50 protein-coding genes are annotated in these 53,114 nt (G+C 70.5%); 37 read left to right on the forward strand and 13 right to left on the reverse strand.

Translation table 11 applies throughout. The annotated features are described in order from the left end of the window. A partial coding sequence (locus tag HYV93_07005; GenBank protein MBI2525716.1) for a CDGSH iron-sulfur domain-containing protein occupies positions 1-144 on the forward strand: 144 nt, incomplete at its 5' end. Positions 145-344: 200 nt separating this feature from the next. On the opposite strand, the gene HYV93_07010 is transcribed toward HYV93_07005, so the two are convergent. The 3 genes from HYV93_07010 to HYV93_07020 form a co-directional block, all read right to left on the reverse strand. Further along, positions 345-530 carry a CDGSH iron-sulfur domain-containing protein gene (locus HYV93_07010; GenBank protein MBI2525717.1) on the reverse strand — a complete coding sequence of 62 codons (186 nt, stop codon included), beginning with the start codon at positions 528-530 and terminating at the stop codon, positions 345-347. Positions 531-622: 92 nt separating this feature from the next. Beyond that, positions 623-1,507, reverse strand: coding sequence for a phosphoribosylaminoimidazolesuccinocarboxamide synthase (locus HYV93_07015; protein MBI2525718.1), 885 nt, complete (start codon positions 1,505-1,507; stop codon positions 623-625). Position 1,508: 1 nt separating this feature from the next. Next, positions 1,509-2,312: an SDR family NAD(P)-dependent oxidoreductase gene (locus tag HYV93_07020; GenBank protein ID MBI2525719.1), complete on the reverse strand. Its 804-nt coding sequence runs from the start codon at positions 2,310-2,312 to the stop codon at positions 1,509-1,511. 115 nt (positions 2,313-2,427) lie between these two features. Here HYV93_07020 and HYV93_07025 point away from each other — a divergent pair, with 115 nt between their 5' ends. Then, positions 2,428-4,977, forward strand: coding sequence for a M1 family metallopeptidase (locus HYV93_07025; GenBank protein ID MBI2525720.1), 2,550 nt, complete (start codon positions 2,428-2,430; stop codon positions 4,975-4,977). Between the two features lie 69 nt (positions 4,978-5,046). Continuing rightward, on the forward strand, positions 5,047-6,180 hold the full coding sequence (locus HYV93_07030) for an amidohydrolase/deacetylase family metallohydrolase (GenBank protein MBI2525721.1): 1,134 nt from the start codon (positions 5,047-5,049) through the stop codon (positions 6,178-6,180). 33 nt (positions 6,181-6,213) lie between these two features. On the opposite strand, the gene HYV93_07035 is transcribed toward HYV93_07030, so the two are convergent. Both HYV93_07035 and HYV93_07040 read right to left on the reverse strand, forming a co-directional pair. Further along, a complete protein-coding gene (locus HYV93_07035) occupies positions 6,214-7,314 on the reverse strand; it encodes a hypothetical protein (protein MBI2525722.1) in 1,101 nt (366 codons plus the stop codon). Positions 7,315-7,396: 82 nt separating this feature from the next. Then, positions 7,397-8,605 carry an MFS transporter gene (locus tag HYV93_07040; GenBank protein ID MBI2525723.1) on the reverse strand — a complete coding sequence of 403 codons (1,209 nt, stop codon included), beginning with the start codon at positions 8,603-8,605 and terminating at the stop codon, positions 7,397-7,399. Between the two features lie 90 nt (positions 8,606-8,695). Here HYV93_07040 and HYV93_07045 point away from each other — a divergent pair, with 90 nt between their 5' ends. Further along, entirely contained in the window at positions 8,696-9,703 is a 1,008-nt protein-coding gene (locus HYV93_07045) for a D-cysteine desulfhydrase family protein (GenBank protein ID MBI2525724.1), read from the forward strand. Between the two features lie 13 nt (positions 9,704-9,716). Then, positions 9,717-10,568, forward strand: coding sequence for an alpha/beta fold hydrolase (locus HYV93_07050; protein ID MBI2525725.1), 852 nt, complete (start codon positions 9,717-9,719; stop codon positions 10,566-10,568). A gap of 319 nt (positions 10,569-10,887) precedes the next feature. Here HYV93_07050 and HYV93_07055 read toward each other — a convergent pair whose 3' ends face one another. Beyond that, on the reverse strand, positions 10,888-11,652 hold the full coding sequence (locus HYV93_07055; GenBank protein MBI2525726.1) for a 3',5'-cyclic-nucleotide phosphodiesterase: 765 nt from the start codon (positions 11,650-11,652) through the stop codon (positions 10,888-10,890). A 197-nt stretch (positions 11,653-11,849) separates the two neighbouring features. Here HYV93_07055 and HYV93_07060 point away from each other — a divergent pair, with 197 nt between their 5' ends. From HYV93_07060 to HYV93_07095, 8 genes are all read left to right on the forward strand, one after another. After that, on the forward strand, positions 11,850-12,485 hold the full coding sequence (locus tag HYV93_07060; GenBank protein MBI2525727.1) for a corrinoid protein: 636 nt from the start codon (positions 11,850-11,852) through the stop codon (positions 12,483-12,485). Then, a complete protein-coding gene (locus HYV93_07065) occupies positions 12,485-13,408 on the forward strand; it encodes a homocysteine S-methyltransferase family protein (protein ID MBI2525728.1) in 924 nt (307 codons plus the stop codon). Before HYV93_07060 ends, HYV93_07065 begins: the two co-directional genes overlap by 1 nt. Positions 13,409-13,478: 70 nt before the next feature. Continuing rightward, on the forward strand, positions 13,479-14,522 hold the full coding sequence (locus HYV93_07070) for an AI-2E family transporter (GenBank protein ID MBI2525729.1): 1,044 nt from the start codon (positions 13,479-13,481) through the stop codon (positions 14,520-14,522). A gap of 16 nt (positions 14,523-14,538) precedes the next feature. Further along, positions 14,539-15,060: a shikimate kinase gene (locus tag HYV93_07075; protein MBI2525730.1), complete on the forward strand. Its 522-nt coding sequence runs from the start codon at positions 14,539-14,541 to the stop codon at positions 15,058-15,060. A 1-nt stretch (position 15,061) separates the two neighbouring features. Beyond that, the gene (locus HYV93_07080) at positions 15,062-16,906 is read left to right on the forward strand and encodes a bifunctional homocysteine S-methyltransferase/methylenetetrahydrofolate reductase (protein ID MBI2525731.1); all 1,845 of its coding nucleotides are present in this window, start codon (positions 15,062-15,064) and stop codon (positions 16,904-16,906) included. A gap of 4 nt (positions 16,907-16,910) precedes the next feature. Next, positions 16,911-18,257, forward strand: coding sequence for an amidase (locus HYV93_07085; protein MBI2525732.1), 1,347 nt, complete (start codon positions 16,911-16,913; stop codon positions 18,255-18,257). Continuing rightward, entirely contained in the window at positions 18,250-18,726 is a 477-nt protein-coding gene (locus HYV93_07090; GenBank protein ID MBI2525733.1) for an amidohydrolase family protein, read from the forward strand. The genes HYV93_07085 and HYV93_07090 overlap by 8 nt, the downstream gene beginning before the upstream one ends. A 147-nt stretch (positions 18,727-18,873) precedes the next feature. Continuing rightward, positions 18,874-19,254 carry an RNA-binding protein gene (locus HYV93_07095; protein MBI2525734.1) on the forward strand — a complete coding sequence of 127 codons (381 nt, stop codon included), beginning with the start codon at positions 18,874-18,876 and terminating at the stop codon, positions 19,252-19,254. 223 nt (positions 19,255-19,477) lie between these two features. Here the strand turns inward: HYV93_07095 and HYV93_07100 are convergent, their stop codons facing one another. Beyond that, a complete protein-coding gene (locus HYV93_07100) occupies positions 19,478-20,017 on the reverse strand; it encodes a Uma2 family endonuclease (protein MBI2525735.1) in 540 nt (179 codons plus the stop codon). A gap of 101 nt (positions 20,018-20,118) precedes the next feature. Continuing rightward, positions 20,119-21,963 (reverse strand): DUF169 domain-containing protein, encoded by a 1,845-nt coding sequence (locus tag HYV93_07105; protein ID MBI2525736.1) that lies wholly within the window; start codon positions 21,961-21,963, stop codon positions 20,119-20,121. A gap of 358 nt (positions 21,964-22,321) precedes the next feature. On the opposite strand from HYV93_07105, the gene HYV93_07110 reads away from it, so the two are divergent. From HYV93_07110 to HYV93_07155, 10 genes are all read left to right on the forward strand, one after another. Beyond that, positions 22,322-23,167 (forward strand): alpha/beta hydrolase, encoded by an 846-nt coding sequence (locus HYV93_07110; GenBank protein MBI2525737.1) that lies wholly within the window; start codon positions 22,322-22,324, stop codon positions 23,165-23,167. Positions 23,168-23,202: 35 nt separating this feature from the next. Next, complete coding sequence (locus HYV93_07115; protein MBI2525738.1) at positions 23,203-24,243, forward strand: extracellular solute-binding protein; 1,041 nt, start codon at positions 23,203-23,205, stop codon at positions 24,241-24,243. A gap of 50 nt (positions 24,244-24,293) precedes the next feature. Beyond that, on the forward strand, positions 24,294-25,403 hold the full coding sequence (locus HYV93_07120; GenBank protein MBI2525739.1) for an ABC transporter ATP-binding protein: 1,110 nt from the start codon (positions 24,294-24,296) through the stop codon (positions 25,401-25,403). Beyond that, on the forward strand, positions 25,400-27,133 hold the full coding sequence (locus HYV93_07125) for an iron ABC transporter permease (protein ID MBI2525740.1): 1,734 nt from the start codon (positions 25,400-25,402) through the stop codon (positions 27,131-27,133). Before HYV93_07120 ends, HYV93_07125 begins: the two co-directional genes overlap by 4 nt. 50 nt (positions 27,134-27,183) lie before the next feature. Further along, the gene (locus tag HYV93_07130; GenBank protein MBI2525741.1) at positions 27,184-28,722 is read left to right on the forward strand and encodes an AMP-binding protein; all 1,539 of its coding nucleotides are present in this window, start codon (positions 27,184-27,186) and stop codon (positions 28,720-28,722) included. A 180-nt stretch (positions 28,723-28,902) separates the two neighbouring features. After that, the gene (locus HYV93_07135) at positions 28,903-29,193 is read left to right on the forward strand and encodes a virulence factor (GenBank protein MBI2525742.1); all 291 of its coding nucleotides are present in this window, start codon (positions 28,903-28,905) and stop codon (positions 29,191-29,193) included. Between the two features lie 298 nt (positions 29,194-29,491). Beyond that, on the forward strand, positions 29,492-31,444 hold the full coding sequence (gene acs, locus HYV93_07140) for an acetate--CoA ligase (GenBank protein ID MBI2525743.1): 1,953 nt from the start codon (positions 29,492-29,494) through the stop codon (positions 31,442-31,444). A gap of 186 nt (positions 31,445-31,630) precedes the next feature. Beyond that, complete coding sequence (locus HYV93_07145; protein MBI2525744.1) at positions 31,631-32,191, forward strand: hypothetical protein; 561 nt, start codon at positions 31,631-31,633, stop codon at positions 32,189-32,191. Between the two features lie 621 nt (positions 32,192-32,812). After that, on the forward strand, positions 32,813-34,036 hold the full coding sequence (locus HYV93_07150) for a sodium:proton antiporter (protein MBI2525745.1): 1,224 nt from the start codon (positions 32,813-32,815) through the stop codon (positions 34,034-34,036). Positions 34,037-34,460: 424 nt separating this feature from the next. Further along, positions 34,461-34,808 carry a TraR/DksA C4-type zinc finger protein gene (locus HYV93_07155; GenBank protein ID MBI2525746.1) on the forward strand — a complete coding sequence of 116 codons (348 nt, stop codon included), beginning with the start codon at positions 34,461-34,463 and terminating at the stop codon, positions 34,806-34,808. A gap of 128 nt (positions 34,809-34,936) precedes the next feature. Here the strand turns inward: HYV93_07155 and HYV93_07160 are convergent, their stop codons facing one another. Next, the gene (locus tag HYV93_07160) at positions 34,937-35,674 is read right to left on the reverse strand and encodes a glycerophosphodiester phosphodiesterase (protein MBI2525747.1); all 738 of its coding nucleotides are present in this window, start codon (positions 35,672-35,674) and stop codon (positions 34,937-34,939) included. 35 nt (positions 35,675-35,709) lie between these two features. Here HYV93_07160 and HYV93_07165 point away from each other — a divergent pair, with 35 nt between their 5' ends. The 11 genes from HYV93_07165 (at position 35,710) to HYV93_07215 (ending at position 47,851) form a co-directional block, all read left to right on the forward strand. Continuing rightward, on the forward strand, positions 35,710-36,342 hold the full coding sequence (locus HYV93_07165) for a 1-acyl-sn-glycerol-3-phosphate acyltransferase (GenBank protein ID MBI2525748.1): 633 nt from the start codon (positions 35,710-35,712) through the stop codon (positions 36,340-36,342). A gap of 312 nt (positions 36,343-36,654) precedes the next feature. After that, positions 36,655-37,089: a cupredoxin domain-containing protein gene (locus tag HYV93_07170; protein MBI2525749.1), complete on the forward strand. Its 435-nt coding sequence runs from the start codon at positions 36,655-36,657 to the stop codon at positions 37,087-37,089. Between the two features lie 52 nt (positions 37,090-37,141). Beyond that, complete coding sequence (locus HYV93_07175) at positions 37,142-37,831, forward strand: hypothetical protein (protein MBI2525750.1); 690 nt, start codon at positions 37,142-37,144, stop codon at positions 37,829-37,831. Between the two features lie 121 nt (positions 37,832-37,952). Then, a complete protein-coding gene (locus tag HYV93_07180) occupies positions 37,953-39,905 on the forward strand; it encodes a cytochrome ubiquinol oxidase subunit I (GenBank protein MBI2525751.1) in 1,953 nt (650 codons plus the stop codon). Further along, positions 39,902-40,897 (forward strand): c-type cytochrome, encoded by a 996-nt coding sequence (locus HYV93_07185; GenBank protein ID MBI2525752.1) that lies wholly within the window; start codon positions 39,902-39,904, stop codon positions 40,895-40,897. Before HYV93_07180 ends, HYV93_07185 begins: the two co-directional genes overlap by 4 nt. A gap of 214 nt (positions 40,898-41,111) precedes the next feature. Continuing rightward, positions 41,112-43,478 (forward strand): c-type cytochrome, encoded by a 2,367-nt coding sequence (locus HYV93_07190; GenBank protein MBI2525753.1) that lies wholly within the window; start codon positions 41,112-41,114, stop codon positions 43,476-43,478. A gap of 22 nt (positions 43,479-43,500) precedes the next feature. Continuing rightward, positions 43,501-43,914 carry a hypothetical protein gene (locus HYV93_07195; protein MBI2525754.1) on the forward strand — a complete coding sequence of 138 codons (414 nt, stop codon included), beginning with the start codon at positions 43,501-43,503 and terminating at the stop codon, positions 43,912-43,914. Positions 43,915-43,927: 13 nt separating this feature from the next. Beyond that, positions 43,928-44,686, forward strand: coding sequence for a PCP reductase family protein (locus HYV93_07200; GenBank protein MBI2525755.1), 759 nt, complete (start codon positions 43,928-43,930; stop codon positions 44,684-44,686). A 298-nt stretch (positions 44,687-44,984) separates the two neighbouring features. Further along, the gene (locus HYV93_07205; protein MBI2525756.1) at positions 44,985-46,487 is read left to right on the forward strand and encodes a hypothetical protein; all 1,503 of its coding nucleotides are present in this window, start codon (positions 44,985-44,987) and stop codon (positions 46,485-46,487) included. Beyond that, on the forward strand, positions 46,480-47,475 hold the full coding sequence (locus HYV93_07210; GenBank protein MBI2525757.1) for a response regulator: 996 nt from the start codon (positions 46,480-46,482) through the stop codon (positions 47,473-47,475). The genes HYV93_07205 and HYV93_07210 overlap by 8 nt, the downstream gene beginning before the upstream one ends. A 46-nt stretch (positions 47,476-47,521) precedes the next feature. Beyond that, positions 47,522-47,851: a hypothetical protein gene (locus HYV93_07215; protein ID MBI2525758.1), complete on the forward strand. Its 330-nt coding sequence runs from the start codon at positions 47,522-47,524 to the stop codon at positions 47,849-47,851. A 124-nt stretch (positions 47,852-47,975) separates the two neighbouring features. Here HYV93_07215 and HYV93_07220 read toward each other — a convergent pair whose 3' ends face one another. The 4 genes from HYV93_07220 to HYV93_07235 all read right to left on the reverse strand — a co-directional run bounded on the left by HYV93_07220 (position 47,976) and on the right by HYV93_07235 (position 50,761). Further along, positions 47,976-48,452 (reverse strand): hypothetical protein, encoded by a 477-nt coding sequence (locus HYV93_07220; protein ID MBI2525759.1) that lies wholly within the window; start codon positions 48,450-48,452, stop codon positions 47,976-47,978. Continuing rightward, on the reverse strand, positions 48,449-49,093 hold the full coding sequence (locus HYV93_07225) for an RraA family protein (GenBank protein MBI2525760.1): 645 nt from the start codon (positions 49,091-49,093) through the stop codon (positions 48,449-48,451). The genes HYV93_07220 and HYV93_07225 overlap by 4 nt, the downstream gene beginning before the upstream one ends. 46 nt (positions 49,094-49,139) lie before the next feature. After that, entirely contained in the window at positions 49,140-50,078 is a 939-nt protein-coding gene (locus HYV93_07230; protein MBI2525761.1) for an isoaspartyl peptidase/L-asparaginase, read from the reverse strand. Between the two features lie 119 nt (positions 50,079-50,197). After that, positions 50,198-50,761, reverse strand: coding sequence for an Lrp/AsnC family transcriptional regulator (locus HYV93_07235; GenBank protein ID MBI2525762.1), 564 nt, complete (start codon positions 50,759-50,761; stop codon positions 50,198-50,200). A 162-nt stretch (positions 50,762-50,923) separates the two neighbouring features. Here HYV93_07235 and HYV93_07240 point away from each other — a divergent pair, with 162 nt between their 5' ends. The 3 genes from HYV93_07240 to HYV93_07250 all read left to right on the forward strand — a co-directional run. Then, a complete protein-coding gene (locus tag HYV93_07240; GenBank protein MBI2525763.1) occupies positions 50,924-51,688 on the forward strand; it encodes an ABC transporter ATP-binding protein in 765 nt (254 codons plus the stop codon). Next, positions 51,685-52,602, forward strand: coding sequence for an ABC transporter permease (locus tag HYV93_07245; GenBank protein ID MBI2525764.1), 918 nt, complete (start codon positions 51,685-51,687; stop codon positions 52,600-52,602). Before HYV93_07240 ends, HYV93_07245 begins: the two co-directional genes overlap by 4 nt. An 86-nt stretch (positions 52,603-52,688) precedes the next feature. Next, positions 52,689-53,114: ABC transporter substrate-binding protein (locus HYV93_07250; protein ID MBI2525765.1), on the forward strand; the 426-nt coding region annotated here is incomplete at its 3' end.

Raw genomic sequence — 53,114 nt, forward strand, 5'->3', positions numbered from 1 at the left:
GTGACCGGAGAGTGCCAGGTGACCGATGCCGAAGGGAACGCGGTCGTCCCGAACGCGAACCCCTTCTACCTCTGTCGCTGCGGGGCCTCCGCCAACAAGCCGTTCTGCGACGGCCAGCACAAGAAGATCGAGTTCAAGAGCTAGTCGCCCCGCCCAAATCCGAAGACAGGGCGCCGGCCGGGGCGGGGGGCCTCCCCGCGGAACACGCTGAGTCGCATCCCGCGGCTACGTCTCGTGACGAGCCACGAGATCGAGGTCTTCGGCTCCGGTATCGCGCAGAAGCCACGGTTCCGCGGGGGGCCCCCCGCCCCGACCGGCAATCTTCGGATTTCCGCGCGGGGCGACTAGGCCTTGAACTCGACCTTCTTGTGCTGGCCGTCGCAGAACGGCTTGTTGCCGGAGGCGCCGCAGCGGCAGAGGTAGAAGGGGTTCGCCTTCGGGACCAGTGCCTTCCCCTCTGCGTCGGTCACCTGGCATTCTCCGGTCACGACGATGGGGCCGTTCGCGAGGACCTTCATGGTCACGGGCATGAGCACTCTCCTTGGAATGGATTCGGCCCCTTGCGCGAGAGGCCGGTCGGCAGTATACACCGACGGCGGTGGCCCAGCTGGCCGCGCACGTGTCAGGCGCCCACGAGCCGCCGCAGGGCCTCGCGGTACTTCTCGGCGGTCCTGGCGATGATGTCGGCGGGCAGGCGCGGGGCCGGCGGCTTCTTGTTCCACGGCTGCCGCTCCAGCCAGTCGCGGACGAACTGCTTGTCGAAGGAGGGGGGGCTCGCGCCCACCCGGTACTCGCTCACGGGCCAGAAGCGCGACGAGTCGGGCGTGAGGATCTCGTCGATGAGGAATACGGCGCCGGCCGCATCGGTGCCGAACTCGAACTTGGTGTCGGCGATGATGATGCCGCGGGTGGCGGCGTACTCGGCGGCGCGGGTGTAGAGGCTGATGGCCGCCTGGCGGACCTCGCGGGCGACCCCGGCGCCCAGGCGCCGCTCGGCCTCCGCGAACGGGATGTTCTCGTCGTGCTGGCCGGCCGGCGCCTTGGTGGAGGGGGTGAAGACGGTCTCCGGCAGCTTCTGCGCCTCCTGAAGGCCTGCCGGCAGCGCGATCCCGCAGATCGCCCCGGTCTTCTGGTACTCCTTCCATCCCGAGCCGATGATGTAACCGCGCACGATCGCTTCGATGGTCAGCGGCGTGAGACGCCGCGCCACCATCGCCCGCCCGCGCACCTGGGCGCGCTCCGCCTCGCCCGAGACCACCGACTCCGGGTCGATGCCGGTGGTGTGGTTGCGCACCAGGTAGCCGAGCTTCTTGAACCAGAAGTCGGACAGGGCAGTGAGCACCTCCCCCTTGCCGGGGATGGGGTCCTCGAGCACGACGTCGAAGGCCGACAGGCGATCGGTCTGCACGATGAGGAGCTTGTCCTCACCCACCGCATAGATGTCCCGCACCTTGCCGCTGTGCAGGAACGGCAGGCTCCGGATGTCGGTCCTGAGCAGCGGCGTCATTTCATCGTGACTCGTCGATGCCCCGGGCCAGGCGCTCGAAGCGGCGGCGCAGCGGCTCGAGCCCCTCCGCGTGGGTGATGACGTGGAGGCGGTTGTCGCGGACAGCGCGCAGGACGCGCTCGGCCACGTGCTCCGGCGTGAGGTAGCGGCCGATCAGCTCCACCGCGCGGCCCGGCGGGTCTTCCGGGTTCAGGAGGTGGGTCGGCCGGTTGCGCGAGCTCTGGCGGATCCGGGTGGTCACGCCCATGGGGCAGAGCACCGAGACCCCGATGCCGTAGGGGCGCAGGTCCTTCGAGAGCGTCTCGGACAGCCCCACCACGGCGTACTTGGTGGTGTTGTAGACACCGAGCCCCTGCGAGGCGATCAGGCCGGCCATGGATGCGGTGTTGACGATGTGGCCGCCCTGCTTCTGGGCGATCATGCGCGGCACGAAGGTCTCGATCCCGTGGATCACGCCCCACAGATTGACGCCGACCACCCATTCCCAGTCGCGATGGGTCGCCGCCTCGAGACCGCCGCTCACGGTGACGCCCGCGTTGTTGCAGAGCACGTGGACCCCGCCGAAGTCTTGCCAGGCCCGGTCGGCCAGGGCCTGGACGTCCGCGAGCCGGCTGACGTCCGTCCGCAGCGTGATGACGCGCGCCCCGGCGGCCCCGACCTGCGACGCGGTCTCGTCCATGCCCGGCCCGTCCAGGTCGGCGATGACGACGCGCATGCCCTCGCGGGCGAAGGCCAGGCAGAGGGCGCGCCCGATCCCGCTGGCGCCCCCGGTGACCACGGCCACGCGATCCGTCAGGGTGTCCACCGGGCGCGAGTGTGGGGCCGTCGCCGCGGCGATGTCAAGAGTGTGTCGCCTGGGCGACTCTGGTATCCTCCGTAGGGCGCCAGCGGCCCGTCGCGGCGCAACGGGAGAAGAGATCATGGATCATCGCTTGCCCATCACGGTCGTGCCCGGCCGGTACGACATCCGGCTCGAGCCCGATCTCGACACCGCCACCTTCAGGGGCGAGGAGACCATCGCCGTCACCGTGCGGGAACCGGTGACGGAGATCCTGCTCAATGCGGCCGAGCTCTGCATCCTCGCCGTCACAGCCCGCGACGCGAGCGACGCGGCGGTGGAGGGGCGCGCGGAGCTCGACGAGGCCGCCGAGCGCGCCCGGCTCAGCTTTCCCTCGCCCCTCCTCCCCGGCCAGTGGCGCCTCACGCTCCGCTTCACCGGCACCCTGAACGATCGCCTCCACGGCTTCTACCGCAGCACGTACAAGGACGCGGCCGGGGCCTCCCACACGCTGGCGGCCACCCAGTTCGAGGCCACCGACGCGCGCCGCGCCTTCCCGTGCTGGGACGAACCCGGCTGCAAGGCCGTGTTCGGCGTCACGCTCGTGGTCCCCGAGCGGCTGGCCGCGGTGTCCAACACCGCCGTCGTCCGCGAGGAGCGGACGGAGGACGGCCGCAAGGTCGTCACCTTCGCCGACTCCATGAAGATGTCCACCTACCTGGTGGCCTTCATCGTGGGTGAGCTGGAGGCGACCGCGCCCGTCATGGTGGGCCAGACGCCGCTGCGCGTCTGGTGCGTGCCCGGCAAGCAGCCCCTGGCGCGCTTCGCGCTGGAGGCCGGCGCCTTCGCGCTGGACTTCTTCGAGCGGTACTACGGGCTGCCGTACCCCGGAGACAAGCTCGACATGCTGGCCATCCCGGACTTCGCCGCCGGAGCGATGGAGAACCTTGGCGCCATCACCTATCGCGAGACCGCGCTGCTGGTGGACGAGACGGCGGCCTCCCACACGGAGCTGGAGCGCGTGGCCGACGTGGTGGCACACGAGGTGGCGCACATGTGGTTCGGGGACCTCGTGACGATGGCGTGGTGGAACGGCATCTGGCTCAACGAGGCCTTCGCCACGTTCATGGAGATGCTGGCGGTGGAGGCCTGGAAGCCTCAGTGGGAGCGCTGGGTCACCTTCGGGGTGTCGCGCGCCGCCGCCATGGGCGTTGACGGCCTCCTGTCGAGCCGCCCCATCGAGTTCGAGGTGCGGGCGCCGCGCGACTGCGAGGCCATGTTCGATCTGCTCACGTACGAGAAGGGCGCTTCGGTGCTGCGCATGCTCGAGCAGCACCTGGGGCCCGAGGTGTTCCGCGACGGCGTCCGTCGCTATCTCCAGCAGCACCGCCACGGCAACGCCGAGACCACCGATCTCTGGAAGGCCCTCGGTGAGGCGGCCCGGCAGCCGATCCCCGAGGTGATGGACGCCTGGATCTTCCGCCCCGGCTACCCCGTGGTGACGGTGGAGAAGGACGGGCCCGGCCTCAAGCTCTCCCAGCGGCGCTTCACCTATCTCGAGGCCGGGCCCGAGGAGAGCGAGCACTGGCGCATTCCGGTCGCGCTGCGCGCCTCGGTCAAGGGAGGCTGGGTCGAGAAGCGGGTGTTGCTCGAAGAGGCCGAGGTACGCGTGGCGCTGCCCGCCCCGGCGGACTGGGCGGTGGCCAACGCGGGCGGGCACGGGTTCTATCGGGTGCAGTACGCGCCGGCCATGCTGCGGCGGATGGCCAAGGCGCTGTCGCGCATCCCGCCCATCGAGCGCTTCAATCTGGTCAGCGACGCGCTGGCGCTCACCCAGGCGGGCGCCATGTCGGCCGCCGAGTACCTGGACCTGACGGGCTCCTTCCGCGATGAGACGGACCGCAACGTCTGGGCCGTGCTCACCGGGTCCCTGGCGTACCTGAACCGGATCCTGCCCGAGACCGTGCGGCCCCGGCTCGAGGCCTGGGTCCGCCACCGGCTGGAGCGGGCCGTGGAGCGGCTGTCCTGGGAGCGGCAGCCCGAGGAGAGCGAGCTCGCACGCCAGCTCCGTGCCGATCTCCTCCGCGCCCTCGGCACGCTGGGCAACGACGAGGAGACGCAGCGGCGCGCGCGGTCGGTCTACGAGGGCTACCGGCACGACGAGACGGTCGTGGATCCCAACCTGCTGCCCGCCCTCATCGCGATCCTCGCCGCCTCCGGTGGCGAGGGCGAGTACGAGGAGTTCCTCCAGCGCTTCAAGAGCGCGCGCACGCCCCAGGAGGAGCAGCGTTACCTCTACGCGCTCGCCGCCTTCCGCCAGCCCGAGCTGATCCGCCGGACGCTCGCGCGCACCATCAATGGCGAGGTCCGGAGCCAGGACGCCCCCTTCCTGGTGCGCGCGCTGCTGGGTGGCGTGTACTCACGGGGGCTCGCGTGGGACTTCGTCAAGGAGCACTGGGAGACGATGGCGCGGCAGTACCCGGGCAGCGCCTATCGGCGGATGTACGAGGGCGTCACGGCACTGGTGAGCCCCGAATGGGAGCAGGAGGTGCAGGAGTTCTTCGCGAGCCGGGGCATCGTGCTCGGCGGCAAGACGCTCGAGCAGTACCTCGAGCAGCTGCGCGTCGCCGTCCGCTTCCAGGAGCGGGAGGCAGCGGCGCTGGCCGCGCTCCTGGCGCGCCCTCCCCGCTGACGGGACGTCCACGGAGTCCGGCGGCAGTCGCGGATGGGGCAGAGGAACCCGACTACGGGAGGGGGGCGCATGGACTTCGACCTGATCCTCCGCGGCGGAACCGTCATCGATCCCGGGCAGGGCGTCGACGGGCCGTGCGACGTGGCCTTCGCCAACGGCCGTGTGGCCGCGTTGGGTCCGGACCTTTCCGTCACGGCCGCCGAGGTCGTGGATGTCACTGGCAAGCTCGTGACGCCGGGGCTCATCGATCTGCACGGCCACTTCTTCCATCGCGGCCAGCCGCTCTTCGTGGATCCGGACGATCTCTGTCTGCCCGGCGGCGTCACCACTGCGGTGGACGCCGGGAGCAGCGGCTGGGCGACCTACGCGGGGTTCCGCGAGTACGTCATCGCGCGCGCCGAGACCCGCGTGCTGGCCTTCCTCCACCTGGCGACCACAGGTCTGGCCACACTGGCGGCCGGCGTCGGGGAGCTCGAGGACCTCCGCTTCGCCCAGGAGGAGCGCACGCGCGACGCCTTCCGGCGCTTCCCCGAGCTCCTTGGGCTCAAGGTCCGCATCCAGCGCGCGGCGACGGGGGAGGCCAACGCCCTGCCAGCGCTGGAGATGGCCCGCCGCATCTGCGACGACGCGAGCACGCGGCTCATGGTGCACGTCTCGGGGACGCCGATCCCGCTGCCGGTGATCCTCGACCGGCTCAGGCCCGGCGACGTCGTGACGCACATCTTCAACGGCCACGAGCACGGGATCCTGGACGGCGCGGGGAAGGTCCTCCCCTCCGTCCGCGACGCCGCGGCGCGGGGGGTGATCCTCGACGTGGCCCATGCCGGCGTCCACTTCGACGTCGAGGTGGCCCGGGCCGCGCTGGCCCAGGGGTTGCCACCCACGACGCTGTCCACCGACATGGTGAGACCTGCCGTGGCGCGCCGCATGTACGACCTGCTCGGCGTCATGTCAAGTTTCCTCGCCCTGGGACTGCCGCTTCCCGAGGTGATCCGCGCCGTGACGGAGGCCCCGGCGCGGGCGATCGGCCAGGCGGGCAAGCTCGGCGCGCTGGCGCCCGGCGCCTCCGGGGATGCGGCGGTGCTCGACCTCGAGGAGGGCGACTTCACCTTCGGGGATGCCGCCGGCCACGACTTCAAGGCCGCGCGCCGCTTCGTCCCCGTGCTCACCGTCCGTGCGGGCCGCCGGTGGCGGCGCCGCTGAGCCCTCTCCGGGCCCTCGGAGTTCCGGGTCGGCTCACAGGGCCAGCAGCTCGTCGGCCAGGCGCAGCAGCCGCCAGCCGTCAAGGGCGCGCCGGGCCGTCGCCTCCCAGACGCCTCGAGGGCCGGTGTGATGAAAGGACTCGAGGATCACGACCCGGGCCCGGCCCTCGGCCGCCTGCGCCAGCCTCAGGCTTTCCGTGAAGGGGATGGACTCGTCACCACTCCCGTGGGCGATCAGGAGCCGCCCGTGGAGCGTGGGGATGGCGGGAAGCGGCGAGAGGCGGTCAAGGGCCTCCAGCGCCCGGGACGGCAGGCGGGACAGGAGCGGTGCCACAAGGTCCTCGCGCCGGTTCAGCGCCAGGGCCATGGCCGCCTGTCCTGCCTCGCCCAGGGCGCTCTCCAGGCCCGTGGTCGGATCCGCGGGGTCGGCGAGCTTCCGCCGCGCGATCGCGGCGAGCCCCTCGCGATCCCTCTCGCTGTCCACGAAGCCCGCCAGCAGGGCGACGAGCTTCCAGCGGTTGTACTCCTCGTGTCGCTGCACGTAGCGCCGGCCGCCGAGCTCGTGGACGCCCGTCGAGATGTAGGCGATCACGTGGCGCAGATCGGCATAGCCCCCGAAGCTCCCGGCCAGGCGGACCTCGGGGAGGGTGGCGGCCGCCAGCAGGGCGGGCCCGGCCCCGAAGCTCAGGCCCACGACGCCGACGCGGTCGCCGAGGCCCGCGGCGTGCTGGATGGCCGCGCGGATCTCGTCCACCTCGCGCCCGCCGAGCCGGAGCGCGGCCAGTCCCTCGACGTGCGGGACGAGAACGAGCAGCCCATGGCGGGCGAGCAGCCGGGCCAGACGCATCAGCTCGGGATGACGCCGACCCGCGGGAGAGAGGCCGTGAACCAGGACGAGGGCACCCCGCGGCCCGGGGCGGCGGTAGAGATCGGCGTGGACGGGTCGGCCGCCAGCGCCGAAGCTCACCTCCGTGCGGATCGCGTCCCGGGCGACGGGTGCGAGCCACCGCTCGGTAGAAGGGAAGGCGAGGGCCAGGGTGAACGCGACGGGCGCGCCGAAGCGCCACGCCAGCGCCAGCCCGAGGAGTGCCGCCAGGAGTCCTGCTCCCAGAAGCCGGCGGCCGCGCGAGCTCATGGCTCCGTCGCCCGGCTCGCTCCCGCTCGCCCCATTTCCATATCCGCTCGCCTCGCCTAGCGGCTGCGGCTCGCCCGGCGCGTCAGACGGCGCCGGGTCGCGTCGTCAGAACGAAGACGGCCAGGGCCGCGAGCCCCGCACCGGCGAGGCCCGTCGCGCAGAGGTAGATGACGAGGTAGGAGGCCGTCACGTCGTAGAGCCACCCCGACATCCAGGGGCCGGCGGCGGCGCCCAGGCTGTTGCCGATGCTGAGAAGCCCGAAGACGGCGCCGTACCGAGCCGGCGGGGCGATGCGGCTCAGGAGGACGGCGACGATGGTGGCCCTCGAGCCCAGCGGCAGGAAGAGGAAGAGCGCGTAGCCGTAGGCGACGAGCCGTCCCGGCCAGGCCTCCATCCCGAGGAGGCAGAGCATTCCCACGATCGAGCAGCTGAAGGACAGGAAACCCGCCGGCGGGCCCCCGAAGCGATCGGCCGCGAGGCCGGCCAGGGCCCGCCCGATGGCGGCGAGCACGCCGCCCACGGCGAGGAGCACGGAGGCCTCGGCCGCCGAGAGGCCGCGGGCGGTGAAGTAGAGCGCGTGCTGGGTGGTGGCGAGATAGCCGAAGAGCGGCGGCACCGCGAAGACCACTGCGAGGGCCCAGAAGGGCACCGAGCGGACGATGCCGCCCACGCTGCGCGGCGCCGTGAGGTCTCCGGCCGGCGTCCTGGCTGCGGGGATCTCGAGCCGGGTCGGGCACACCCGCCAGCCCCACGCGATCAGCGCCACCAGGGCGACGACGTAGCCGGCCAGGGCGCCGCGCCAGCCTGTCAGCGCGATCGCCCCCTGGATCCCCGGCGCCAGCGCATAGCCCGCCATGGAGCCGGAGAAGGCGATTCCCATGGCGAGCCCCCGGCGCCTGACGTAGACGTCGGCGAGCAGCGCGGCCTGCGTCACCATGCCCGTCAGGCCCACGCCGATGCCGCCGCCCAGCCCCACCGCGCCGATGAACATGGGGAGCGAGGTGGCCAGCGTCCCCACGGCGAGGCCCGTGGCCGCGGCGCCGAGGCCGAGCGTCACGATCAGGCGGGGGTTCCAGCGCGAGACGAGGTAGCCGGACAGCGGCCCGAGCACCGCGCCGCCGATCCAGAGGAAGGACACGGTGGAGGCGGTGGCGCCGCGAGAGCCCCCGAACTCGGTGAGGAGGGCGGGGAAGAAAATCGGGAAGGCATTACCGAGCCCGGAGACGAGCAGCATCGAGGCGAATGCGAGCCACAGCCGCGGGTTCGCCAGGGTCTCCCGGTCCGGGGTCACCCGGCCATTATGGCCGAAACCGGCGTCCGTCGTATCGCTCGGGAGCGGGAGCACGCGGAGGCCGCGAGAGGGGCGTGATACGATGACGCCATGGCCGTGCCGCCGCGCTACCCACTCGCGCTCGCCCCGACGCCGATCCTCAAGCTCGACCGCCTCTCCGCCCAGCTCGGCGTCGAGCTCTATCTCAAGCGGGACGACCTGACCGGCCTCCTCGAGTCGGGGAACAAGGTCCGCAAGCTGGAGTTCCTGGTGGGGGAGGCGGTCGCCCAGGGGGCCGACACGCTCATCACGTGCGGGACGCTCCAGTCCAACTGCTGTCGCGCGGTGTCGGCGGTGGCGGCGCGGCTGGGGCTCCGGGCCGTCCTCGCAGTAAAGGGTGGCAAGCCCGAAGCCTATGACGGGAACCTGCTCCTGGACCGGCTGCTCGGCGCCGATGTCCGGTATCTGTCGGGCGCCGAGTTCGAGCGCGTGGACCAGGTGCTCGCGGACCTCGCCGACGAGGTGAGGGCGCGGGGCGGCCGGCCCTACGTCATCCCGGAGAGCGGCTCCAACGAGGTGGGGGCGCTCGGCTACCTGGAATGCGCCGTGGAGCTGGCCGGACAGATCGGCCAGGGCGCGCCCCGCTTCGACAGCGTCGTCATCACGGCATTCAGCGGGAGCAGCCAGGCGGGGCTGCTGATGGGCAAGCAGCTGGCGGGCCTGCCCTCCGAGGTAGTGGGAGTGCCCATCGCACTGCCGGGCGCGCAGGTGCGCGACTACATCGCCCGGACCATGGTCAAGGCCATCACCCGGTTCGGCCTCGCCATCGAGGTGCCGAAGAGCATTCACCTGCTCGACGGCTATCAGGGCAGGGGGCGGGCCGCGGTGGGCGACGAGGAGCTCCGCACCGTCGTCCAGCTCGCGCGCCAGGAGGGCGTGGCCCTGGACCCCGTGTACACGGCCAAGGCCTTCGCCGGGCTCCTCGACACGCTCCGCAAGGACCCTCAGGCGCTGGGCCAGCGCGTGTGCTTCATCCACACGGGGGGAATCTTCAGCCTGTTCCCGTTCAGGGTGCCGCTCTCCCGGTTCCTGGACGGGGAGCCCCTCTTCTCCTCGTAGCCCCGAGACAGCCGTGCCCGAGCTCTCGCTGGTGGGCGCCGATCTGGACGGGCTGAGCCTCCACTACGTCAGGGAGGGGCGCGGGCCTGCGACAGTCCTGATCCACGGCCTGGGCGGGTTCGCCGAGTCGTGGCGCGGCACCATCGCGGCCCTCAGGGGCCGGGGCACGGTGATCGCGCTCGACCTCCCGGGCTTTGGCCGATCCGCGAAGCCGCGGCGCGACTACCGGCTGTCCTTCCACGCCCGCGCGGTGGAGGGCCTGCTCTGCGCCCTTGGCGTCGAGCGCGTCCGGCTCGTGGGACACTCCCTCGGCGGCGCGGTGGCGGTGGCCCATGCCGTCCTCTTCCCCGACCGCGTGGAGCGCCTGGCGCTCCTCGGCGCCACCGTGCCCGGCTTTCCGCTGCGCGCGTCCCTCGCCTACCGCCTCATGGTGCTGCCCGGGGTCGGGGAGATCGTTTCGAGCCTCCTCACCCCCAGCCTCTGCGCGGCCGCGCTGGCCCGCTGCTTCGCCGCTCCCGAGCCCGACGAGATCGCGTTCCTCGTTTCCCACGAGTACGCCGCCCGCACGAGCCCGGCGGGTCGCGCCGCTTATCTCTCCACGCTCCGCTCGGTCAAGGCCGACTTCACCGCGGACGCCGCGGCGTGCCGGAGGGCGCTGGGTCGACTGGAGGTACCGTCGCTGATCGTCCACGGCCGGCAAGATCCGGTGGTCCCGATGTCGCATGCGGCGGCGGTGGCTCGGGAGCTGCCCGTGGCGGAGGGGCGTTGGCTCGACCGCTGCGGCCATTTCCCCCAGATCGAGCATCCGGCCACGGTGAATGGTTGGCTGGCCGACTTCCTCTACGCGGGGACCCGCTCCCGCTGACCCCACGCGGCCGTGCCGGCGACACCCGGCGGGCGACGCGGCGCCGCAGTGACCGCGACTGAGATCGCCCGAGCTATCGATCGAGCGCGAGGATCCGGCGGGGGCGGGCGTGGCGAAGCCCGGGTGCCCGCGCCGGGGTCGACGGCGACTCGGATCGCGTGATGGAGGTCGCGCTGGGCGATCGTCCGGCGGGGGCGGGCGTGGCGAAGCCCGGGTGCCCGCGCCGGGGTCGACGGCGACTCGGATCGCGTGACGGAGGTCGCGCTGGGCGATCGTCCGGCGGGGGCGGGCGTGGCGAAGCCCGGGTGCCCGCCCCACTTCAAAGAGAGTAGGTCTTGCCCTGCTCGAGGATGTGGATGCGGGCGGGGTCGATCTGGGCCAGCTCCTCGGCTGTCTCCTGGTACAGCTGGGGCTTGACGTGGAAGATCCAGACGGGCAGCTCCGGGGGCATCTTGTCGATCTCGCGGCCCAGCATGGCCGGCGTGAGGTGGCCCGAGGCGCGCGCGTGAGCATCGAGCCGGTTGGGGAAGGCCGTCTCCACCACGAGGGCCTTGAGCCCGCGCATCTCTCTCGCTGCCTGCCACAAGCGCACCGTGGGGCCGGTGTCGCCGCTGTAGACGAATCCCGTCTCCCCATCGTGCACGATGAACCCCGCGGCGGCTACCGCATGATCCACCAGGATCGGCGTCACCCACAGGTCACCGACGCGCGCCTCGGCGTCCTCGGGGAGCGCGCGGAACCTCAGCACCGGCTCCGAGCGAGATGGGATCGCCGCGAAGTTCGGCCAGAGGAGGTCGTTGAAGGCATGGGTGCGGAGCGTGTCGATGACGGGGCCGATGCTGCAGGCGGTGACGTACCGCTCGGGAGCGATCATGGCCAGGGTGTCCGCGAGGAAGGCGAGGCCCACCGTGTGGTCCAGGTGGGCGTGGCTCAAGACGGCGTGCTCGACGGCGACCTGCTCGGGAACGGAGAGGAGGCCGCCGACCGTGCCGGCGTCCACCAGCACCCGGTCGTCCACCAGGAACGCCGATGGCCGCTGCCCCGGCCCCTCGCTGCCATAGGCCCCCAAAACCTTGAGCCTCACCGGACCCCCATTCCCTCGGGCGGGCCCCGAGGCTGCGATTGCGCGGATTCTAGTGTACCGGACGCAGGGCGGTCAAGCCGAATGGCCCCGCGTGCGTGCGGGACCACCCTCCTTCGCCTTGCGGAGCTCTCCGGGCCTGTGGGAGAATCCGACCCATGGCCACGCTGCGCGCCGTCGACGGCTTCGATTTTCCCGCCATGGCACGGGCCCTCGTCCTCGGCGACAAGGACACCGTGTTCAGGATGACGCAGGAAGGCTTGGCGCTGGCGCTTCCGCCCACCGACCTCATCTTCCGCGGGCTCATCCCCGGCATGGACGTGGTGGGCGAGAAGTTCCGGCGGAACGAGTACTACGTGCCGCAGGTGCTCCTGTCGGCCCGGGCCATGTACGCCGGGCTCGATCTGCTCAAGCCCCTGCTCACGGCCGCAGGGGCGGCGGGCCGGTCGCTGGGCGTCGTCGTCATCGGCACTGCCCAGGGCGACCTCCACGACATCGGCAAGAACCTGGTGGCGATGATGCTCGAGGGCGCTGGCTTCAAGGTGCACAACCTCGGGCGGGACGTGGCGCCGGAGAAGTTCGTGGCGGCGGTGGAGGAGCACGGGGCCCAGATCGTGGGCATCTCGGCGCTCATGACCACCACCATGCCGGCTATGAAGCGCACCATCGACGCACTCCAGAAGGCCGGGCTCCGCGAGCGCGTCAAGGTCATGGTCGGCGGCGCCCCGGTGACCCAGGCCTACTGCGACGAGATCGGCGCCGACGGCTACGCCAGGGACTCCACCCTGGCGGTGGCGCGCGCCAAGGCGCTGATGGGCGTCGCGGCGCCCGTGTGATGGGCGCCCGGGGGCGCGGCTGGGAGATCGTCGAGCGCGCGGCGGCCGGGGAGCTCCTGGTCTTCGACGGGGGCTACGGCACGGCGCTCTTCGAGGCGGGGCTCGCCAACGGGGCCTGCCCCGAGCTCTGGAACGACACCCACGCCGACGTGGTGCGGAGCATCCACGCGGGCTACTTCGCGGCCGGCTCCGACCTCGCCGAGACGAACACCTTCGGTGGCACCCGGCTCAAGCTCCACGAGTACGGGCTCGGCGACCGCACCCGCGAGCTCAACGAGAAGGGGGCCAGGCTCGCCCGGGCCGCCTGCGCGCCCGGCGGGTACGTGGCGGGCTCGATGGGACCCACGAGCCGCCTGCCCGCCGAGTACGAGCCGCTGGGCGACACCAGCGACGCGCAGTACGTGGCGACCTTCACGGAGCAGGCCGAGGCGCTGGCCGAGGGCGGCGTGGATCTCTTCGCCGTGGAGACCATGATGTTCCCCCAGGAGGCCGTGGCGGCCATCCGGGCCTGCAAGGCGGCCACCGACCTGCCCGTCATGGCCACCATGTTCTTCCAGTACGAGGAGCTGCACGACCGCGACCGGACCATGTGGGGCGAGAGCCCCGCGGACGTCGCGCGCAACCTGGTGGCTGCGGGGGCCGACATCGTGGGAATGAACTGCGGGCGCGGTCCGGACCGCGCCGTCGCCATCATCCGCGAGATGCGCGCGACCGTCCGCGTGCCGCTCGTCGCCTATCCCAACGCCGGCCTGCCGATCACCACGGGAAGCCGCACCACCTACGAGCTCGGCCCCGAGGCGATGGCCAAGGAGTACCCCGCGCTGCTCGACGCCGGCTGCACCATCGTCGGCGGCTGCTGCGGCTCTGGCCCCGAGCACATCCGCCTCATTGCCGAGGTCGTCCGCTCCCGCCGCAAGCGGTGAGCCTGCGCCTGTCCGCGCCCTGTTCCGGGCCGGTCGCCCTCCGCGACCTCCCGCCCCACATCCGGTCGGGGTGAGCGTGCTCCCCTGGGCGACCATCGGGCGGCTGCTGGCGGCCGTGGCCGGGGTCTGGGTGTTCGCGCGGACGTGGCAGCTCTGGATGCTGCTGCTCACCGCGCTGATCCTAGCCGCGGCCATCCTCCCCGCGGCGCGCTGGGGGGACCGCCACCGCGTTCCCCGGCTCGCCACCGTGGCCGGCGTCTACCTGGGTGCGGCGCTCGTGGTCGCCGTGCTCGGGCGCTTCCTCGTCCCCGCCTTCGTCGAGCAGGGGACGCAGTTCGCGGCCCAGCTCCCGGCGCTCATCGAGAATGCGAAGGGCTGGGCGGCGCAGCTGGTCGCCTGGGGGGCGCGCTGGGAGATCCCGCTGCCCGCAGTGCCGGCGGGCGGCGAAGGCCTCACGGGCCTGGGCAAGATCCTGCTCGAGAACACGCTCCGCGCGACGGCCGGGGTCATCGGCGCTGTCGTGGGCTTCTTCCTCATCGTCGTCCTTGCCGCTTACCTCGTGATCGACGCGGAGCACCTCGGGCGCGCGCTGGCGGCGCTGCTGCCTGCAGCCCACCGGGAGCGCGCGGCAGCCCTGGCTCCCCCCGTGCTGGCCGTCATGGGAGGCTATGTCCGCGGCCAGTTCGTCGTGAGCCTGTGTGTCGGCGGGGTGATCGCGGCCGGGCTGGCGCTCCTGGGCGTGCCCTACTCGCTCCTGATCGGGGGCATCGCCGCGACGCTGAACGTGATCCCCTTCCTCGGCTCGCCGGCCGCCGCCGTGCTCGGCATCCTCTCCGCGTTCAACATCTCCGGCTCGCTTGCGCTCTGGACGGCCCTCCTCTTCTGGGGAGCCAATCTCCTGGAGGCCAAGCTCCTCGTGCCCTACTTCGTCGGCCGCGCCACGGGCCTGCACCCCGTCGCCGTGCTCCTCGGCATCCTGGGCGGCGCCCAGCTCGCGGGTCTGGTGGGGGCGCTGGTCGCCATCCCGCTCCTGGCCGGCGCCTGGGAGGTGGTGCGGCAGTGCTGGGTGGATTCCCCGGGGCGGGGCGCCGGGCTCGCCGCGCAACCGAAGTGATACGATTGCGCCTGCGATGGCCGAGAACCTGATCCTCGTGGGCTTCATGGGCGCCGGCAAGTCCTCGGTCGGGCGCCTCCTGGCCAAGCGCTCGGGCCGCTGCTTCGTGGAGACCGACGACATGATCACCGGCCGGGAGGGGTGCTCCGTCCCCGAGATCTTCGCCCGGCACGGCGAGGCCCACTTCCGCGCCGCGGAGGAGGAGCTGCTGGGCCTCCTCGCCTTGAAGCAGGGGGAGGTCATCGCGACGGGGGGCGGGCTGCCCTGCCGCGAGGGGCGCATGGAGGCGCTCGCCGCGCTGGGCACCGTGATCTGGCTCGCCGGCGACTTCGACACCCTCTATGAGCGCGCGCGCCGCGCCGGCGACCGGCCGATGCTCGCGGGCCGGAGCCGCGGCGAGGCGGAGGCGCTCTACCGGTCGCGCGAGCCCTTTTACCGGCAGGCCGCGCTCACCGTGAACACCTCCGGCCTCGGCCCGGATGAGGTCGTAGCCCGGATCCTCAGCGCGCTCGCGGCCCGCGCGCAGGCGGCCCGCTAGCATGGCCGCCCCCTTCGCCGCTCGCCTGGCCGAGCGCCCGCTCCTGGGCGACGGGGCCATGGGCACCATGCTCTACTCGCGCGGCGTGTCGCTGGACGCCTGCTTCGACGTCCTCAACGTCAACGAGCCGAAGCTCGTCCAGGCCATCCACGCCGAGTACATCGCGGCCGGCGCCGACTGCATCCAGACCAACACCTTCGGCGCCAACCGCTTCAAGCTCGGCATCCATGGGCTCGCCGCGAGGGTCGGGGAGATCAACCTCCGCGGGGTGAAGCTCGCGCGCGACGTGCGCGAGAGCATGGGGCGCGACGTCTTCGTCCTGGGCTCCGTGGGGCCGCTCGGCAAGTACCTGGCGCCCCTCGGCGCCGTGGAGCCCGGCGAGGCGGGCGCGGCCTTCCGCGAGCAGGCCGAGGGGCTGCTCGCGGGCGGGGTGGACGGCTTCGTCGTCGAGACCTTCTCCGATCTGACCGAGCAACGGCTGGCCGTGGAAGCCATCCGCTCCCTTTGCGATCTCCCCATCGTGGCGACGGCGGCCTTCACCGACGAGAGCGTGACGTTCCTCGGCCGGAGCCCGCTGGAGGTGGTGCGGGCGCTCCGGGCGCTGGCGGTCGAGGCCGTGGGGGCGAACTGCTCGGTGGGCTCCAGCGTCCTGTATGACGTCCTCGAGCAGATGCTGCCCGAGGCGGGCGGGCTGCCCGTCGTGATCCAGCCCAACGCGGGCCTGCCGAGCCGCGTCGGCGAGCGGCTCATGTATCTCTCCTCGCCGGCTTACATGGCCGACTACGCCGCCCGCATGATCGCGGCCGGAGCCCGGATGGTCGGCGGCTGCTGCGGCACCACGCCCCAGCACATCCGCGCCATGCGCGAGGCGGTGGACCGCCACGCCCCGGCGCGGGCGGCAGCCCGGGTGGCGCCGTCGGTGGCGCGCGTCGAGGCGGGCGTGACCGCCGCTCTGGGTCCCGCCGCAGGCCCCACGCGGCTCGCACGCGGGCTCGAGGCGGGGGAGTTCCTCGTCACGGTGGAGCTGGACCCGCCGCGCGGCCACAACATCGAGAAGCTCGTGCAGGGGGCCAAGCTCCTGAAGGAGCGCGGGGTCGAGATCCTCGACATCAACGACGGCTCCCTCGGGCGCGTGCGCATGTCGGTGCTGCCGACGGCGATGCTGGTGCGCGAGGCCACGGGGCTCGACATCAACATGCACTTCACCTGCCGGGACCGGAACCTCATGGGCATCCAGGCCGATCTCCTCGGCGCGCATGCCATGGACATCCGCAACATCCTGGCCATGACGGGCGATCCGCCGCGCACCGGCGACTACGTCAACGCCACCGCCGTGTTCGACGTGGATGCCATCGGTCTCATCCGCATCCTGGCCGGCATGAACCGGGGACTGGACGCCACCGGCACCTCCATCGGCGAGCCCACAGCCTTCTGCGTGGGCGCGGCGCTGAATCCGGCCGCCGGGGAACCGGGGCGGGAGATGGAGCGCTTCCTCCACAAGGTGGAGGCTGGCGCGCGCTGGGTCCAGACCCAGCCCGTCTACGATCTCGAGGTGCTCGATCGCTTCTTCGCCGGGACGCCTCCACCGGTGCCGGTGATCGTGGGGGTGCTGCCGCTGCACTCCTGGCGGCACGCGGAATTTCTCCACAACGAGGTGCCGGGCATCACCATTCCGCACGGCGCCCGCGCCCGGATGCGCGAGGCCGGGGACCGGGCGCTCCGGGTGGGGATCGCCATGGCCCAGGAACTGGTGGGCCAGATCCGCCGCCGCTATGCCGGCGCCTACCTCATGCCCTCGTTCGGGCGCTTCGAGGTCGTGGCCGAAGTCCTCGAGGCGCTGCACTGACCCGATGCCTGCCCTTCACGACTTGACGGCCGCCGAGGCCGCCCGCCGGATCCGCGCCGGATCGCTCTCGCCGGTGGATCTGGTGACGGCCTGTCTGGCGCAGATCGGGCGCACGGAGGCCTCCGTCAGGGCCTGGGTCCATCTCGACGGTCCGGCCGCGCTCCGGACCGCGCACGAGCGCGAGAGCGAGGCCCGGGCGGGACGCTTCCTCGGCGCGCTGCACGGCGTGCCGGTGGCGCTCAAGGACATCTTCGATGCGGCGGGGTTCCCCACGCAGGCCGGCGCGCCGGCCTTCGCCCACCGCCGGCCCACGGTGGACGCCGCCTCGGTGGCCCGGCTCCGGGCCCACGGCGCGGTGATTCTCGGCAAGGTCACCACGACGGCCTTCGCCTACCTCGACCCGAGCCCCACGCGCAACCCGTGGAACCTCGAGCACACGCCCGGCGGCTCCTCGAGCGGGCCAGCCGCCGCCGTGGCGGCGCGCATGACGCCGCTGGCGCTCGGGTCCCAGACGGTGGGCTCGGTCCTGCGGCCCGCGGCCTACTGCGGCGTGGTCGGCCTCAAGCCCACCCACGGCCGGATCAGCACGGCCGGCGTCGTGCCGCTGGCCTGGAGCCTCGATCACGTCGGCATCTTCTCCCGCAGCGTGGAGGATGCGGCGCTGGCCCTGGGCCTCCTGGCGGGCGTCGATCCCGCCGATCCGCTCTCGAGCGCGGCGCCGGTGGACGATTACCTGGCGGGGTGGCCGCCGGTCGTGCCTCCGCGCCTCGGCCTGATCCGCGCCCTTCTCGAGCGCGCCACGCCCGCCGCGGCGGAGCACATCGAGACGGTCACGCGCGTTTTCCGCGAGGCCGGCGGCGTCGTGATGGAGGCAACGCTGCCCGACTCCTTCGAGGGTCTGCACGACGCGGGCGCGACCGTCGTGAGGGTTGAGGCCGCCGCGTACCATGCGTCCACCTTCGCCACGCATGCCGCGGAGTACCCGCCCCGGATCAGGGAGGCCATCGGCCTCGGCCAGGCCATCGGCGCCGTGGAGTTCCTCGCCGCCCAGGCCCGGCGCCGGCGCTTCCGCGAGGAGATGGCGCCCATCGCGGCGCGCTACGACGCGCTCCTCACCCCTGCGGCGGCCGGGCCTGCGCCGCGGGGGCTCGAGTCCACCGGCGACCCCTACTTCTGCGCCCCGTGGAGCTTCGCCGGGATGCCCGCCATCGCCGTGCCGAGCGGGCTCGCGCCCGAGGGGCTGCCGCTCTCGCTCCAGCTCGTGGGCGGCGTCCTCGGCGAGGCCCCCTTGCTGGCCGCCGCCGCGTGGTGCGAGCGGGTCCTCGGATTCCAGGCGGCTCCCCGTGCTTGACATCAAGATCGAGGGCGGAATGGTCTACATGATCCTCTTCCAGCTCGACGAGGCCGACCTCCGCCGCGCGCTCGTCCACCCCTGGGTCATGATCGGCTCGGACGGCTCGGCGCTGGCGACCCACGGCGAGCTCGCCGCCGGCAAGCCCCACCCGCGCAGCTACGGGACCCCTCGCGTGCTCGCCCGCTACATCCGCGAGCAGCGGCTGGTCAGCCTGGAAGCCGCCGTGCGGAAGGTGACCGCGCTGCCTGCCGCGCGCCTGAAGCTGGCCGACCGTGGCGTGCTGCGCGTGGGAGCCAAGGCGGACGTGGTGCTACTCGACCCCGAGGTCGTGGCCGATCTCGCCACCTACGAGGAGCCGCACCGCTATGCTCGGGGCATCGAGGGGGTGCTCGTCAACGGCCGGGTGGTCGTCGACGGCGGGGAGCATACCGGTACCCTCCCGGGGCGCGTGCTCGGGCGGCGCTGAGCAGGCGCTCGGCGTCACGCGGCTTGCGGTCCGGCCATGGTGGTGTAGACTTGGGCCTGGTGCGAGTGGTCCACCAGTGCCTCCGACGGGCTCCTCGGCCTGGTGGGGCGTGCGTCAGGGCCGAGGAACAACCGAAGGAGATCGAACATGGCAGCGAAACTCTACGTCGGCGGGCTGTCCTACTCCACGACCAGCGAGACCCTGCGGGAGTACTTCTCGCAGTGCGGGACCGTGGAGTCCGCGTCGGTGGTCACCGACAAGTTCTCCGGCCAGTCGCGCGGCTTCGGCTTCGTCGAGATGGCGACGGCGGAGGAGGCCCAGCGGGCCATCGCCGAGCTGAACGGCAAGGACCTGGACGGGCGAAAGCTCACGGTGAACGTGTCGAACCCGCGCGCGCCGGGCGGGGGCGGCGGGCCGCGCGGAGGTGGTCGCGGTCCCGGGCGTCCGGGTGGCGGCGGCCGTGGCGGCGGCGGAGGCGACAGGGGCGCCTACGGCGTCCCTCCGTCAAAGAAGCCGTTCCGCTGGTAGTGGACAGGGCAGGCTGAGCTGAGGGGCGCAGGGGCGCGGTGGTCACCCACCGCGCCCCTGGTCTTTGCGCGGGCCGACGTGGCCCCTGAGCGCCTGCCCTCCCTCGGCGTGCATCTCCCCGTGCTCGCCGCTGGCGTTCAACGTCCACGAGTCCAGCTGGAAGCCGGCGAGGAGAGATGGATCACCAACGGACTCCGCCGGGCCGGCGGCGGGGCGGTGGCGCCTATTCCCAGAGGGGTGCGAGCGGGATCGCGAGGGCGGCGAAGTCGGGATGAACGAGCGTATCGGCGGGGCCGGCGGCGATGACGAGCCGGTACTCGTCGCCGTCGCGGCGATGGCACTCGATGCTCCTGCCCTCGGGGTCCACCAGCCACAGATGCGGGACGCCGAGGGCGGCGTAGCGGCGGGCCTTGATGGTGCGGTCATAGGCCGCGGTGCCGGGCGAGAGAACCTCGACGACGAGGAGCGGTGGCCCCTCGATGCCGCGGGCGGAAACCTGAGCCGGATCAGCGACCACGACGATGTCGGGCTGGAGCACGTCGTGGGGCGTGAGGATCACGTCGATGGGGGACACGAAGACCTCGGCCGGGCGCGGGAAGTGCTTCAGCAGGGCCACCAGGAGTCCGGCGACCAGCCGCTGGTGGATCGGGCTCGGGGCGGGGGTCACATGCGGCTCCCCGTCGAGCAATTCCCAGCGTCGGCCATCGGCGGGGATGGCGGCGTAATCGTCGTAGTCGAGCCTGCTCTTGAGCTCGGGCGCCATGGCGTTCTCCCTCTCGCGGGCATTATAGCCCGTGTACCGCGCCCCCGGCCCCCGGCTCAAGAGTGCAGGAAACGATACAGCCTGAAGGCGCCCCGGATCCCTCAGCCCAGGAGGCGCTCGTAGCGCCCGTAGGCGTGGGCAGCGTCCATGAACCAGCGCACGATCTCCGGGCTCGAGCGGGGCGGGATCTCGCACGACGTCGAGAGGATGAAGCCCGAGCGGCGGGCCGCCGTGTCGACGCAGCGCCGCACCTCGGCCTCGATCTCCTCACGGGTCGCCCGCTCGAACTTCGTCGCGTCCACGTTGCCGATGGCCACGGTGCGCCCGCGCGCGACCTCCATGAAGCGGTCGAGCTGGTCCACGTGGAGCGCCGGGTCAGCCTGCTGGTCCAGGTCGAAGGACACCGTGGTGAAGCCGCAGCCGATCAGGTCCTCGAAGATGGGGTAGGTGGTGCCGCAGATGTGGGTGGTGAGACCCACCTTCCGGGCCTTGAAGTGCTCCACGAGCTCCCTGTGGTAGGGGGCGATGAACTCGCGGTAATTGTCAGGCGAGATGAGGCTCACGGACGCGGTGGGTTCGGAGAAGCTGAGCCCGATCTTCGTCTTGGCGATGGCCTCGCCCCAGGTCTTGCAGAAGTCCGTGGTGATCCGCATGAGGGCGTGGATGAACGCGGGGTCCTCGAAGGTGTCCAGGAGCATGGTCTCGGGGTTGCGGAGCAGCATGGCGATGGTCCACGGGCCGACGGCCACCGCGCCCATGGCCGCCGGCGGGCCTGCCTTGACCAGGGCCTCGCATTGCTCGAGGAAGCCGGGGAGCCTGGCCGTTCCGTACGGGTCCGGCATCGTGAGCCGCGCCAGGTCGGCCTTGTCCTCGAGCGGGTGCGTCTCCACCGAGGGGACCACGTACTCCGAGTACTTGACCCGGCAACCGAAGGCCTCGGCCTCCTTCGCCAGGTCGTTGTAGGCGAGCACGACGTCTGGCTGGTACCGCTCGTAGTAGTTCAGCATCGCCTTGATGGCGCGCGACGGGTTGGTGCAGTACTCCTCGATGCTGAGCCCGTCGAGCGTGCCGGCGAAGGACGCGACGATGGGGTACACCGGCACCCGATCGGCGAAGGAGCGCTTGTACGCCGCCACCACGCGGTCGCGGTTGGTGAGCGGGGCCTGGCCCTTGTCCGCCTCCCAGAGGCGGTTCACCTCCATGTAGCGCCCCGGGAGCTTGGCCTCGTACTCCATGAACTGGGTGATCGGGTAGCGGATGCCGCCGGCGTGGGTGCCGCGCAGCCCCTCGACGATCTCCTCCATGCGGTCCCACGGGATGGTAAAGGCCATCTCGTGGTCCTGGGTCTGGCCGAAGATGCGGTCGCCGGAGCAGGGGAGGATGACCTGGGGCTCCCCGGTCTTCATGGTGGTGACGATGATGTCGGCGCAAACCGCACGGCACTCGAAGGACGAGGGGAGCCGGCCGCCGCGCTTCCACAGCGCGGCCTGCGTCAGACGCATGACCTGTGCCGGGTTGCCGTACACGCATACCAGGTGGGGCTCGAACGCCGCGCGGTCCAGCGGGGCGACGAGCAAGGCGGCGTACTCGCCCGGCGCGAACTTGTCCACGGCCGCCTCGGAGCGCTGCCCGGCCTCCTTCGTTTCCGTGTACATGCCCTCGCAGAGGGTCCCCACGTTGTAGATGGGGAGGGGCTTGTCGAAGCCCGCGGCGATGATGCCCAGGGAGCAGATCGAGTCGTCCCGCGTGAGAGCGATGGTCCAGCCATAGCGGCGGGCCATGTCGATCACCTGGCAATTCATGCTGAGCTTCTTGAAGTCGCGCGCTGGCCGCTTCGCGCGCTCGGGGATGGGCTCGCCGGGCCCGAGCATGCGGATGGCGACGGGGAATGTCTGCGGTCGGATGTAGGTGGCGAGCTCCCGGTCCGCCGTCTTGGCGTCGATCATGAGGTGCAGGCTACGGGTGGGCTCCACCCTTGTCAAGCGAGGGCGACGGGCTCCGGCGGCGATGGCATGGCCGCGGCGGTACCGCGCCGGGCGGGGGTCTCTGACCGCCGTCGCTGGCGACCGATCGGCTGTCTGAGCGGCGTCGGCAGCCCGCCGGGAGCGAGCAGGGGCATCTCCTGCCACGTCGGCGGCAAGAGGGCCCCGCGGGGGTTCCAGCCGGGTCGCGCGTGCCTTGACCGGCCCCCCGCCGCCGGGGCAGTATGGGGCTGGCCGGAGCCGCCTCTGTCCGTGCCGCGGGCGAGCCGGCGGGGACGCGACGGAATGAAGCTGGGAAAGCCCTCGATGACGGAGGAGTGAGATGCCGATCGTCAAAGCAGCGGATGGGGTCGAGCTCCACTACGACCTCCACGACTACACCGATCCCTGGAAGCGGGGGCCGGTGCTGATCCTCCAGCACGGCTTTGGCCGGTCCTCGCGTTTCTGGTACAACATGGTTCCCTACATCGCGCGCCACTATCCGGTGGTCTGCCCGAACCTGCGTGGCCTGGGTCCCTCGCCTGCGGACTTCGACATCGACAAGGCGATCACGGTCGACAACTACATTGGCGACCTCGTCGCCATCATCGAGAGCCTCGGCAGGGGACCCGTGCACTACGCGGGAGAGTCCCTCGGCGGCATCCTCGGCTTCGCGCTGGCGGCCGAGCATCCGGAGCTGGTGCGGACGCTGTCGGTCTTCGCCGCCCCCCTGGTGATCAGTGCATGGACCCAGAAGACCTTCGCGTTCGAGCATCCCACCTGGCAGGACGCGCTCGGCAGCATGGGCGCCGAGGGCTGGGCCAGGGCCGTCAACACGGCGACCCGCTTCCCGCCGGACACCGACCCCGACCTCCTCGAGTGGTTTGCGCGAGAGATGGGCAAGAGCAGGGTCGAGGTGATGATCGCCATGTCGCGGCTCGCCTCGAAGGTCGATGCGACGCCCTCCCTGTCCCGCATCAAGGCGCCGGTCCTCGGGCTCTATCCCTCGGGCGGCGCCATCGTCTCCGGGGATCAGGAGGAGACGCTCCGGGCGCGGATCGCCGACTTGACGGTCGTTCACCTCCCGACTCGCTACCACATGGTCCACACGCTGTTTCCCGCGACCTGCGCGGAGTACGTGCTGAGCTTCATGGCGCTGCACGACGGCCGCGTCGTGCGCGAAACCTAGCGGCGCTCCGCGCCGCACACGGAGGCGAGGACGCGATGATGACGCTGAATGCCCTGCTGCGATCGTGCGCGGCGACAGTCCTTTCGATCCTGGCGGCCGCGAGCCCGGTCGCGGCGCAATCGGATCACGAACAGCTCGTCGCCGCGGCGAAGAAGGAAGGCCGGGTGATGGCCTACGGGGAGCTCATCACGCCGACGTGGCGGGCCTTCAAGGCGGGGTTCGAGAGGACATACCCGGGCATCACGATGGAGTTCGTCTACCAATCGGGACAGCCGATGATGACCCGCATCCTCGCCGAGCAGGACGCGGGCCGTCACGTCGCCGATGTCCTCGCCCTGGACGTGCTGCGGCTGCCGATCCTCAAGGCGAAGGGGTACCTCGCGCAGTACCTCACGCGTGAGCATCGCAACTACGACAAGCAGTGGCAGTCGGATCCCCCCGGGTACTGGACCGAGAATCACGTGTACCTGGGTGGCATCATGTACAACAAGAAGCTCGTGCCGCCCGACAAGGCGCCGAAATCGTTCGAGGATCTCCTCAAGCCCGAGTGGAAGGGCAAGATCGCGATGGTGAGCCCGGTCGCCAACGACCTCATCTTCTACATGTTCGCGGGGCTGGTGCGGGACATGGGCGAGGAGCGGGCCTTCCGCTTCTTCCGCGCCCTGAAGGACCAAGGGGCCCTGGTGTTCGGCCCCGGCGGGATCCGCGTCTCTCAGGGGGTGAACACCGGCGAGTTCTCGCTCGGCGTCGGTTTCATCGGCCACGTCTACAGCGTGGGCGGGGGAGACAGTGGCAACATGGCGTTCGTGCCGACCAACCCGACCTACGCGCTCAGCGGACCCGGCGTGTCCGTCATGAAGAACGCGCCGCACCCGAACGCGGCACGGCTGCTGGCGGACTACATGAACTCGCGGGAAGCGCAGGAGACCGTCGTCGACCTCGGCTACTTCTCCAACTTCCGCGGCCTCCAGGCGAAGTCGGCGCTCACGAAGCTCAACGTGAGCGTGGCGCCGACGCCCCAGGGAGAGCAGAAGGACCGGCTTCAGGGGCGGATCAAGGATGCGCTCGGCTTGTAGGGCTCGTCGGGTGCCCTGTCGCGCGGTGCGCGCAGCGCGGTAGACGGGCCGTGATCCGGATCGAGAAGCTCGACAAGCATTACCGATCTGCGCGCCGCGCGGTGCACGTCATCGACCGCATCGAGCTCGAGATCCCGAAGGGCGCGTTCTTTACCCTCGTGGGCCCCAGCGGGTCGGGGAAGACGACCACCCTCCGCGTCGTCGCCGGCCTCGAGCATCACGACGGCGGCCAGGTCTGGCTCGGCGAGCGGCTGGTCTCCGATCCGGCCCGTGGCATCTTCGTCCCCCCCAGCCAGCGCGACGTGGGCATGGTCTTCCAGTCCTATGCGATCTGGCCTCACATGGATGTGTTCCACAACGTGGCCTATCCGCTTCAGGTGGGCGCCCGGCGCCGGGGGCGCGCCGAGATCGAGAAGCGGGTTGCGGAGTCCCTGGAGATCGTCGGGCTGCACGAGCTCGCCCGCGTCCCGGCCACCGCGCTCAGCGGGGGGCAGCAGCAGCGGGTCGCCCTCGCGCGCGCCCTCGTCGGGCAGCCGCGCATCCTCCTCCTCGACGAGCCCCTGAGCAATCTGGACGCCCAGCTGCGCGAGCGGATGCGCGTGGAGATCAAGGACATCCAGCGCAGCCTGGGCATCACGACATTCTATGTCACCCACGACCGGGCCGAGGCCCTGTCGATGTCCACCCTCGTTGCGGTCATGAACGCGGGCCGGATCGAGATGATCGGAACGCCCCGGGATGTCTACGAGCGCCCCTCCACCGTCTTCTGCGCGGAATTCCTGGGTCAGTGCAACCGCTTTCCCGGCCGGGTCGCCGAGGTGACGGGCGGGACCGTTGTCGCCGACACAGGCATCGGCCGCCTCATCTGCCGCTCCGACGCGGCGGTCGCCGTGGGGGACGCGGTCGACGTCGTCGTCCGGCCCGAGGACATCACGGTGTCGCCGAGCGAGCGGGGCGGGGTCGGGGACGGCGTCCTGACCGGGGACGTCGTCCACGTGGGCTACTACGGCGACCGTGCGGAATGCGCGGTGCGCGTCGGGTCCGACACGCTGCGCGTCGCCGGGCATGCGGCGATGGTCGACTCGTGGACGGGCCGGCTCGTGGTCCGGATCCGCGAGGGACGGGGCTGGGCGATCCCGTCGGCGGCCGCCGCCCGATGAGCACGCCCTGGAGCCCGGTCGGCGCGCCGGCCCTGCCGTCGGTGGGGGCGCTCAGCCGGGTGAAGGAGCGCCTGACCGCGGCGCACGTCGTCCTCTGGGCTTGCTTCGCGATCGTGGGAACGGCCGTGGTGGTGCCGACCGGCACGCTGGTGTGGCAGAGCTTCACCAAGTCGACGCCGGCCGGAACGGTGCTGGCACTCGACAGCTTCGCCAGGGTCCTGGGCAAGGGCGCCACCTACCAGCTCCTCCTCAACACGGTGACCTTCAGCGCAGCGATGACCGTGGTTGCGGGCGCGCTTGGCTTCCTCTTCGCCTGGATCGCGGCCCGGACCAATGCCCCGGGACGGCGCCTCATGCCGATCGCGATCCTGCTGCCGTATCTGGTGCCGCCGACGCTCGGCGCCATCACGTGGATCCTGCTCCTGTCGCCGTCCAACGGGATCATCAACATGTGGCTCAAGGCGCTCGTCGGAGGAGCCCCCTTCAACATCTACTCCTTCGCGGGCATGGTGTTCGTCGAATCGCTCTACACCTTTCCGCTCTCGTTCATGTTCTTCTTCGCCGCCCTGTCCTCGCTCAATCCCACGCTCGAGGAGGCGTCCGCGGTGTCCGGCGCGGGGCCGCTGCGCACCCTCTGGCGCACGACGGTGCCGAGCATGTGGCCCACCGTCCTCTCGGTCGCGACGCTCCTGTTCATCATCGGCCTGGAGAGCTTCGACGTCGCCTGGTTCCTGGGCTATCCGGCGAAGATCTACCTCCTCAGCATCGAGGTCTTTCTGCTCACGCGCTACAAGTACCCCCCCGATCTCGGCTCGGCCGCGGTGTTCGGCGTGATCGCGTTCCTCGCCGCGGTCGCGATGATCGCCGCGTACCGCCGCGTCACCCGACAGCGCGAGCGGTTTGCGACGATCACCGGCAAGGGGTATCGCCCCGGGGATCTCGACATCCGCTGGATGCGCTGGCCCGCGTCGATCGTGTTCTATCTCCTGGTGACGGTCATCGGCGTCCTCCCCGTGCTCCTCCTCCTCGCCATATCGGTCGACGCCGTGAGCTGGCCCTTCCGGATCACGTCGAGACCCAGTCTCGAGAACTTCCGATGGATCCTGACGGACTCGGAATCCCTCCGGGCGATCGGCAATACCGCATTCCTCGCGATCGGCGGGGCATTCACGGTCGTCATCCTCGGGTTCTTCGTCGGCTACATCGGCGTCCGCACCCAGATCCGGGGCCGCGGCGTTCTGGACTACCTCGCCTTCGTGCCGTTCGCATTTCCCAGCACGGTGCTGGCGGTTGGCATCATCGGCGCCCTCATCACGACGCCCCTCTACAACACGATCTGGATCATGCTGCTCGCCTTCAGCATCAAGTTCCTGCCGTACGGCCTGCGCAACCTCTCGAACAACATGCTGCAGATCCATCCCGAGCTGGAGGAGGCGTCGTACGCCGCGGGGGCCGGGCTGATGCGGACGCTGTGGCGGGTCGTCCTGCCGCTCACCGTGCCGGGCATCGTCGCCGCGTGGTCCCTCCTGCTGATCGTGTTCATGCGCCAGTTCAGTCTGCCGATCATGCTGTCCTCCCCGGGGTCGCAGGTGGTGACCATCATGCTGTTCCAGGAGTTCGAGGCCGGGCAGATGGGGCACGTGGCCGCGTTCGGGATGCTCCTGGTGGGGAGCTGCATCCCTTTCATCGTGGTCGCGCGCTATCTCGGCCGGGCCTCGCAATCGATATGACACCGCGAACCTTGTCGGAACTCCTCGACCGGCGTGGCGGGGAGCCGGCGGTGATCTACGGCGAGCGCGTGCTCAGCTATGGCGACCTTGCTGAGCGCAGCCGCAGGCTGGCGCGCGGCCTCGCCGATCTGGGCATCGGCGCCGGCGACCGGGTCGCCTTCTGGCTCCCCAACACACCGGACTACCTCTGCCTCCTGTTCGCGTGCGCCCGACTCGGGGCGATCACCGTCTCGGTGAACACCCGTTTCCGCGAGGCCGAGGTGGGCGACATCGTGGGCCGTTCCGGCGCGCGCGCGCTCGTGCTGTGGCCGAGCTTCCTTGGCATACCCTTCCTCGACATCCTGGCCGGCATCGATCGGGGGCAGCTCGCCGGGGTGGAGACCCTCATCCTCTACGGCGAAGCGAGCGACCCGGTACCCCGTGTCCTGCCGGACGTCGGCCGCCGCAGCGTTGCGGTGGCGGAGCTGGCCGAGCGGCCGGCGAGGCCGGCCACGTGTCCCGCGGACAATGCCGGATGCGCGATCTTCACGACCTCGGGCACGACGCGGGCGCCCAAGTTCGTGCTGCACGGCCAGCACGGCGTCGCCAGCCACTCCCTCGATGTGGCGCGGGCCTTCGGCTACGATCGTCCGGGCGCCGTGGCTCTGCTCGCCATCCCGCTGTGCGGTGTCTTCGGCTTCTCGCAGGCGCTGGCAACGCTCGCCGCCGGGGGCGTCATGGTCATGACCCCGACGTTCGAGGCGGCGCTGGCGGCGCAGCTCATCCACCGCCACCAGGTCACCCACACCAACGGCGGCGACGACATGGTCGCTCGCTTGCTCGACGCCGTGCCGGGAGAGAGGCCCTTCCCCTCCCTCGACGGGATCGGATACGCGGCGTTCAACAGCGCGCTGGCCGACTTACCCGCGCGCGCCGAGAGGCGCGGGCTCCGCCTGTTCGGGCTCTACGGCATGAGCGAGGTGCTCGCGCTCTTTGCCCGCCAGCCGCTCGAGCTACCCGTCGAGCGGCGCCGCCGCGCCGGGGGCATCCCGGTCGCGGGCGTGGCGCGCGTGCGGGCACGCAACCCGGAGTCTGGCGCGATCCTCCCGCACGGAGAGGCGGGGGAGCTCGAGGTCAGGGGGCCGAGCCTGATGCTCTCCTATTTCGGAGATCCTGCGGCGACGAAGGCGGCCTTCACCGAGGATGGCTTCCTCCGCACCGGTGACCTCGGCTACACGGAGGAGGATGGCGGCTTCGTCTTTCTCGCGCGCATCGGCGACGTGCTGCGGCTGGGCGGCTTCCTCGTGTCCCCGGCCGAGATCGAGTCGACGCTGCTCGAGGTGCCGGGCATCGCCGACGCGCAGGCGGTGGCGGTGGCGACGCCCGCCGGCACTCGCCCCGTGGCCTTCGTGGTCGTCCGGCCCGGCGCGCCGCTCGATGAGGCCGCGGCCATCGCGCACTGCCGTGCACGCATCGCGAAGTACAAGGTGCCGGTCCGGATCGTCGGTCTCGACGCCTTCCCGGTCACGCAGAGCGCGAACGGCACCAAGATCCAGCGCGCCAAGCTCCGGGCCATGGCGGAGGAGGCGATGCGGCGCCGGCCCGGCTGAGCCCCCGCGGGACACCGGGCCTCGGGCGACGCGGCGCTGCAGGGACCGCCGGCCGGCGCGCGCGCCACTGCCGAGAGACGGTGACGCGGGGTCGCGCCGGGGCGAGGGATGCCGGCGCCAGCGGGAAACCGAGCGAACCGCGCGGCGTGTTTCGGTAGAATAGGCCCCGGGAAACGATCCATGGCGCGCTACCGGGTTCTTCGCTGGCAGGACATCCCGTCCGTCGTCGAGGCCTGGGACGGCGACCAGAGCGCGAGCCTGCAGCTGTCGCAGCGCTTCCAGGACCTCATCGACGCCGTGGCCATGCGCACGGGGGCCTCGGAGTCGGACGCCTACCTGGCGGGGTGGAGCCGGGACGACCAGGCCGAGCGGCCCGGTGGCCCGGACGCCGTCGCGGCTGAGGTCGCGGCCGAGCTCGAGGCCAGCTTCGAGACGCTTCTGTCCCGCCACATGCTCCCGCCCCGGGGGTGAGGAAGCCGGCGTGTCGGCGTGCCGGCTCTCCACGATCCCACAACGCCCATGAAGGCCGCGGAACGCGTTGCCGCTTCGCCGCCAGACGTTGCGAGCGGCGCCGCGCCCGAGGCGCCCGTGCCACGGAATGGTGGTAAGATCGCCATCCGCGGGGGCGGATGGACGCCGTGGCCGCCCCGGAAGTCCGTCGGGGTATCCCGGCTCCGAACCTGGCATCGGACCTGTCCCGTCGCCGGCGCGGCCGGACCCCGAGAAGCCCGGGCTGTCCCACACCTCCAACGCGTAGCGAGGGTGCTCCATGGCAGAGAAGACGAGAGCCACCGCCACACCCATCCAGGCCCTTCTCCGGGAGCGACGGAAGTTCGCTCCCCCGAAGGCGTTTGCCCAGCAGGCCAATGCCCGCCGGGCGTCCGTCTACACGGAGGCGGCCAGGGACCCCGTGAAGTTCTGGGAGCGATGGGCAAGGGAGCTCCACTGGTTCAAGCCGTGGAAGAAGGGGCTCGACTGGAAACTGCCGTATGCCAAGTGGTTCGTCGGCGGCAAGCTCAACGTCTCCCATAACTGCCTCGACCGCCACATCGAGACCCCCGTCCGCAACAAGGCGGCGCTGATCTGGGAAGGGGAGCCGGGGGACACCCGGACCCTCACCTACTGGGACCTCTACCGCGACGTCAACCGCTTCGCCGCCGCCCTCAAGAAGCATGGCGTCAAGAAGGGGGACCGGGTCACCATCTACATGCCCATGGTGCCCGAGCTGGCCGTGGCCATGCTGGCCTGCGCCAGGATCGGCGCGCCCCACAGCGTGATCTTCGCCGGCTTCGCGCCCGACGCCATCCGCGACCGGATCCACGACGCCGAGTCGAAGATCATCCTGACGGCCGACGGCGGGTACCGGCGGGGCAGCATCGTCCCCCTCAAGAAGAACGTGGACGAGGCGCTCAAGGAGTGCCCGGACGTCACCACCGTGGTCGTCCTCAGGCGCACGCGCCAGGACGTCGCCATGGAGCCCGGCCGTGACGTCTGGTGGGAGGCCTTCATCCAGGATGCGCCTGCCCGGTGCCCGGCCGAGAAGATGGACTCCGAGGACATGCTCTACCTGCTCTACACCTCGGGCTCGACGGGCAAGCCCAAGGGCATCGTCCACACCACCGGCGGCTACCTCACGGGGATCTACGCGACAACCAAGTGGGTCTTCGACCTCAAGGACACCGACGTCTACTGGTGCACGGCGGATGTGGGCTGGGTCACGGGCCACTCCTACGTGGTGTACGGTCCGCTGGCCAATGGCGCCACCACCGTCATGTACGAGGGGACGCCCGACACCCCCGACCGCGATCGCTTCTGGCGCATCATCGAGCGGCACGGGATCACCATCTGCTACACGGCCCCGACCGCCATCCGCACCTTCATGCGCTGGGGCGAGGAGTATCCGAACCGCTGCGATCTCTCGAGCCTGAGGCTCCTCGGGACTGTCGGGGAGCCCATCAACCCCGAGGCCTGGGTGTGGTACTGGAAGCACATCGGCCGCGGGCGCTGCCCCGTGGTGGACACCTGGTGGCAGACCGAGACCGGACAGATCCTGATCACGCCCTTGCCCGGGCTCGTCCCGCAGAAGCCGGGGTCGGCGACGCGGCCCTTCCCGGGCATCGACGCCGAGGTGGTGAATGACAAGGGCGAGCCCACCACGGCGGGTTACCTCGTCCTGAAGAAGCCCTGGCCCGCCATGCTGCGCGGCATCTACCGGGACCCGCAGCGCTACCAGGCCCAGTACTGGAACCGCTTCCCCGGGATGTACTTCACCGGGGACGGCGCCAAGCGTGACGAAGACGGCTACTTCTGGCTGCTCGGCCGAGTGGACGACGTCATGAACGTCTCCGGGCATCGCGTCTCCACCATGGAGGTGGAGTCGGCGCTGGTGGACCACCCGCTGGTGGCCGAGGCCGCCGTCATCGGCCGACCCCACGAGATCAAGGGGCAGGCCATCGCCGCCTTCGTCACGATCCGGGACGGGCACAAGGGGACCAAGGAGCTGATGGAGGAGATCAAGGGGCACGTGACCAAGAAGATCGGGGCGCTGGCCCGTCCCGACGATCTGATCTTCTCCGCCGACCTGCCGAAGACCCGGAGCGGCAAGATCATGCGCCGGCTCCTCCGGGACATCGCCGAGGGCCGCGCCCTGGGTGACACCACCACCCTCGCCGACCCGGCGGTCGTCGCCACCCTCAAGGAGAAGTACGGCGAGGAGGAGTAGGGCGAGCGCCGATCCCGACGGTACAGCGGCCCCACAGCGGCTTGCGGACGTCGTTGAAGTGTGGCAGGTTCTCCCTTGCGTGGCGCTCGCGTTCGGGCCCTCGGGCGCACGTGACCGGACCAACGGCGGCCTCTCAGGCGGGTTGCCGGAGCTGAAGTGGGAGTCCTCTGGGCTGGAGGCCAAGCGATGCAAGCTCTGAGGGGAGGGCGCGGCGTCAGGCTTCCCGAGGCAGGCTCGTCGCGGTCCGGGCGGGGGTGCCTCCTCATGTGCGCCGGGGTGGTGGTCGCGCTTCTGATGGCAGGCTGCGTGCTCCCCCCCACCAGCCCGGCGCCTCCTCGGGTGGACGTCCTGGGGGGAGATGCCCGGGCGCTCGTCTACGGGACGACGGCACGGGCGGTCATCGAGCATCCTTCGCTGCGCGAGGGCGTCCGCAGGCTCTTCGGCCCCGACTGGGCGGCCACGGGCGCGGAGCGGCGCGTGTCGCTGCCTGCGCCAGACTTCTTCGGCGGGTCTGAGCCCCCACGCCTGCTTCGGATTGGCGGACGGGAGTATGTGGCTGTTCCCGGGTGCGTCGAGCGGACCTGCCGGACCCACCGCGCACTGCTGCTGATCGCAGGTCCCACCGAGCTGCTCGCCCGCCTCGACGATGGGGGCCTCAGCGTCCACTACGTGCACGGGGCGGGGCTGGCGCCGAGCCCGGAGGTCCGAGCGCTCGTGGACGCGGCGGGGCGTGCCCTCAGGCCATAGAACCCCCTGCGTGCGAATCACGGCGGCGGCCCCCGTCGTCGGCCCACCGACCACACGGCGCAGATCGGATACAATACGGCCCATGGCGGCGCGGCGCCTCGCCCTCTTGCTCTTGCTGTATGTCTCGCTCGACGTGGCCAATCCCTTGATGCCGGGAGCCGTTCACTTCGTGGACGGCTCGGTCGAGGTGGTTCAAGCTGATCGCGCCCGACCCGAGAGCCTTGCCGCCCCTGTGCCCCTCGTCCGCCTGCCGACGCTCGACCGGCCACAGGCCGCTGTCCAGAGCCTCCCGTCCTCGCGCCCCATGACCGTCCATAGCCGGCAGGCCCTGCTTCCGGTCCGGCGCCCGCCTGACGCCTCCTCAGGTCCCCCCTCGCCCTCAGAAGACCACTAGCCCGTCCTCGCGCCTTCGCGTCAAGGCCTGCCGCCGTTGCGGCAGCGCGCCCTGTCTCTCTCTCCGCGGAGGACGGCGCAGTGAAGATCAAGGAAGGCTGGGAAGGTCTCGTGGTGAGCCTGTGGATGCTACTGGTTGCCGGGATCCTCATCGTGGTCCTCAAGCTCATCCTTGGCTGAGGGGGGCTCCATGGCCGGACCCGGCCGGTAGACGAGGACTGGGACCCGATGCCGGGGTATGCCGTCCTGCCGTTCGTGGCAATGCTTCTCGCCATCGCCGTGTGTCCATTGTGGGTCCCGCACTGGTGGGAGCGGAACCGCAACAAGCTCCTCCTGTCCTGCGGCCTCGGCCTTCCAGTCGCGGGTTTCTACCTCGTCCAGCGGCCACCCGCGCTCCTGCACACGCTGGAAGAGTACGTGTCCTTCATGCTGCTGCTGGCCGCTCTCTACACGATCTCCGGCGGCATCCGGCTGACGGGCGACCTGGAGGCGACGCCGCTGACGAACACCGCCTTTCTGGCGGTGGGATCCGTCCTGGCGTCGCTGATCGGGACGACGGGGGCCTCGGTCCTGCTGATTCGAGCGCTGCTCGAGACCAACCGGGAGCGGAGCCGGGTCATCCACACCGTCGTCTTCTTCATCTTCCTGGTCTCGAACATCGGCGGTCTGCTCACGCCGATCGGCGATCCTCCGCTCCTCCTGGGCTATCTCAAGGGCGTCCCGTTCTTCTGGCCCCTCAGGCTGTGGCGTCACTGGCTGGTGGCCGTCGGGGCGTTGCTCGTGACCTACTTCGCCTGGGACTCCATCCAGCACGCGCGTGAGCCTCTCTCGCGGCTGCGGCGCGATCGCTCGGAGCTGCGTCCGTTGCGGGTCGAAGGGGCGGTGAATGCTCTCGCGCTCCTCGGGGTCGTCGCGGCCATCGCCCTTCTGCGCGAGCCCTGGCGCGAGGGACTGATCCTCGGCCTGGCCGGGGCATCTCTCTGGCTCACCCCCAGGCGGATCTGGCATGCCAACGGGTTCACGGCCGCCCCGATGGTCGAGGTGGCCGTGCTGTTCCTCGGCATCTTCCTGACCATGATCCCGGCGCTGGAGATTCTTCGGGCGCGAGGCCCCGGGCTGAGTGTCCAGGCCCCGTGGCAGTTCTTCTGGGCCACCGGCCTCCTGTCCGCGTTCCTCGACAACGCGCCGACTTACCTCGCCTTCCTGGCCCTCGCCCAGGGACTCGGATTGACCAGCGACGTTGTCGGGGTATCGCATGAGGTCCTGGCCGCGATCAGCGTCGGCGCGGTGTTCATGGGAGCCTGCACGTATGTCGGCAACGCGCCCAACTTCATGATCAAGGCCATGGCTGAACAGAGCGGCCTCAAGATGCCGACCTTCCTCGGCTACATGGGGTACACCGCGGTCACCCTGATCCCACTATTCACCCTGCTCACCTTCCTGCTCTTCTGAACAAGCTCGACAAGGAGTAGGCCCAGCACCGCCGGGGGGGCGTTGACCGTCCGGAGTGCTCCGGGTCCGACCTCCTGCCCCGCGGTGAGCCTTCCCCCGGCGGGCTGTGAGTCCCCTCAGCCCCCTCCTCACTGTGAGGAGCCGGATCCCCATTTCTCGGCACAAGGCGTGCCGATTTTTCCTCGTGGTACGGGACTTTCGCCCGTGCGGATGTTCCGGGCTCCGCGGTGGGTCTTGAATATCGATGGCTTAGACCTCGTCCAAGCCAGCGGGTTGTGGGCATGGCGCTTGCGCCGGAGGTGGGCCTCGCAGTCGATGGATGGAGGGGGTCGGAGCTCCCGTTAGCCAGAGGAGATCGGTGATGGACGAGATCAAACAGCGACTCGAAGCGGAACTGAGCCGGACGGTGGACAGGATCCGCCGGATGGGGGGAGGGGTCGTCTTCGAGGATTTCCCGGGCGCCATCGGAGACAACACGCCCATGGCCGATGAGGTGGACGTGATCCGCGTCAACGAGGACAGGGAAATCAGCTTTGCCACCCGCAGCTTGCTCGTGGAGCGCGCCAACAAGCTGGCAGAGGCGCTGGAGCGCCTGCGCGAGGGCGAGTACGGGATCTGCCAGGAGTGCGGCGAGCGCATCGCGCCGGCCCGTCTCCGGGCCATGCCCGAAGTGCTCACCTGCGTCCGCTGCCAGGATCGGCTGGAGCGGACCACCAGCCGGCTCGCGCCCGCGGGCGCGGCCTTCGGCGGTGACGACCACGACGACGACTAGTCAGGATGGCGCCACAGGCTGCTCGAGAGGGTCCAGATCCGACGCGCCGCCCGGCGGTTGCCCGCGAGGTGGACCCGCGGTGCCTTGAGCGTGCACCCGAGGGTGCCGACGACGCGGACGAGCCCTGTTCAGTGGCCCGCTAGCCGGGCGCGAAGGAGCGCCGGGCGGTCGGTGATGATGCCGCTCACTCCCCACGAGACGAGCCGGTCCATCAGGGCCGGCTCGTTGACTGTCCAGACGTAGCAGCCGAGCCCGGCCTCTCGGATCAGCGCTATGTCCCCTTCGGTCAGCAGGTGTGCCCCCGGGCAGACGGCCTGGACCAATCCCGGCGCCACCACCGATGGGTCCAGCGGCGGCTGCGCCACCAACGCCCCCAGCCTCACCTCCGGGCTCAGCGTGCGCGCCCGGCGGAGCGCCCCGTGGTCGAAGGACTGGACCAGCGTGCGGTCCAGGACATCGTAGATCTCCAGGCTCGTCACCACCCGCTCCTCGATGCCGGGGTAGAGATCGGACCCGGCCTTCAGCTCGATCCAGAAGCGGGTGCGGTCGCGGAAGCGCTCCAGCACCTCCAGGAGGGTCTGGAGCCGCTGCCCCCGGAAGGCCGGTGAGTGCCAGCTGCCGGCGTCCAGCCGCTTCAGCTCCTGCACGCTCCGGTCGCGGACGGCGCCGGCCCCGTCCGTCGTCCGTTCGAGCGTCCAGTCGTGGATCACCACCAGCTGGTCGTCGCCGGAGAGATGGACGTCCAGCTCGATGGCGTCGGCGCCCTGCTGGATGGCCAGCTCGAAGGCCGCGATGGTGTTCTCGGGGGCCTCGGCTGAGGCGCCCCGGTGGGCGATCACCAGCGGGCGGCTCGCGTCGTCCGGCATTGTGTGCCTCGTGGCCCCCGTGGCAGTATCGGGACGTGCGCACGCCCGTCCTCGACCTCTTCCGTCCCGCCGTGTGGCTCGGGGCCCGCCTGTACTTCGGCATCCGCTTCGAGGGCGTCGAGAACATCCCCCGGGACGGCGCGCTCATCATCACCCCGAACCACGTGACCTACGCCGATCCTCCCCTGGTCAGCATCCCGGTGCGTCGCCCCGTCTACTACATGGCCTGGAGCGCGCTGTTCCGCATCCCCGTCTTCTCCTGGGTGATCCGCCGCCTCCGAGCCTTCCCCGTCGACATCGGGTCCGCCGACCCGAGGGCGACGCGGGAAGCCGTCCGCCTGCTGGAGGCGCAACAGGCCGTGATGATCTTTCCCGAGGCGGGGCGCAGTCACGATGGGCGGCTGCAGCGCTTCAGGCTCGGCGCCTTCCGGCTGGCATGCTCCCGGAGCGCGCCGGTGCTCCCCGTGACGATCATCGGCGGCAGCGAGTCGTGGCCTCCGGGGCGGCTCCTCCCGCGTCCCGGCCAGGTGACCATCGTCTACCACCCGCTCATCTGGCCAGCAGGGGGCGACGATGTCAAGGGCGCCGCGCGGGAGATGGCGACCAAGGTCCACGCTGCCGTACTCTCCGCGCTGCCGCCATCCCTGCGAGCACCCGGCGGGGAGTAGGGCATGCCGAGGGCCGTCATCTCAAGGTCCGTGCAGCCCAGAGCCTGCCGCGGGTAGCCCGGGCTGACTCGTTCCCTGTCCTCTGCGCAATCGCGCGCGCGCCGAGAAGCGCCTTGCGCACCGAACCGGGGTCCATCGCCTCTCGTCCCCAGCCCGCCTCGAGAAATTCCCTTTGGCGTCGGCTTGATGCACCTGCGCTCGCCGGCGGACGTCCTGGCACGCCAATTGCCCATCACCCGGGGAAATGGTGGCTACGACTTCTGGACGACGCGAAAGGAGGAGCTGGCGATGAATGACAGGAGACGGTGGTCAGTGGCTCTTGCAGGAGCCGTGGTCGCAGTCCTGGTCCTGGCAGGGGGATGGGAGGCGGCTCAGGCCCAGTCAGTGAAGGAGTTCCTGCTCGTCACGGGAGAGTGGTCCTGGAAAGCCAAGGCCGGTGAAGCGCCCGTGGTCGACCGCAACCGGGGGCCGGTCAAGGAGATCGAGCGCTACAGCTTCGATCCCCCGTTCCTGGTCGTCAACAAGGGGGACACCGTGGTCCTGAAGATCCACGCCTTGAAGGGAGCGAAGCACGTGCTCAAGATCGAGGATTTCGGTGTCGACGAGACCACCATCAACAAGGGTGAAGAGAAGACAGTCAAGTTCGTTGCCAACAAGGCGGGGACGTTCAAGTTCGTCTGCACCAACCACACGGACGCGGAGAAGGAAGGGCCGATGGTGGGGTACCTCTATGTCGTGGGCCGGTAGGAGCTGGCCTCTCGGGCTAGACCGCCGGCTCATCACGCTCGCCGGGGTCAGTATGGCCGCGCTCTCCTGGGCGGCGCCGGCGATCGGGCAGGACGGCTACCGGGAGGGGACGGTCGCCAACGGCGCCACCATCGCCGGAGAGGTGAGCCATGCGGGAGCCCCTCCCGCCCCGTTCGTGATCTGGGTGAAGAAGAACGCCGACGTCTTCGGCGAGAAGCTCCCTGACGAGCGCGTCATCGTCTCGCGGACCGGCAAGATCAAGAACGTCCTCGTCGCTCTGGAGGGGATCAAGGGGGGGAAGCGGTGGTCGGATCATCGTCCGCAGCTCCTCAACCGAGGGGGGCTGTTCGTGCCTCACCTCCAGGCGGCCCGGACCGGGAGCCAGCTGGAGGTCACCAACCAGGACCCGGTCCTCCACAACACTCACGCCTACGTCAACGGTCGAACCCTCTTCAACATGGCGCAGCCGAACAAGGGTCAGGTGATCCAGAAGTCCCTCAAGCGGTCCGGGATGGTGGAACTCATGTGCGATGCCCACGACTGGATGAACGGATGGATCGCGGTCCTGGATCACCCCTACTTCGCCCTGACCGGCGAGGACGGCACGTATACGATCGCAGACGTCCCGCCGGGGACCTACACGCTGACAGCATGGCACGAGAAACTGGGACGCCAGCAGCTCCCGGTGACGGTAAAGGGCAATGAGACGAAGCGGATGAACCTGGCCTTTCCGGCGAAGTAGCGGAGAGCGGCGGACTCTCGACGACGTCCTGGACTCCTTCTTGCGGATCGACTGCCACGAGTGGGACTGCGAGGGCGGCCCCCGGGCTGACCTTCGCCTTCGAGTACAGGTGAGCCGGCCTTTGGCCCCCGGCCGCGCCGCGTGGCTTCTCATCACGGTCCTGGCGCTTGCGCTCGGCTCGGCGCTCGCCGGGCCCGCCGCTGCCGCCGAGGCGCCCGCCACGGACTACCGGCGCTTCTTCGGCGGAGACGCCCGGCTGGTCATCTGGATTGTCGCCCAGATCCACCTGATGTTCGGGGCGTTCGTGCTGGGGGTGCCCATCTTCGCCTCGATCGTGGAGGTCATCGGCTGGCGCACCGGCGACTCCCGCTACGACCGCCTCGCCCAGGAGTTCACGGCCCTGCTCGCCGCCGCATTCTCCACGACGGCGGCCTTCGGCGGGCTGCTCGCCTTCGCGCTCTTCGGGCTCTATCCCAGGTTCATGACGTTCCTCACGTCGATCTTCCACACGACGTACTACGTCTACGCCCTGCTCTTCCTCGCCGAAACCTTCACCCTGTACCTCTACTACTATGGCTGGAACCGCCTGCGCGGGCGCTGGAAGGGGCTCCACGTGCTCCTCGGCATCCTCCTGAACGTCTGGGGCACGGTGCTCATGCTGCTCGCCAACGCGTGGGTCTCCTACATGATGGCCCCGTCGGGGCTCGACAAGGAGGCCCTGCGGTTTGTGGGGACCACCTGGCAGGCGGTGGCCAACCCCCTCTGGATCCCGCTGGCCATCCACCGCTTCGTCGCCAACGTCGCCTTCGGCGGGTTCATCGTCGGCGCCTACGCGGCGCTCCGCTTCCTCGGGGCCCGGCGGGACGCTGACCGCGCGTACTACGACTGGATGGGCTACGTGGGGAACTTCGTCGGCCTGGCGGCGCTGATCCCGCTCCCCTTCGCCGGCTACTATCTCGGGCGGGAGGTGTACTCGGCGAGCCCGGTCATGGGCAACAACATGATGGGCGGCGCCTTCTCCTGGAGCTTCATCATCCAGGCCGTCCTGATCGGCATGCTCTTCGTGGGCGGCAACTACTATCTGTGGACGGGCATGGGGCGGATCAGCGGCGCCGAGCGCTACCGGCCCTACATCAAGTACATCAACGTCCTGCTGCTCGTGAGCTTCGCCGTCTGGCTCACCCCGCGCAACATCCCCCTCACCGGCGAGGAGCAATTGGCCCTGGGCGGTCAGTTCCATCCCCTCCTGAAGTACCTCGGCTTGATGGCCGCGAAGAATGCGGCGGTGAACTTCATCATCCTCTCCACGTTCTTCTCGTTCCTCCTCTACCGGCGGGCGAACAAGGGGCGCCCCCGCCCCTTCGCCGAGCACGGAGCCGGGGCGAAGGTCACTCTGGGCGTGGCGGCCGCGATCTCGGCGCTCATCCTCGCCTGGTACGGCCGGAGCCTCCTCACCCTGGATCCCACGACCCTCGACCTCTCCCCGGACCGTGCCCGGTACTTCACGCTTCCCGCCTATCTCCTCCTGGGCCAGGTCGGGATGGTCCTCGTCACGGGGGTGCTGACCCTCCGCGACCGGGGCAAGCTCGCCCAGGCGCTCTTCCTCGCCTCGACGGTCTTGGCGTCCGTGTTCGTGCTGGGCGTGTACGGCTTCGTCATCATGGAGAAGGCCAACCCCTTCCTCCGCAACATCGCCGTGGGCCAGTGGCTCATGGTCATGGTCTGCCTCTTCTGGACCGCCACGATCGATGTCCTCCTGTTCCGTCGGGCGGAGATCGTCGGCGAGATCCGATGGGGGCGGATGCCTGCCCGCTCCCAGTACGCTCTCGTTCTCCTCTGCGTGAGCATCGTCATGCTGATGGGGCTCATGGGCTTCATCCGCTCCGGGCTCCGCGAGGACTGGCACATCTACGGCGTGCTGCAGGACACCTCCACCTGGGCCTGGACGCCGACCAACGCTTACATGATGCGGGTGGTCGGGAGCATCGTCGTCGTCTTCCTCGGGCTCGTGTCCTTCGTCTTCTGGCTGGCGGGGCTGGGGCAGCACGAGCGCGGGGACGAGCGCCCGGCATGAAGCGGTCATTCCTCGGCGTGATCGTCTTCACGCTCGCCGTGATCCTCGCGCTCGTGGGAGTGGCCGAGCTGGTCACGCGGGTGTCCGGCGAGGGCGGGCGGCGGCCGGCCGCCGCGCTGACGGGCGCCGACCTCACCCCCGAGGCGGGCGAGGCGATCTTCTGGGGCAAGGGCAAGTGCTCCACCTGCCACGCGGTGGGCAGCCGCGGCGCGAGCATCCGCGGGCCGAACCAGGGCGAGTCGGGTCCCCTGGGGCTCCCGATCGGGGCGCGGGCCCTGGAGCGTGCCAGGGAGCGGTCCAGGGTCACGGGCCGGCCCTATACGGCCACGGACTACCTCGTCGAGAGCGTGGTGGAGCCCGGGGCGTATGTCGTCGAGGGCTTCAAGAACGAGATGCCGGACCCGACGCGGCCGCCGATCTCGCTCAAGCCCGAGGAGCTCCGGGCGGTGATCCTCTATCTCGGGACCCTCGGCGGCGAGCCGGACGCCGCCGCGATCAAGCTGCCCGAGGGGGTCCTCGCCGCCGCCGGGGGGGCGCCGGCGAGGGAGGAGTGGAAGGCCTACCTGCCCGGCGATCCGGCCAAGGGGGAGAAGCTCTTCTTCGACGCGGACTCCAACGCCGCGTGCGCCAAGTGCCACGCCGTGAAGGGCCGGGGCGGCAAGGTGGGGCCCGAGCTGACCCAGGTGGCGGGGACGCGGGAGCCGACGTTCATCATCGAGTCCATCCTCGATCCCTCCAAGGAGATCGCCTCGGGCTTCGAGCCGGTGCTCATCGTGACCAAGGAGAACCGCTACATCACCGGGATCGTCAGGAAGGAGGACCCGGCGCAGGTCGAGGTGATGGACAGCAAGGCGGAGATCCACAAGGTCGCCAAGGCCGAGATCCAGCAGCGCGCGCCGCAGAAGACGTCGCTCATGCCGGGCAACTTCAAGGAGATCCTGACCGTGGAGGAGTTCCATGACCTTCTCGCCTACGTGCTGACGCTCCGATGAGGCCACGGTGCGCGGGCGCCCCGACGAGCCGGCAGGGCGAAGAGGCCCAACCGCGACGTGAGGTCATCCACGTTCAGGCGAGCCCGATGAGCCCACAAGGGCGAAGAGGCCCAACCGCGACGTGAGGTCATCCACGTTCAGGCGAGCCCGATGAGCCCACAAGGGCGAAGAGGCCCAACCGCGACGTGAGGTCATCTACGTTCAGGCGAGCCGAATGAAACGGGTCCCCCTCTTCTGGAGCGTGGGTATCGTCCTGCTCGTCGTGTGGGCGACGCTCGCCTGGGTGCTTCCCTACGCGGCCATGTGGCTGACGGGCCGCGACCGGTCCCTGCCTGTTCCCGGCGCCGTCTTCGCCATCTACCTCATCCTCGCCCTCGTCGGGGCGGCGGTCTATGTCACCATCAGCGACGAGTCCATCCGTGAGTTCCTGCGCCCCCCGCTCGCCTTCCTGCGGGGCCCGCGTACCGGCACGCGCCGGGGGACCGGGCTCCGGACGGGACGGCTCGCCGTCCTCCTGCTGATCCCGCTGGCGGCGGGCGGCGTCGTGTACGCTCGGGCACTGCCGCGGGTGCAGAGTCCCACGAGTCTCAGGATCCAGCACCCCACCATCCCGGGCGCCTACGAGCGGCTCAGGAATCCATTCCGCGAGCCCACCGACGCGGCGGTGCAGAAGTGGATGGCCGAGACGAAACGCGCTGGCAGCCTCGACGAGGGGCGCCGCGCCTACACCGAGGCTGCCCTCCTCGACGGGCGCGTGATCTTCCAGATCAACTGCCGGCCCTGCCACGGGGATGCGGCCGACGGACAGGGGCCGATGGCCTGGGGCTTCAGGCTCAAGCCCGCCAACTTCACCGACCCGGGAATGATCGCCACCGTCGTCGAGCCCTACGCCTTCTGGCGCGTCACCGAGGGTGGGCCCGGGCTGCCGCCCTCGGGAAGCCCGTGGGACTCGGCCATGCCGATCTGGAAGCAGGACCTGAGCGACGAGGAGAAGTGGAAAGCGGTCCTGGCGGCCTATGACCTGGCCGGGGTCGAGCCGAGAAAGCCAGAGAAGCTGCACTCATCGCTGTTCGTGGGGCGCGCCGAGGCCCAGGCCGCGCCTCCCTCGGAGACCCCGGAGCGCCTGGCCCGCGGGAAGGCGGTCTACGTCAAGCGCTGCCTCGCCTGCCACGGGGAGAAGGGCGACGGCAAGGGGCCAGTGGCGCCCTATCTCGAGCCGCGCCCGCGGGACTTCGTGGCGGCGTCCTTCAAGCTTCGCACGACCGAGTCGGGTGAGCCGCCCACTGACGAGGATCTCTTCCGCGTGGTGACGCGCGGCGTGCCGGGCACTGCCATGGCGGGCTGGACGACACTGTCCGAGCAGGAGCGATGGCTCGTGATCGGCTACATCAAGACGTTCAGTGACGTGTTCACCGAGAAGCGGACCCTCGTCAAGCCGGCGAGGGAGATCGCCCCCTCTGCGGAGCTCCTCGCCAAGGGGAAGGAGGTCTACAGGCGCGCCAAGTGCTGGGAGTGTCACGGCCAGGAGGGGCGCGGCGACGGCGAGGCCGCTCCCAAACTCAAGGATGACGCGGGAGACCGCATCCTCGCCGCCGACCTCACCAAGGGCTGGCGGATCAAGGGTGGGCGGGAGGCCCGGGACATCTTCATGCGCTTCTCGACCGGCCTCGACGGAACGCCCATGCCCTCCTTCGCGGACTCGCTCGGGGAGGAGGACCGCTGGGCGCTGGCCCACTACGTCAAGTCGCTCCAGACTGTCGAAGAGCCGGGCGATCCGGTGGTGCTCCGGGCCACGCGGCTGGCCGGGCCCCTGCCTGGCGACCCCGACGACGCGCGGTGGGCGAAGGCCCCCTTCCTCGCCGTCCCGCTGGCCGGCCAGGTGCTGGCCAGGCCGCGCTGGCAGAACCACTCGGTGGATGCCGTCACCGTGCGCGCCTCCTACAACGACACGGCCATCGCGTTTCTCTTCGAGTGGAACGACCGCTCCAGGGACACCGAGCACCAGCCCGGGCCGGAGCCCGAACTGAAGGAGGCCACCTACCCCCTGCGTGATCTGACGCCCGGGCTCCGCGAGAAGCTCCGCGACGCGATCCGCCTCCAGCTCCCTGTCGCGATCCCCGTCGGTCCCGAGCGGCCCCACTTCTTCCTCGGGAGCCCGGGCAAGCCCGTGTCCCTCTGGCACTGGCAGGCCGACCTCGATGCGGCCGGCAAGCCCGCGGTGGTGAAGGAGTGGGCTGAGGGCTTCCAGAAGCCCGTTCGGGCCCAGACCGACGCCGCCCAGGACGTGACGGGCAAGGGCGTGTGGAAGGACGGGCGCTGGAAGGTCGTGATGACCCGGCCGCTCGTGCCGAGGGAGCGCGGCCGCGACGTCACCTTCGAGCCGGGCCGGCTCATCCCCTTCGCCATCCACGCCTGGGACGGGGCCAACGGCGAGCGGGGTTTCATGATGGCGCTCTCGTCCTGGACCTACGTCGTGCTGGAGTCCCCCGTCTCGGCCTGGGCCTACCTGTCCTCCCTGCTGGCCGTCTGCGTCGTCGGGCTCGTGGAGTGGTGGCTGATCCGCCGCGTCCGCCGGAGCTAGGCCGCGGCAGGAGGGAGTCGTCGTGATCGCCACGCGCGAAGCCCGGTTCAAGCAGGCGGCCTGGTGCTACCTGGCCTACGGTGTCGCCTACTGGCTCGGCGGCGTGTATCTCGCCGCCCACGGGATCGGAGGTGGCCGCGGGCTCGTCTGGGTCGCGCTGGGCCTCGTCTTCGTGGCCCTCTTCCCGTGGCTCATCGCCCGTGGCTCGCGAGGGCGGGGCTTCCTCTGGTTCGTCCGGGTGCTGAGCGTGGCCGTGCTCTTGCGGGCGATCCTCGTGGCGCGCACCGTCGTTGAGCCCCGCCTGCCCTCGGTCCCGCTGCCCGGTGGCGGCGTCTTGCCCATGCGCGTGGCCGCCACGCTCTTTCTCGTCATCACCCTGGCCACGGCCGCCATGCTGGCACGCGCGGCCTGGAGCCGCCGCTCGTCGGTGTTATGATCGGCACGGAGCCATGACTGAGATCGTGTGGACCGACGAGGCTCGGCGCCGGGTGGACAGGGCGCCGCCCTTCATCCGGCCCGGCATCCTCAAGCTGATGCCGATCCGCGCCAGGGAGCGGGGGCGCACCGTGATCACCTCGGACTTCCTCACCGAGATCCGGAACGAATCCATGCTCCGGGTGGCCAAGTGCATCAAGGGCTTCGGCTTCGAGGAATTGTCCATGGCGGCCTTCGAGGTGGCCAAGGCCAAGATGCGCAAGCTCCCGCACAAGGTCGAGGTGATCGGGGAGATCGAGGCGTTTCTCGACACCCGTGTCGAGAAGAACGAGATGATCCTGGCCAAGTTCAGACGCTATCTCCAGACAATCCCGGAGCGAGGGCTGCCGTGGACCGAGGAGGCGCTGGCCCGGGTGCAGCGGGCGCCAGCCTTCGTCCAGGGGATCGCGCGGACCGCCATCGAGGAGGAGGCGCGGCGCCGAAAGGAGCCGGTCGTGACCCCGGAGGCGGTGGAGCACGTGATGGGCCTCGTGCCCATGGCCGAGGCGCCAGCGCCGACGGACGAGCCGCGGTCGGCCGAGCCACTTCACGGCGTGACCATGCTCTGGGAGGCGGCGGCCGAGGAGCGGCTCCGGCGCATCCCGATCCCCGCCGTGCGGGCCGGGGTGATCCGGAAGGTCGAGGCTCACGCCCGCGCCCAGGGGCTCGGCGTGGTGGACCTCGCGGCCTACGGCGCGGCCATCGCGGGGGGACTCCCTCGGCTCTCAGCCTGAGGCCGGGGGCTGCGTGTCGCGGGATCGTCGGTCCCCTCCGACGCTGCTGCGCAGAGCCCTGCGCTCCGGAATGCGAACACCTGTGCGCATCCGCGTCCTCCTCCGGCTGTGCCGGCGCTGCAACCTCCGGGGAACTCTACACATGGCCCATGTCCGGCGCTCTCCCCGGGGCGAGTCCCGCTGGCACGGGTATTGCCCCTGGAGGCGGGTGCCCTTCCAGCCTGGCCGGTCCGACGACCCGCTGGTGCCCCCATCCGAGCGGGGGGCCATGATCGGCACCCGGGGGAGGGGAAACTGGGTGGGTGAACGCCTCTTTCAGCGCTTTTCCCTGCTGAGCGCCGGGCTCTGGGTCGGTTTCGCCCTCGTCCTGGGCGGCGGCGTCACCTATGTCGTCGAGCAGAAGATGCTGGAGCGAGCCACCCTGGCCTCGCTGGACTACTTCAAGAGCTTGGCGCGCTTCATCACGACGGACCAGGAGTTCGTCAGGCTGAAGACGGGGGCGGAGTACGGGGCGTTCGACCGGCTCATCAAGGAGAGCTTCTCCACCTCCCACGCGGTGACCATCAAGATCTACGACCGGTCGGGGACCACCGTCTACCATTCGCGGAATCCAGAGATCGTCGGCCGCGCTTTCCCGGACAACGCCCCGCTCCAGCGGGCATTCCGCGGCGAGACGGTGATCGGGCTCTCCGACCTCCGGGGGTTCGAGCACCTCACGGAGCGCCAGGCGGGGTATTCGCGCCTGTTGGAGGTTTACATCCCGATCTTTCTCGAGGGGACGAGTACCATCATCGGAGCCTACGAGATCTACAGTCCCATCGACCCCTTCTACCAGAAGGTCTGGCCCCTCCGGCTCTCCGTGTGGGGAGCCGTCATCTTCGGCCTGACACTGCTCTACGTGGCTCTCTCCCTGACCTTTCGCCGGGCGTCGCGGACCATCGTCGAGCAGAATCTGGCCCTGGAGCGAAGCGCGGGAGAGCTGCGGGAGGCCTACGAGGAACTCAAGCGGGCTCAGTCCCAGCTCGTCCAGACCGAGAAGCTGACCTCTGCCGGTCGGCTGGCAGCGGGCATGATCCACGAGATAGGCAACCCGCTGGCCTCCATCCTCGGCCTGCTGGATCTCCAGCTCCTGTGCAAGGGGAGCGCCGCGGACCGCGCCGAGTGCCTGGACCGCACCGAGCGACTGGCTGGCGAGATCGCGCGGCTCCGCGGGCTCCTGCGAGGCCTGCTGGAGTACGCGCGCCCGGGCCCCTCGGAGGCGACCGCGCTGGACCTGAACGACGTGGTGGAGAAATCGTTACTCTTCGTCTTCTCCCAGAGGGACTTTGGATCCCTGACCCTCCGGAAGACGCTGGCTCCGGCGCTGCCCTCTGTCCTGGCCGACGAGTCGCTGCTCCAGCAGGTCCTGGTGAACGTTCTCCTGAACGCAGCTCAGGCCTCCCCGCCGAACGGCTTGGTCACCGTGACCACGCGGGCCGGGAACGGCGCGGACGCCCGGAGGGGCGACCATGCCGTCGGTCACGTCTTCCAGCCTGGAGAGCGGACCGTGACGGTCGCGGTCTCCGACGCCGGGCCCGGAATCCCGCGCGCACACCTGGGGCGGATCTTCGAGCCGTTCTTCTCGACAAAGGGACGGGGAGAAGGGGCGGGACTCGGCTTGGCGATCTGCCACAGCATCATCGAGCTGCTCCACGGTGCTCTGGTCGTGGAGCTGGCGCACGGCGGCGGCACCACGTTCCACATCGTCCTTCCGGCGGCCGCGCCGATGCCGCTCGCCGCAGGACACGTTGGCCATGACTGAGGCTCCGGCGCGCGTGCTCGTCGTCGACGATGAGGAGAACATGGTGCATTTCCTGACCATGCTCCTCCGGGGTGAGGGGTTCGAGGTCGAGGGCGCTGGGACGGGGGAAGCCGCCCTCGAGAAGCTTCGGGCCGGGCCGTTCGAGCTCGTGCTCACGGATCTGAAACTGCCGGACACCGATGGGATCGAGATCCTGAAAGCGGCCCGGGAGCTCCACCCCGAAACCGTGGTGGTTCTGATCACGGCTTACGGCACGATCGGGTCGGCGATCGAGGCCATGCGGGCGGGCGCCTACGACTACGTGACCAAGCCGTTCCGGGCCAGCGAGATCCTCCAGGCGGTGGAGAAGGCGTTCGAGCGGGTCCGGCTGCGGCGGGAGGTCGCCCAGCTGCGGCAGGCCGTCGCCGAGCGCTTCGCGTTCGCGAATCTGGTCGGCAAGAGCCCGAAGATGCAGGACGTCTATGTCCAGATCGAGAAGCTCGCGGCCAGCCGCGGCGCCGTCCTCATCCAGGGGGAGAGCGGCACTGGCAAGGAGCTGGTGGCCAAGGCGATCCACTTCAACGGCCCGCGGAAGTCCGGGCCGTTCGAGCTCGTGCTCACGGATCTGAAACTGCCGGACACCGATGGGATCGAGATCCTGAAAGCGGCCCGGGAGCTCCACCCCGAAACCGTGGTTCGAGGAGGCGCACGGAGGCTCGCTCTTCCTGGACGAAGTGGCGGAGATGGCTCCTGGGCTTCAGGCCAAGCTCCTCCGCGTCCTCCAGGACGGGGAGCTCCGGCATGTGGGGGCGACCAGGACGCTCCGCGTGGACACGCGGGTCATCGCAGCCACCAACCACGACCTCGGCGCCGAGGCCCGGGAGGGCGCCTTCCGGCAGGATCTCTACTATCGCCTGAATGTGTTCCCCGTCTTCCTTGCCCCGCTCCGGGAACGGGCCGAGGACCTCCCTCTGCTCGTCGACCACTTCCTCCAGCGTTTCGCCCGTGAGAGCGGGCGGCCGACCAGGCGCTTCTCCGCCGACGCGCTCCGGGCGATGGTGGTTTATCCGTGGCCCGGCAACGTGCGCGAGCTGGAGCACGCCGTGGAGCGGGCGGTGCTCCTGAGCGAGGGGGAGGTGATCGGGCCCGGAGACCTTCCTCAGGAGATCCTGGAGCCCCAGGACGAGCTGACCCTGCCGCTGCCGAGCCCGACCCTGGGCTTCAAGGACACCATGGCGCGTGTGACTCGCGATGCCGAGGTGAAGCTCATCCGCCGGGCACTCACCCAGGCAGGCAATAACCGGACGCAGGCGGCGCGGCTCCTTGGCATCAGCCGGCGCGCGCTGCTCTACAAGCTGAACGAATACAGCCTCAGCCGTTCCTGACGGTTCCCGGAGAGCGGCGGCACGGCCAGGGGGAGGCGGGCAGGTAGTCTCGGGTCCCCAGCCGGGCCCGGCCCGGGAGGGGGGGGCGACCAATGTATCGCCACATCTGCGGCCGCAGCGTCGGTCAGCTCGTAGTGGATGACGATGGGCACGCCGCGCCGGCCGCAGACCTCCAGGATGGTGGCGAAGGGCCCGAGGGGTCGCGGTCGAAGGCCTTGCGCCCCACCTGGCGCAGGTGCACCTCGCCCACGACCCGCGCGCGGCTCTTCTCCAGCGCCGCATCCAGCCGCGCCGCGGCGCCCTCGGCGGCGGGGTCGGGGAGCGGCTGCCCGGCGACGACGCGGTCGGGATGTCTTCGCGCCGCGGCGGCCACCCAGGCGGGATCGTCCTTCTGCTCGCCGCCCACCGCGAGCAGCACCACGCGGCTCACGTTGTGGCGCTTCATCGCCTCGACGTAGGCCTCCACCGCCCTGGCGCTGGACAGATGCGAGTGGGCGTCGATGAGGGGCCCGGAGTAGTCGGCCGCCGCTGCCGGGGATCCGGCGACACACCCCAGCAGCGCGGCGACCAGCGTGGCGCGGAGATCCTGGCCGAGGCTCATGCCCCCTCGTCCCGCTCGGCGGGGAGCCTGTCCGCGAGCCCCAGCAGCTCCATCGTGGTCTTGCCCTGCTGGAGCGCCACGCGCATCCTCGCCTCCTTGTCCACGATGGCGTGTGCCCCGGAGAGGGCCTCCTCCAGCCGCTCGACTGGGACAATCACGACGCCGTCGTCGTCCCCGAAGACGATGTCGCCCGGCCTCACCGTCACGCCGCCCACCACCACCGGCCGGCCGATCCGGCCGAAGCGTTCCTTCACCGGCCCCCCGGGGTGTACCCCCGCGGCGAAGGTCGGGAAGCCCAGCAAGCGCAGGCCGGCCACGTCCCGCACCGGGCCGTCCACCACCCAGCCCGCGATGCCGCGCTGGCGGGCCGCGAAGCCCATGACATCGCCCACCAGGGCCGTGACGGGGTGGCCGCCCCCGTCGATCACGAGGGCGTGGCCCGGTGGGCACAGCTCGATCGCCCGGTGGATGGTGAGGTTGTCGGCCGCGGGCGTCTTCACCGTGAAGGCGGGCGCCGCGAGGCTGAGTCCCGGGGTGACGGAGCGGATCCGGGGATCGCAGAGCCCGGTTCGGCCCAGGGCGTCTCCCACGTTTCCCGTGGACAGGACGGAGAAGCGCTCGGCGAGCGGCTGATTCGTCATTCGTGCATGACCTCCATGACCGTCGGGCCCTCGGATCCGTTGGGGCTCAGAAGGGGATGGCGGGGGCCGCATGGGACGGCGACATCATGCCCACGGGCATGAGCGGTGTCGAGTGCGCCCAGCCCAGCCGCCCCCTCCAGTCGGCGAGGATGAGACCGCCCTGGCCGCGCCCCTCCTCCACGAGCACGTCCACGGCGACCCGGCAGGCGCGCTGTGGATCGTCCACCGCCTTCAGGATCTCCAGCGTGCGCCGCGCCAGCGCCACCCGGATGATCGCCTCGCCCTCGCCGGTGCAGGACACCCCCCCGAGCGTGCTCTCGGCATAGGTGCCGCAGCCGATGAGCGCCGAGTCGCCCACTCGCCCCGGCAGCTTGCCGGCCATCCCGCCCGTGGAGGTGGCGGCGGCGATGACGCCGTGGCGGTCCAGCGCCAACGCGCCCACCGTGCCGGCCGGCCCGGTCGCGCCCGCTCCGCCCGCTGGTCTCGCCGCTGCCGCAGCCCCGGCGGCTCCCGCCGCGCCGGCCACGAGCGAGCGCAGCCGCTCCCGCTGCCGCTCGGTGATGAGTTCCGCCGGATCGCAGGGGGGGATGCCGAGGGCGCGCGCCTGCTCCAGGGCGCCCGGGCCCACGAAGAGCGAGTGCCGGCCGGAGTCGAGGATGCGCCGCGCCAGCGAGACCGGATGGCGGATGGCCGTGACCGCACCCACGGCCCCGTTGCGGAGATGCTCCCCCTCCATGATGGAGGCATCCATCTCCACCGTGCCGGCGCTCGTCAGCACCGAGCCGCGCCCCGCGTTGAAGCGTGGGTGGTCCTCAAGCGCGCGCACCGCGGCCTCGACGGCATCCAGCGAGGAGCCGCCCGCCTCGAGGGCGCTCCAGCCGGCGGTCACGGCCTGGAGGATGCCCTCCCGCAGCTCCTCGCGTCCGTCGTTCGGATCCGCGCCCGCCCCGCCGTGGACGATGAGTGCCGGCACGCGGCCCGTCATGCCTGGGCTCCGGGCGGTATCATCACCCGGTGATTGTCGCCGAGCGGGCGGCGAAGGACAATGCATGATTGCCGCGACGACAGCGGGCGGTCGCTGTCAGGGCGCGAGGCCGCTCGGCGCTACCGCTTGGCGACGCTGACCCTGACCGCGCCGAGCTCGTTCCTCCGGCCCCGGGCGGCACGCTTCGGTGATCGCTTGACCGGCTGGCCGTTGGATTCCATGACCTGGGGCAGCCCGAAGGTCAAGGTGCGCTTGACCACTTCGAGGACAGTCGAGGTGGCCGTTCGGACGATGCCGGGGATCTTCGCGAGACGGTTCGTGATGAAGTCGAGCAGATGGTCGTTGGAGCGGAACAGCGCCCCCACGAGAATGTCGTAGCTGCCGGTCGTGATGTGCACGAAGTAGACTTCGCTCGCCTCTGCCAGGCGCTGCGCGACCAGCCGTATCTTGGGCATCTCCACCTGGATCTGCATGAGCACCCACACGTGGTACCCGAGCTGGAGGGGGTTGGTCATGAGGACCACCTCGACGATGCGCTGCTCCATCAGACGGTTGACCCGGTGCCGAACGGTCGACTCCGGCACGTGCAGCCTGTCGGCAATCCGGGCAATCGGGATCCTCGCATCCTCCTGAAGGCAGCGAATGATCTCGATGTCAGCGGCCCGGAGCTTGATCGGCTTCACGACTCCCTCCTGCATATAAGATTGCGGTACCAGCAATATATCAGCTAGAGAGTTGCTTGAACAGCAAGAAAACTCTTGACAATACGCTGGGACGAGGAGTACATGAATGCGCCATGTGGGCGACTTCGGCGGCGGTGGCGCACGACCGGCGGTGGAAGCTCGATGGGCGCTAGGGTCGGCGTGCGTGGGCTGACGAAGGTGTACCGGGATCCGCGGCGCGGCGAGGAGGTCGTCGCCATTCGGGACCTCAACCTGGAGATCGAGCCGGACGAGTTCGTCTGCATCGTCGGCCAGAGCGGGTGCGGCAAGACATCCTTTCTGCACATGCTGGCCGGCCTCAGGCAGCAAACCCACGGGCAGATCCTCGTTGACGGACGCGCGGTGACGCGGCCGGGCGCAGACCGCGGCATGGTGTTCCAGGACTACGCCCTGTTTCCGTGGAAGACGGCCCGGGCGAACGTCGAGCTGGGGCCGAAGATCCGGAAGGTCCCGGCGGCGGAGCGCCGAGTGATCACCGACCACTACCTGCGCATCGTCGGGCTCGAGGGGTTCGAGAATCGCTATCCACACGAGCTCTCCGGCGGCATGCAGCAGCGGGTCGGGATCGCCCGCGCGCTGGCGAATCAGCCGCCGGTGCTCCTGATGGACGAGCCGTTCGCCTCGGTCGACGCCTTGACCCGGATGAACCTCCAGGAGGCCGTGGACCGCATCTGGTCCGATCAGCGAACGACGGTGGTCTTCGTCACTCACAGCGTCGACGAGGCGGTCTTCATGGCCGACCGAGTGGTCGTGTTCACGCCGCGGCCCGGACGCGTCGGGCGCATCTTCACGGTCGAGATTCCACGGCCGCGGCTGTGGGCGGCGCTGGAGCCGGATCGGCACTTCAACGAGTTGCGGCGCGAGGTTCTGCAAATGGTCCGGGAGTGAGTGTGCTCGGCAGCCCGGACAAGACCGGGGATTACGTGTCCCCCACGACGGGCCACGGGGCCAGGCCGCCGGTTGACAACGAGTATCGGGAGGCCGAGCTCGACGGCTCGGCGCGCAAGCGACGGACCAGCGGTACGACGATCGCCGAGCGTCTGTCCGCCGTCTCGACGTTCGCGTTCCCGTTCGTGGTCCTCGTTGCCATCTGGGCCCTGGTCGCGGCTGCAGGCCTCTATCCGAACTATATCTTCCCGAGTCCCGTCGAGGTGGGCCGGACCGTGATCCGAACCCTCGGGGATGGGAGCCTGCTGCGGCATGTCGCGGCGAGCCTGTTCCGCCTGGGCCTCGGCTTCGCGGCCGGGTGCGCGATCGGATTTCCCCTGGCCGTGCTGATCGGCATCAACAGGACGGCGAGTCGGTTCTTCGTGCCGCTCATCACGTTCTTCAACTCGATTCCCGGGCTCGCCTGGATCCCGCTGGCCATCCTGTGGTTCGGTATCGACTACAAGGCCGTCACCTTCATCATCTTCAACTCGGTCTTCTTCCCCGTCGCATTCAGCACCGTTGCCGGGATCAGAGGGGTTCCGCAGAGCCTCATCAACGCCGCGCTGTGCCTGGGGGCGGGCCACAAGGTCCTGATCCAGGAGGTCTACATTCCCGGCGCTCTCCCGTCGATCGTGACCGGGATGCGGCTCGGGGTGGGCTACGGTTGGAGGGCGCTCATCGGCGGCGAGATGATCGCAACCTCCTCCGGGCTTGGCTTCATGATCTTCGACGCGCGGCAGACGCTGGAGTCGGACGTCGTCGTGCTGGGCATGGTCGCGATGGGCGCGCTCTATCTGACGATGGACCGGCTGGTCCTGCGTCCGCTGGAAGCGCGAACCATCGAACGGTGGGGCACCGTCCGCAGCGACTGAGCGCCGTGCTCGAGCGGCCAGGTGGGCGAGGGGCAAGTCTGACAAGAGGGATCGTCACGCACCAAGCTGTCGACTCGGAGGTCACCATGATGATGAGGATGAAGGCCATCGCTGTTGGCATCGCCCTCCTGCTGGTCGGGGGGGCGTTCACATCCGCTGACGCGGACAATCCGAAGGTGCGACTCGGCATCGGCTATGCCCTGGCCTACGTGCCGCTCTATGTCGCCCAGGAGAAGGGTTTCTTCAAGGAAGAGGGTGTGGACGTCGAGTTCGTGCCCATCGAGGTCGCCCCGGACATGATGCAGTCCATCATCGGCGGCTCCACGGACGCCGGCGTCGCGGGCTCGTTCGGCGTGATCTCGTTCGTCGCGAAGGGCGCGCCGGTCTCGACGGTGGCCACCTACGGCTACGGGGGTGACCGCATCGCCTTGGCGGTGCGAAAGGGAGCTGGCGTCAAGTCGCTGACGGACCTCTACGGCAAGAAGGTCGCGGTCCAGACGGGGACGATCGCA

The organism is Candidatus Rokuibacteriota bacterium (assembly GCA_016188005.1).
Classification (GTDB): Bacteria; Methylomirabilota; Methylomirabilia; order Rokubacteriales; family CSP1-6; genus UBA12499.

Bases quoted from the DNA above. Each gene is read 5' to 3' on its own strand.
- HYV93_07220 (MBI2525759.1), bottom strand. From the start codon at position 48,452: ATGAGCCTCGGCCAGGATCTCCGCGCCACGCTGGTCGCCGCGCTGCTG.
- HYV93_07035 (MBI2525722.1), bottom strand. From the start codon at position 7,314: ATGAGCTCGCGCGGCCGCCGGCTTCTGGGAGCAGGACTCCTGGCGGCA.
- HYV93_07065 (MBI2525728.1), top strand. From the start codon at position 12,485: ATGGGCGCCCGGGGGCGCGGCTGGGAGATCGTCGAGCGCGCGGCGGCC.
- HYV93_07150 (MBI2525745.1), top strand. From the start codon at position 32,813: ATGCCGGGGTATGCCGTCCTGCCGTTCGTGGCAATGCTTCTCGCCATC.
- HYV93_07030 (MBI2525721.1), top strand. From the start codon at position 5,047: ATGGACTTCGACCTGATCCTCCGCGGCGGAACCGTCATCGATCCCGGG.
- HYV93_07115 (MBI2525738.1), top strand. From the start codon at position 23,203: ATGATGACGCTGAATGCCCTGCTGCGATCGTGCGCGGCGACAGTCCTT.
- HYV93_07145 (MBI2525744.1), top strand. From the start codon at position 31,631: ATGCAAGCTCTGAGGGGAGGGCGCGGCGTCAGGCTTCCCGAGGCAGGC.
- HYV93_07200 (MBI2525755.1), top strand. From the start codon at position 43,928: ATGACTGAGATCGTGTGGACCGACGAGGCTCGGCGCCGGGTGGACAGG.
- HYV93_07100 (MBI2525735.1), bottom strand. From the start codon at position 20,017: ATGGCGCCCGAGCTCAAGAGCAGGCTCGACTACGACGATTACGCCGCC.
- HYV93_07105 (MBI2525736.1), bottom strand. From the start codon at position 21,963: ATGATCGACGCCAAGACGGCGGACCGGGAGCTCGCCACCTACATCCGA.
- HYV93_07015 (MBI2525718.1), bottom strand. From the start codon at position 1,507: ATGACGCCGCTGCTCAGGACCGACATCCGGAGCCTGCCGTTCCTGCAC.
- HYV93_07135 (MBI2525742.1), top strand. From the start codon at position 28,903: ATGGCGCGCTACCGGGTTCTTCGCTGGCAGGACATCCCGTCCGTCGTC.
- HYV93_07110 (MBI2525737.1), top strand. From the start codon at position 22,322: ATGCCGATCGTCAAAGCAGCGGATGGGGTCGAGCTCCACTACGACCTC.
- acs (MBI2525743.1), top strand. From the start codon at position 29,492: ATGGCAGAGAAGACGAGAGCCACCGCCACACCCATCCAGGCCCTTCTC.
- HYV93_07155 (MBI2525746.1), top strand. From the start codon at position 34,461: ATGGGGGGAGGGGTCGTCTTCGAGGATTTCCCGGGCGCCATCGGAGAC.
- HYV93_07240 (MBI2525763.1), top strand. From the start codon at position 50,924: ATGGGCGCTAGGGTCGGCGTGCGTGGGCTGACGAAGGTGTACCGGGAT.
- HYV93_07215 (MBI2525758.1), top strand. From the start codon at position 47,522: ATGGTGGTTTATCCGTGGCCCGGCAACGTGCGCGAGCTGGAGCACGCC.
- HYV93_07230 (MBI2525761.1), bottom strand. From the start codon at position 50,078: ATGACGGGCCGCGTGCCGGCACTCATCGTCCACGGCGGGGCGGGCGCG.
- HYV93_07185 (MBI2525752.1), top strand. From the start codon at position 39,902: ATGAAGCGGTCATTCCTCGGCGTGATCGTCTTCACGCTCGCCGTGATC.
- HYV93_07175 (MBI2525750.1), top strand. From the start codon at position 37,142: ATGGCCGCGCTCTCCTGGGCGGCGCCGGCGATCGGGCAGGACGGCTAC.
- HYV93_07190 (MBI2525753.1), top strand. From the start codon at position 41,112: ATGAAACGGGTCCCCCTCTTCTGGAGCGTGGGTATCGTCCTGCTCGTC.
- HYV93_07060 (MBI2525727.1), top strand. From the start codon at position 11,850: ATGGCACGGGCCCTCGTCCTCGGCGACAAGGACACCGTGTTCAGGATG.
- HYV93_07010 (MBI2525717.1), bottom strand. From the start codon at position 530: ATGCCCGTGACCATGAAGGTCCTCGCGAACGGCCCCATCGTCGTGACC.
- HYV93_07075 (MBI2525730.1), top strand. From the start codon at position 14,539: ATGGCCGAGAACCTGATCCTCGTGGGCTTCATGGGCGCCGGCAAGTCC.
- HYV93_07095 (MBI2525734.1), top strand. From the start codon at position 18,874: ATGGCAGCGAAACTCTACGTCGGCGGGCTGTCCTACTCCACGACCAGC.
- HYV93_07045 (MBI2525724.1), top strand. From the start codon at position 8,696: ATGGCCGTGCCGCCGCGCTACCCACTCGCGCTCGCCCCGACGCCGATC.
- HYV93_07085 (MBI2525732.1), top strand. From the start codon at position 16,911: ATGCCTGCCCTTCACGACTTGACGGCCGCCGAGGCCGCCCGCCGGATC.
- HYV93_07080 (MBI2525731.1), top strand. From the start codon at position 15,062: ATGGCCGCCCCCTTCGCCGCTCGCCTGGCCGAGCGCCCGCTCCTGGGC.
- HYV93_07025 (MBI2525720.1), top strand. From the start codon at position 2,428: ATGGATCATCGCTTGCCCATCACGGTCGTGCCCGGCCGGTACGACATC.
- HYV93_07125 (MBI2525740.1), top strand. From the start codon at position 25,400: ATGAGCACGCCCTGGAGCCCGGTCGGCGCGCCGGCCCTGCCGTCGGTG.
- HYV93_07210 (MBI2525757.1), top strand. From the start codon at position 46,480: ATGACTGAGGCTCCGGCGCGCGTGCTCGTCGTCGACGATGAGGAGAAC.
- HYV93_07225 (MBI2525760.1), bottom strand. From the start codon at position 49,093: ATGACGAATCAGCCGCTCGCCGAGCGCTTCTCCGTCCTGTCCACGGGA.
- HYV93_07160 (MBI2525747.1), bottom strand. From the start codon at position 35,674: ATGCCGGACGACGCGAGCCGCCCGCTGGTGATCGCCCACCGGGGCGCC.